We start from the raw sequence: 41,168 nt of genomic DNA, 5'->3' as shown, positions 1-41,168 counted from the left end.
GTCCTGGGGCGGGCGCTCTTCGTCATGGCCGGCGGAGGGGCCCCGACGGGCCCGTGCGGCTGCCCGGGGCCCGGATCCGGGCCCCGGCCCCGCGTCAGTTCCAGTCGAAGCCCTGCGGGTCCGGACCGATCCGCTTGCCGGTGGCGACGGCGGCGATCGCCGTCAGGTCCTCGGCGTCCAGCTCGAAGCCCGCGACGTCCAGGTTCTCCCGGATCCGGGACGGGGTGACCGACTTCGGGATGGCGATCACGCCGCTCTGCAGGTGCCAGCGGAGCACCACCTGGGCGACCGTGCGGCCGTGCTTCCCGGCGATCTTCACCAGGGCCGGCTCGGCGAGCAGCTCCCCGCCCTGGCCCAGCGGGCTCCAGGCCTCGGTGGCGATGCCGTGGTCGGCGTGGAAGGCGCGCAGCTCCTCCTGCGGGAAGTACGGGTGCAGCTCGACCTGGTTCAGCACCGGGACGACCGAGGCCTCGTCGAGCAGGCGGGTCAGCTGCTCGGTGCCGAAGTTCGAGACGCCGATCGACTTGACCCGGCCGTCCGCCTTCAGCTGCTCAAGGGCCTTCCAGACGTTGAGGTAGGTGCCGTGCATCGGGCGCGGCCAGTGGATCAGGTACAGGTCGAGGTAGTCGAGGCCGAGCTTCTCCAGCGAGGCGTCGAACTCGCGCAGCACCGCGTCCCGGCCCTGCTCGCCGGACCAGTCGCGGGTGCCCGAGTTCCACAGCTTGGTGGTGATGTAGAGGTCCTCGCGGGCGACGCCGCCCGCCAGTGCCCCGGCGATCGCCGCGCCGGTGCCGGCCTCGTTCTCGTAGATGGCGGCGGTGTCGATCGAGCGGTAGCCCGCGTCGATCGCGGAGCGGACGGCGGCGGTGGCCTCGCCGTCCGGGACCTGCCACACTCCGAAGCCGAGCTGCGGGATCTGCGCGCCGTCGTTGAGGGTGACGCTGGGGATGGTGCTCACGGGACGGGGTGCCCTCCTGGTCGTAGGTATTTCCAGAGGTGGGCAACTGGCACCGGAACGTGATTGTTCCCGCCAAACGGGTGAATCTTGGGTGCTGATTTGCAGGGGTCCGCCCGGGGTGGCGGGGCGCGGGGGAGGGGGTGCGCGTCCCGGGTCGGGGCCGTGCCGGGGTCGTGTCGGGCCCGTGCCGGGGCTGCGCGGGCGGCCGTGGGCAGGCCCGGGAGCGTCCGGGCGGCGGGGGGCGGCAGGGACCGTGGGTGACCGGGCAGGGGTCGTGGGTGGCCGGGTGGGGGTCGTGGGTGGGCCATCGGCTGGGCCGTGTGGGGGACACGGCGGCGGAAAACCTGTTGCGGGGGTCACACCGGGGTTGGCAGTCTCGCGGACATGGCCTCCTGAAACCCGGGCCCTTCGTGCCCTTCCTGTGTCCGTCCGGCGCTCTCCGGCGCTCTCCGGCGTTCCCGCCTGCGTTTGCCGCCGGCGCTACCTCCGGACGCCCCGGTGTTGCCGCGCCGTCGCGCCGCGCGTCCGTCGCCCGTCGGCTCGGGCCGTCCACGTGGGCGGGGTCTGCGTGCCGCGCGGCCCGTGCCGGTCCGCACCTCCGCTTCCGTCCCGTGGACCCCCTCCTCCCGGGGCTCCGTTCCTCGTTCCCCCGTTCCCCCGTTCCCCTGTACCTCCGCACCGTTCGTATCGGAGTGTCATGCCGCTCACCCCCCTGCCGCTGGCCGATCCCGGCAGTCCCGACCTCTCCTCGCCCCTCGCCTTCCTGCGCTGGCTGCAGCGCAGCCAGCGGCGCGGGCAGCTGCTCGCCACCTGTTGGGCGCTGCTCGAAATGGGCTGCCGGGCCGCCCTGCCGATACCGCTGGGGATGGGTGTGCAGGCCGCCGTCGACGGTGACGCCGACGGGATCTGGCAGGCCGGTGGACTCGCCCTGCTGCTCGCCGCGGGCGCCGCGCTGGGAACCGTGCTGTTGCACCGCCAGGCGGTCTGGAACTGGATCCACGCCGCCTGTCAGGTGCGGCAGTTGGTGTCCCGGCAGGCCTCGAACCTCGGGGCCGGACTGTCCCGCCGGATCGCCACCGGCGAGGTCGTCGCGGTCGGCAGCGGGGACGTCGAGCGGATCGGCTGGTACGTCGAACTGATCGCCCGGGTCCGGTCCGCGGTGATCGTCTGGCTGGCCGTCAGTTCGGTGGTTCTGGTGGTCGAGCCCGTGCTGGGCATCGGAGTGCTGCTCGGCGTCCCGGTGCTGGCCGCCTCCGTCTGGCCGCTGATCGGGCCGTTCGAGCGGCGCTACGAGCAGCAGCGCGCGCTGGGCGGCAAGGCCACCGAGCTGGCCGCCGACACGGTGGCGGGCCTGCGGGTGCTGCGCGGCATCGGCGGTGAGGAGCTGTTCCTGGAGCGCTACCGGGCCGCCTCGCAGAAGGTCCGGGCGGCGGCCGTCCGATCGGCCCGGATCTGGTCGCTGATGCAGGCCCAACAAGTGCTGCTGCCAGGCCTGTTCGTCGTCGGCGTCACCTGGTACGGCGCCCGGCTGGCGGCTGCCGGCGAGCTCACCGTCGGCACCCTGATCGCGGTGTACGGCGCGACCGCCTTCCTGGCCGCGCCACTGCGGATCCTGGGCGAGGCCGCACACGCCTGGAGCGTGGCCCGGGTATCCGCCGGGCGGGCCGTCCGGGTGCTGTCCCTCAGTCGGACCGGCACCGCGACCGGGGCCGCCCTGACCCGGCCGGCCAAGGCCGACCTCCACGACCCGGCCAGCGGGCTGACCGCGCGGGGCGGCGAGCTGACCGCGGTGGTCTGCGGGGACCCGGACTTCGCCGGGGCGCTCGCCGAACGGCTCGGCGGCCACGTCCCGCGGGCCGAGGACGAGCCGGACCTGCCCTCCGTGCGGCTCGGCGGTACGGAGCTGGATGCGGTGCCGCTGGCCGAGGCGCGGGCGGCCGTGCTGGTCCACGACAAGGAACCGGTGCTGCTCTCCGGCACGCTGGCCGAGCTGTTCGACATCCCGTCCTCGGGGCGGGTCCCGGCGGCCGAGGCGCTGGCGGCCGCCCGGTCGGACGACGTGCTGGAGGCCCTGGTGGACGGCTCGCCGGAGTGCGCGGGCGATCCGATGCGCGCCCGGATCACCGAGCGCGGGCGCTCGTTGTCCGGTGGGCAGCGCCAGCGGCTCGCCCTGGCCCGCGCGCTGCTGGCGGACCCGCCGGTCCTGGTGCTGGACGAGCCCACCAGCGCGGTCGACGCCCACACCGAGTCCAGGATCGCCACCGGTCTGCGGGACACCCGGGCGGGCCGCACCACCGTGGTCTTCGCGACCAGCCCGCTGCTGCTCGACCAGGCGGACCGGGTGGTGCTGCTGCGCGACGGCCGGGTGGTCGCGGCCGGGCGGCACCGCGAGCTGATGCGGACCGAGCCGGCCTACCGGGCCGTGGTCACCCGCGACGAGGAAGCCGCCCAGCCGGTGGGTGAGGCCGTGTGAGCGGGCTCTCGAACCGGTTCGTCGACCGCCCCGCCACGCATACGAGGAGTACGTCATGAAACCCCCCGTCCACGAGGAACAGGGGCCGGCCACCACCCTGCCGGTCGGCTCCCCGGCCGCGGTGCGCGAGTACCTGCTGCTGCTCACTCGGCGGCACCGCGGCGGCTTCTCCGCGGTGGTGGCGCTGCACTCGGTGGCCACGCTGGCCGGACTCGTCGGCCCCTGGGTGCTCGGCAGCCTGGTCGAGTCGCTGGCCACCGGCACCGCCGGGTCCACCATCACGGTGGCGGTCGCCTGGTACCTGCTGGCGCTCGTGGCGCAGGCCGCGTTCACCGGCTGGTCGCGGATGCGCGGCGCGGTGCTCGGCGAGCGGGTGCTGGCCGACCTGCGCGAGGACTTCCTGGTCCGCTCGGTCGCGCTGCCGACCGGCGTGCTGGAACGGGCCGGCACCGGGGACCTGGTGTCCCGGGGCACCACCGACGTCGACCGGCTGGACAAGTCGGTGCGCGAGGCGGTGCCCGAACTCGCCGTCGCCGTGGTGTCGTTGCTGCTGGTGCTCGGCGCGCTGATGGTCACCTCGCCGCTGCTCGCGCTCACCTCGCTGATCGGGCTGCCGCTGCTGCTGGCGACGTCCCGCTGGTACTTCCGGCGCGCGCCCCAGTCCTACCGCAACGAATCGGCCGGGTACGCGGCGGTGAACACCGTCCTGGCCGAGACGGTGGACGCCGGACGGACGGTCGAGGCGCTGCGCCTGGGCGACCGCCGGATCGGGCTGACCGACCACAAGCTGCGCGAGTGGCTGGACTGGGAGCGGTACACCCTGTGGCTGCGCTCGGTCTGGTTCCCGACCATCGACGCGGTCTACACCGCGGCGGTGCTCGCCACCCTGGTGCTCGGCGGGCTGTTCACGATCAAGGGCTGGATCACCGTCGGCCAGTTGACCACCGGTGTGCTGTACGCCCAGATGCTGACCGGCCCGGTGGACCTGATCCTGCGCTGGTACGACGAGTTGCAGATCGGGCAGGCCTCGCTGGCCCGGCTGGTCGGCGTTCGCGAGGTGCCGGAACACGAGGGGGACGAGAGCGCCCGTCCGGACGGACGCCGGGTGGAGGCCCGGGACGTCCGGTTCGGCTACCGCGAGGGCGCGGACGTCCTGCACGGGATCAGCCTGGACGTCGCGCCGGGCAGCCGGGTCGCACTGGTCGGGCCGTCCGGGGCGGGCAAGTCCACGCTCGGGCGACTGCTGGCCGGGATCTACACCCCCGGCCGCGGCAGCGTGACCCTCGGCGGGACGGCGCTGTCACGGATGCCGGCCGAACGCGTACGCGCGGAGGTGGCCCTGGTCAACCAGGAGCACCACGTCTTCGTCGGCACCCTGCGGGACAACCTGCGACTGGCCGCGCCCGACGCCGACGACACCGGACTGCGGGCCGCGCTGGACGCGGTGGACGCCGGCGCCTGGGTGGACGCCCTGCCGGAGGGACTGGACACCGAGGTCGGCTCCGGAGGCACCTCGCTGACCCCGCCGCAGGCCCAGCAACTGGCCCTGGCCCGACTGGTGCTGGCCGATCCGCACACCCTGGTGCTGGACGAGGCCACCTCCCTGCTGGACCCGAGGGCGGCCCGGCACCTGGAGCGCTCGCTCTCCCGGGTGCTGGAGGGCCGGACGGTCATCGCCATCGCCCACCGGCTGCACACCGCGCACGACGCGGACGTGATCGCGGTGGTCGAGGGCGGACGGATCAGCGAGTACGGCAGCCATCCGCAGCTGGTCGCGGCCGGCGGGCCGTACGCGGCGCTCTGGCGGTCCTGGCGGGACGAGCGGTAGCGGCCGACGGCAGCCGGGTCGGGAGGGGCCGGGTCGGGAGGGGCCGGGTCGGGAGGGGCCGGGTTGGGAGGGGTCGGCTCGGGAGCGGTCGGGTCGAGGGCCGGAGAAGCGGAGGAGGACGTGCCTGGAACGGGAGGGGGGAGACGGGAGGGGAGAGATCGGTAAACCCGCACGGGGTCGGATTGCCCCGTGCGGGTTACTCCCTGGCCCGGAAGGGCGCGTAACCGGGCAAATCGGCGGACAGGCCCGCAGACTGCTCCGGTGACCAAGACTTCAGACGGCTCCTCCCGCTCCCCGCGCGGTGAGATCGGTGGGATCCCCACGCGCTACATCGGGATCGGCGTCATCGTCGTCCTCGCCGTGTGGTTCCTGTTCGCCAACCTCGACAAGGTGAAGATCCAGTTCTGGGTGTTCACCGTCACCGCGCCGCTCTGGATCACTTTGCTGGCCACGCTGATCGCCGGTGGGGCGCTCGGCTGGCTGCTGAAGGGGCGGCGCAGCCGGTGACCACGGATCCCGGGCCGGCCCGCGCCGGCGCTCCGGCCTTCGCGCCGCTGATCGAGATGCGCGGGGTCAACAAGCACTTCGGTGACCTGCACGTGTTGCAGGACATCGAGTTGACGGTCGGCCGGGGCGAGGTCGTCGTGGTCATCGGACCGTCCGGCTCCGGAAAGTCCACGCTGTGCCGGGCCATCAACCGGCTGGAACCGATCGAGGACGGCACCATCCTGATCGACGGCGAGCCCCTGCCCGAGGAGGGCAAGGGGCTCGCCCGGCTCCGTGCCGAGGTCGGCATGGTGTTCCAGTCCTTCAACCTGTTCGCGCACAAGACGGTGCTGCAGAACGTCTCGCTCGCGCAGGTCAAGGTCCGCGGCCGGCCGAAGGCGGAGGCCGACGCCAAGTCCCGCGCGCTGCTGGAGCGGGTGGGACTCTCCGCGCACGCCGACAAGTACCCGGCCCAGCTCTCCGGCGGACAGCAGCAGCGGGTCGCGATCGCCCGCGCACTGGCGATGGACCCCAAGGTGCTGCTCTTCGACGAGCCCACCTCGGCGCTCGACCCCGAGATGATCAATGAGGTGCTGGACGTCATGCGCCGGCTCGCCCACGAGGGCATGACGATGGTCGTGGTCACCCACGAGATGGGGTTCGCCCGGGCCTCCGCGAACCGGGTGGTGTTCATGGCGGACGGCCGGATCGTCGAGGACCGGGCCCCGGAGGACTTCTTCGGCGCCCCAGAGAGCGAGCGCGCCCGGGACTTCCTGTCCAAGATCCTGAAGCACTGAGGCGGCGCCGTGAACCGTGAGACGACGCCCGGCGGGCCGGCGGGGGAATCCGGTGCGCCGGCCGGAGCGCGTGGGAGGAGGGCGGGGAAGTGCCTGCTCGTCGCCGCCCTGCTGCTCGCTGCCCTGGCGGCGGGCTGCGGCAAGGCCGGCACGCCGCCGCCCAAGGGCCCGCAGCCCAGCGCGCTGCCCAGCTACCAGGTGCAGGACGCCTCCGCGATCACCGGCTCGCCGACCCTGGACGCCGCCCGTAGCCGGGGCCACCTGGTGGTCGGCGTCAAGGAGGACCAGCCGTACCTGGGCCAGAAGAACCCGGCCACCGGCGAGTACTCGGGCTTCGACATCGAGATCGCCAAGATGCTCGGCGCCTCCCTCGGCTTCCCCCCGGACAAGATCCAGTTCAAGACCATCGCCTCGGCCAACCGCGAGACCGCGCTGCAGAACGGCCAGGTGGACTACTACGTCGGCACGTACACCATCAACGACAACCGGAAGAAACTGGTCGGCTTCGCCGGGCCGTACTTCGTCGCCGGGCAGTCGCTGCTGGTGCGCAAGAACGACAACACCATCCACGGTCCGGAGGACCTGGACGGCAAGACGGTCTGCTCGGCGGCCGGCTCGACGCCGTACCAGCGCATCCAGTCGCAGTACCCGAAGGCCAAGCTGATCGGCTACGACACCTATTCGGCCTGCGTCGACAACCTGATCACCGGCCAGGTCGACGCCGTGACCACGGACAACGCGATCCTGCTCGGCTACGCGGCCAAGGTGCCGGACGAGCTCAAGGTGGTCGGCGCGCCGTTCTCGACCGAGCCGTACGGGGTCGGGGTGCCGAAGAACGACACCGGGCTGCGCGCGGCGCTGAACGACGCGCTGGAGCAGCACGAGCAGAACGGCGACTGGAAACGGGCCTTCGAGGCGACCCTCGGCCTCTCCGGGGAGCCCGCACCGGCCCCGCCGCAGATCAACCGGTACTGAGAGGGCGGCCGCGCCGTGAAAACGCTGACCGACAACTGGTCGACCTACTGGGAGGGCTTCCTCGGCACGCTCTCGCTCTTCGCGGTGAGCGCCGTGCTGTCGCTGGTGCTGGGGGTGCTGGTCGCGAGCTTTCGGGTCTCGCCGGTCAGACCGCTGCGGATCTTCGGGGCGGTGTGGGTGACGATCCTGCGCAACACCCCGCTGACCCTGCTGTTCTTCATCGTGGTCCTGGGCCTGCCCCGGTTCGACATCACCCTGCCCTTCTACACCTTCGCGGTGCTCGCGCTGGGCTGCTACACCTCGGCCTTCGTCTGCGAGGCGATGCGTTCGGGCGTCAACACGGTGCCGACCGGGCAGGGGGAGGCGGCCCGGAGCCTGGGCATGAGCTTCGGGCAGACGATGGGCCTGGTGGTGCTGCCGCAGGCGTACCGGTCGGTGGTGGCGCCGATCGGCAGTGTGATGATCGCGCTGGCGAAGAACACGGCGATCGCCGGCTCGTTCAGCGTCACCGAACTGCTGGGCACCTACCGGACCATCAACGAGCTGGGCTACAGCATCGTCTGGACCTTCGTCTGGATCGCCGTCGGCTACCTGATCATCACCCTGACCATCAGCGCCGTCTTCAACCTGCTGGAACGACGAGTGGCGGTGTCCCGATGACCGTTGAATCCTCGGCGCTGTACGACATCCCCGGCCCGAAGGCGCTCGCCCGCCACCGGCTGTACGGGGGGATCGCGCTGCTGCTGATCGCGGCGGTGATCGGCTGGGTCGTCTACATGCTGTTCCACACCGAGCAGTTCACGTACCAGAAGTGGATGGCCTTCGAGTACCGGGGCGTGCAGGAACTGCTGCTGCGCGGGCTCGGGAACACCCTGAAGGCCTTCGGCCTGACGGTGCTGTTCGCGCTGCCCTTCGGTGCGCTGTTCGCGGCCGGGCGGCTGTCCGACCACCGGGCGGTGCGCTGGGTCTCCACGCTGGTGGTGGAGTTCTTCCGGGCCATGCCGGTGCTGGTGATGATCTTCTTCGTGTTCGTCGCCCTCAAGGTGCAGCCGCTCTGGGCACTGGTGACCGGGCTGGTGCTCTACAACGGCTCGGTGCTGGCCGAGGTGTTCCGGGCCGGCGTCCTCGCGGTGCCCAAGGGGCAGCGGGAGGCGGCGTACGCGCTGGGCCTGCGCAAGACGCAGGTGATGGCCTACGTGCTGGTGCCGCAGGCCAACCGGGCGATGCTGCCGGTCATCATCAGCCAACTGGTGGTCGCGCTCAAGGACACCTCGCTGGGCTTCCTGATCACCTACGAGGAGTTCCTGCACGCGGGCAAGCTGATCGCCACCAACCTGGACTACGACCTGCCGTTCATCCCGGTGGTGATGGTGATCACCCCGATCTACATCGGCATGTGCCTGCTGCTCTCCTGGCTCGCCCGGACGGTCGAGAGGCGCAGCCGGCGCAGTCCGGCGGCGCAGGGCGGGGCGCCGGTGGCCGGGGCCGGGGTGGCGACGGGACTGCCGCCGTCGGCGCAGCAGTGAGGAGCGTGGTTCGAGGCTGAACCATAGATGCGGATGGGGCAGGGGCCGGTACCTCCAAATTCCTCTTATGATTGCGGGGCTGGACGGGACCGCCTCGACGGTCCGGACGACGACCCGGACGGGAGGGCCATGGAGCCGGTGTTCGACTCGCGGCACATCAGGACGTTCCACGAGGTCGTCCGGGCGGGCTCCTACTCGGCCGCCGCCCGTGAACTCGGCTACACCCAGCCCGCCATCACCCAGCAGATGAAGGCGCTCGAACGCACCGTCGGCGTCCCGCTGTTCACCCGCGCCGGGCGCGGACTGCGGCTCACCGAGGCGGGCGAGGCGCTCTCCCGGCACGCCGAACTGATCCTGGGCAGCATGTCCGCCGCCCAGCAGCAGCTCGCCGCGCTCGCCCGGCTGCGCGCCGGGCGGGTCCGGGTCTGCGCCTTCCCCAGCGCCAACGCCACCCTGATACCCGAGGCGATGGCCCGGCTGCTGGCCGAGCACCCCGGTGTACGGGTCGAACTGCTGGAGGCCGAGCCGCCCGACTCCGTCCAGCGGCTGTTGCGCGGGGAGTGCGACATCGCGCTGGCCTTCCGCTACCCGGGCGCGGCCACCGAGGTCCCCGACGGGGTGGACGAGATCCCGCTGATGGAGGACCTGCTCACCGTGCTGCTGCCGGTCGGGCACCCGCTCGGCCGCCGGCACGCCGTACGGCTCGCCGACCTCGACGGCGAGCGCTGGATCGCCGGCTGCCCGCGATGTCGGGCCAACCTGCTGCACGTCTGCGCGGAGGAGGGTTTCGCACCGGACATCGTCTTCTCCACCGACGACAACCTCGCCGTGCAGTCGCTCGTCGCCGCCGGGGTCGGGATCGCGCTGATGCCCGCGCTGGTGCTCTCCTTCATGTGCCACCGCAAGGTCACCGGGCGGGCCGTCGAGCCGCACCTGCGGCGCCAGGTGAGCGCGTACGTGCTGCGCGAGCACCGCCGGATCCCGGCCACCGGGCTGGTGCTGGACCACCTGCGGCAGGCGGCCGCGAGCCGCGTCGGGTGCTGACGTATAAGCCTTGATAGGGATGTCGCTTACGAACCCTCCTTGGACGTGATAGGTCAGTAGGTCCGAACCTGCTGGCATGACGCCCTCAGCCACGGTCGGCAGCGACCGGCTCACCGAGCGGATGACCGCGCTGATCAGTGAGATCCGCGCCGTCGTGGACCGCGGACTGCCCCCGGAGCTCACCGCCTACCTCGTCGGTGAGCGGCTCGCCCCGCACCTCCACGCCGACCCGGACGGGCCCGACGCGCTGCTCACCCCCGCCCAGTGCGAGGGCGACCCGCAGCGCTACCGCCAGCACGTCCTGCACGCCGAGGAGGACGGCAGCTTCTCCGTCGTCGCCCTGGTCTGGCTGCCCGGCCAGCACACCCCGATCCACGACCACGTCTCGTGGTGCGTGGCCGGCGTCCACCGCGGCCAGGAGAGCGAGACCCGCTACCGGCTCGTCTCCGACGGCCGCAGGGCCCGGCTGGTCGAGACCGAGCACGTGGCCGGCCCGGCCGGCACCGTCGCCGCCTTCGCCCCGCCCGGCGACATCCACCTGGTGCGCAACTCCTGCAGCACCACGGCGATCTCCATCCACGTGTACGGCGCCGACGTCTCGCGGCTCGGCACCAGCATCCGGCGGGTCTACCGGCTCCCCGCCGACCAGGAGCAGTGAGCGACGGCGTGGCACTGACCCTCCGGCAGCGCGCTGCCCGGACCCACTCGCTGCCCCCGATGCGCGGGGACGCCCCCGGGCTGCTGCTTGCGGCCCTCGGCGTGGCCGCCGCGCTGGGCGTCCACGCGGTGGTGCCGGCCGTGCCCAAGCTCACCGCCGCCGTCGTCCTCGGCATGGCGGCGGCCCACCTGCCCGGGCTGCGCCCGGTGGTCCGCGGGATTGCCCGACCCGGGCTGTCCACGGCCGGGAAGCGGCTGATGCGGGCCGGCATCGTCCTGCTCGGGCTCAAGCTCAGCCTGGGCGACGTGCTCGGCCTCGGCTGGGCCACCGTGGTCATGGTGCTCGCGGTGGTCGCGGCGACCTTCGCGGGGACCCTCTGGCTGGGCCGGCGGCTCGGCCTGCCCGGGGACCAGTCGCTGCTGGTCGCCACCGGGTACTCGATCTGCGGGGCCTCGGCGATCGGGGCCGTCAGCCAGGCGGCGGGCAGCGAGGAGGAGGACGTCGCGGCCTCGGTCGCCCTGGTCACCCTGTGCGGGACCCTGGCGATCGCCGTGCTGCCACTGCTCCAGCACCCGCTCGGGCTCGGCGAGGTGGAGTTCGGGCGCTGGGTCGGCGCCAGCGTGCACGACGTCGGGCAGGTGGTCGCCACCGCGCAGACCGGCGGGGCCGGGGCGCTGCGGGAGGCGGTGCTGGTCAAGCTGATGCGGGTGATGCTGCTGGCGCCGCTGGTGGCCGGGGTCGCCGTCGTCGCGCGGCGGAACCTGCGGGCGGCCCGGGCTGCCGGGGCAGCGGGAACGGAGCCGGGAACGGCAGCGGGAGCGGACGCGGCGGCGGAGAATCCGGTGAAGACCGGGAGCCGCCCGCCGATCGTGCCGCTGTTCGTGGCCGGGTTCCTCGCGATGATCGTCCTGCGGACCACCGGGGTGCTCCCCGAGCAGGCGCTCGGCCTGGCCGGGGACGCCCAGGAGCTGCTGCTGGCCGCTGCGCTCTTCGGGCTCGGCAGCGCCGTGCACCTGCCGACCATGATGCGGACCGGCGGGCGGATCGCCCTGCTCGGGCTCGGCTCCTGGGTCGTCGTGGCCGGCGTCTCCTACGCGGGGGTGTTGATCACGACCTGACGGGAGCGGGTGCGGACTCGGCTATTGTCGGGCGGGTACTCGTCCGCACCGGGACGGTCCCGCGACCGCACCGGTGCGGTCCGGGCCCCGAGTTCGCCGGAGTCCACCCGCGTTCGTCAAGGAGGACGGATGACCACCGCACTGCCCGAACGGGACGGCCCCGAGGTCGTCGTCACGCTCGACCGGCGGGAGGGCCCGTACGGCGAGGTGGTGCTGCGGCAGCGCGGACGGCACTTCGAGATCATCGCCAACGGCTGTTTCCTGATGGACACCGCCGACGGGCGCTCCGAGCGGCTGCTGATCCAGGCGGCACTCGACGAGCTGGACCGGACGGGCAGTCGCGCCGAACGGCCGGCGGTGCTGATCGGCGGCCTCGGGGTCGGCTTCTCGCTCGCCTACGCGGCCGCCGAGCCGCGCTGGGGGCGGATCGCCATCGTCGAGCGGGAGACCGCGATCATCGAGTGGCACCGCAGCGGACCGCTCGGCGCCTTCTCGGGCGGCGCGCTGGAGGACGAACGGGTCGCGGTGCTCCACACCGACCTGCTGGAGTACCTCGCGGCCGCGGACGGCGAGCGCTACGACGCGCTGTGCCTCGACATCGACAACGGGCCGGACTGGACCGTCACCGACTCCAACAACGGACTGTACGGCGCGGACGGGCTCGCGGTGCTCTGGCACCGGCTGCAGCCGGACGGGGTGCTGGCGGTGTGGAGCGCGCAGCCGTCGTCGGCCTTCGAGGAGGCACTGCGGGCGGCGGGCTTCTCGGACGTGGTGACGCACGAGATCCCGGTGTCCCGCGGGGTGCCGGACGTGGTGCACCTGGCGCGGCGCGCGGGCTGAGGGTGAACCCGGCGGCGGCGTCGGGCAGTTGGTGACGACGACCCGCGGGGGCCTGCCCTTCGGGCTACTCTCCGGTTCGGGTTCCTCCCCGGAGTGGTCGACGGTCTGGCGGGTGGTGGGTGATGGCTGAGCACGGGACTCCCTCGGAGCGGATCGCGGCCGAGCTTCGACGGCGCATCGCGACGGGGGAGTTGGCGCCGGGGACGCGGGTGCCGTCGACCCGGCGGATCACCCAGGAGTGGGGCGTCGCGATGGCCACGGCGACCAAGGTGCTGAACCGTCTGCGGGACGAGGGGCTGGTCCGGGCCGTCCCCGGGGTGGGGACGGTGGTGGCCGGGACGCCGACGGCCGGCGCGAAGGCGGGCGGGACCACGGCGGCCGGGGCGCACGTCCGGGTGCCCGACCGGGAACCGCAACGGGCCTCCGGTGCGCAGGAGTCGGCGACGACGCCGGTGTCGCCCGGCGCGCCCGGAGGGCGGCGCACACGGACCGGCGGTGAGCGCGAACTCACCCGGGAACGGATCGTGGCCGCAGCCCTCCAGGTGGCGGACGCGGAGGGGCTGGCGGCGCTGTCGATGCGGCGGGTCGCGACCGATCTCGGCGTCGCGACGATGTCCCTCTACCGTCATGTGCCGGGCAAGGACGAGCTGTTGCGGCTCATGATGAACGTGGCCTTCGGCGAGCAGCCGCTGCCGGAGCGCCTCTCGCCGCACTGGCGGGAGGCACTGGAGGAGGTCGCGCGGCTGCAGTGGCGGATCTACCGCCGGCACCCGTGGCTGGCGTCCACGATGTCCTTCACCCGGCCGGTGCTGGCACCGGACGCCGCGCTGCACACCGAGCGGTCGATGGCGGCGCTTTCCGGGGTGGGGCTGAGCTGGGAGGAGATCGCCCAGGCCTCCGTCGCGCTGGCCGCGTTCGTGTGCGGGCTGGCGACCCACTTCGAGCGGGAGGCGCAGGCCGAGCAGGACAGCGGGCTGTCGGCCGACGAGTGGATGGACCGGCTGGACGCCGAGGACCACGACCGGCTGATGGCGGATCCGGAGCGGTTCCCGATGTTCGACGCGATGAACCGGGGGCCGGAGCTCGACCTGAGCCTGGAGGCGCTGTACGAGTTCGGCATGGCACGGATGCTGGACGGGATCGAGACGATGATCGAGCGGCGGCGCGCGTGACGGACGACAGTGCGCTGAGCGGCGTGCTGCGCGTCGCGCGCGGCACGCCGCCGGGGTAGGAGGTCAGGGCTCAGCCGAAGGGGCGGTGCTCCGGTGCCGCGTCCGCCTCCGCGGCGGGCTCCGGCGCCGCCGCGGGCGTGGCGGAGAGGTCGGGCATGGCGAAGGGGTCGAAGTCCGGCGGCGGAACCATGACCGGTGTGCCCTTGCGCGGCGTCTCCTCCCCGGCCGCAGCCGGCGCCGGGGTGGCGGTCGTCGCAGCGGTCACGGGCGCCGGGATGATCGGCGGGGCCGACGGCGGCGGCGGGACGGCCGGTCCCTGCGGGGCCAGGGTGGTGCCGAACGGGTCGCTCTTCGGTTCACCCGCGACCGTCGTGCCGAACGGGTCGGCGATCGCGGGCGCTCCCGCAGGCGTTCCTGCGGGCCGGACGTCGGCAGCGGTGCCCGCGGTGGAGAAGTCCGGCATGGCGAAGGGGTCGAAGTCCGGCGGCGGGACCATGACCGGGGTGCCCTTCGGAGGGTCCTCCGGGGCCGAGCCGGCAGCGGTAGCGGCACCAGTACCGGCACCGGCGGCGAGCGGTTCGGCGACCGGGGCGAAGGGATTGAAGTCCGCGGGCGGGACGCGCACCGGTGTGCCGCGCAGGTGGACCGGCGCATCCGTCGGCTCCTCCTCGACGGCGGCCGACTCGACGGAAACGGGCTCGACGGAAACGGGCTCGACGGAAACGGGCTCCACGGAGGCGGCGGCTGCGGCGGCTGCCACCGGGGTTGGTGCTGCGGCCGGGGCCTGAGCCGGTTCCTGAATCGGTGCCCGGGTCGGGGCCGCGCCCGGAGAGGTCGCCGGAACGCCGGTGGGCGTGGCGGCGGCCGGTGCCGATTCGCCGTCCCAGCCGAACTGGATGCTCTTCAGCAGCTCCGCGAACGCTTCCGTGTACAGCTCCCAGTCCTCCGGCCGCGCCGTGGACAGCTGGACGCACAGCACCGTCCCGCCGTCCGGCAGTGGCACGAAGGCCTCGACGGCCGAGGTGACCACCCAGCGCCGCTGCCCGTCGGCGGCCAAGGGGCCGGGCACCGGGGCGGTGCGCCCCTCGACGAGGACGGCGGCCGGGCCGGCCGGCAGCAGGACCGTCCACACCTCGGCGTGCCGTCGGACGGTGGCCAGTTCGGTGGCGAGCGCGGTGAGCGGCAGCGGGTGCCGGGCGAGCGAGACGACGAGGGCGGCGTCCGAGGTGCGGCCGTCGAGTTCCAGGGCGCAGACGCCCGCGTACGCGACGCCCGCGTCGTGGACCAGGTCGGCCAGGGTGGCGGCGATCACCGCGAAGTCGCGGCGCGGCTCGGTGCCGGTGGCGCTGAACAGTTCCTCGGCGACCTCGGCCAGGTGCCCGCTCAGTTCGGCGGCCGCCGCCACGGTGGCGGCGGTCCCGTCGGCCGGGTCCGCGTCGGCGGGCAGCGGGGGCACCGTACGGGAGGAGACGCCGGGGGGCCCGCCGGGGGAGGTCAGCGGGTGGAAGCCGGGCGGGACGACCAGGCGGACCTCGGCGCCCGCGCCGGTGGGCAGTTCGACCGGCCGACGGGTCTGCTGTCCGGCCGCCAGCGCGGCCAGTGCGGGGGCGAACGGCGGGCGCAGCTTGGCGTCGGCGAACTCGCCGGTGACCGGAAGCTGGAACAGCGCGGCCGAGGTGGTGCCCCGGTCGGCGATGGCGCCGCGTACGGCCCCGCCGCCGAAGCGTGCCTGCAGGACGCCGATCACCCGGTCGGCGATCCGTGCGCCGGTGCCGGGTCGGGCGGTGCCGGCGGTGACCACCGTGCCGAGCCGGTCGAGGGCGACGTGCACCGGGCCGTTGGGCGCGAGCGGCAGGCCGAACAGTGCCTCGGCGTCGGGGTGTTCGGCCGGGTCCGTGCGCAGGGCGCCCAGCGAGGCCGCCGGATGGCGCGAGGTGTGCTCGTCGAAGAGGGCGTCGGTGAGCGTGCCGAGGGTCGCGCAGACCTGCTCGGCGGCCGCGAAGGGGTTGGCCTCCGCACTGAACTGGACGTCCTGGGTCAACTGGTGAGCCCCCCGCTCTGCTCCGTCTGCCGTCGGTGGTTCGGGTGGGACCGGGCCCGCCGGGGCGGCGCGCCGTCAAATCCCTGCCCATTCCTATCAGAGCCCACCGTCCAGACCGAACCGCAGGATGACCCGATGATCACTCGGGCCGGGGCCGTGACCACCGGTTCGGCGGTCACTCGGGGGCGGCCCCGGAGGTCTCGGAGGGCTCGGAGGTCTCGGAAGCCCCGGCGGGCTCGGGGTCCTCGGAGGCTCCGGAGGCCCCGGTCACCTCGGAGCCCTCGGCGGCTTCGGTGGTCCCGGCGGCGAGTGCGGTGACCGCGTCGAGGATCCCCGGGACGGCGAACAGCCCGGCGAGGTCCCGCACCAGGCGCCCGGTCGGGCCGTCCGGGTGTTCGTCGGCGAAGAAGGAGCCCAGCTCGGCGGCGAGCGCGGGCTCCCGGGCGGCCGTGAGGGTGAGCGCGGCGACGAACTCCTGCACCAGGTGCAGCTGCAGCTCCTCCAGCGGCACCGAGCGCTCGACCAGCCACTCCAGCGAGGTGATCTCGGCGTTGGCGATCCAGGCGCGGACGGTCAGTCGCAGCCCGGGGCTGGGCGACGGGATCGCCAGGTGGGCCAGGATCTGCTCCTGCGCGGCCCGGCGCACGTCGTCGATCACCGCGGAGGTGCCCGCGCTGGCCGCGACCGAGCCGCCCCGCAGCAGCGCCGCGAAGCCCGGCCCGTGGCTCTGCACGAAGTCCAGGTAGCGGCCCATCACCCGGAGGAGCCGCTCCGACAGCGGCCCCTCCATCGGCTCCTCGAAGCGGGCCGACAGTTCCCGGCCGGCCCGTCGCAGCGACTCCTCGTACAGCGCCTGCTTGCCGGGGAAGTAGTGGTAGACCAGGGGCCGGGAGGCGCCCGCGGCGGCGGCGATGTCGTCGATCGACACCTCCTCCGGCGGCCGCCGACTGAACAGTTCCAGCGCCACGGCGATCAGCTGTTCCCGCCGCTCGTCCACGCTCAGCCGCCGGCGGGGCCGTTCGCCCGCTGCCGCCCGGTCTGGAGCGGAGGTCCGTGCTGCGCGGTCGGCCGTCGGGGACGGCGTACGGGAGGCCATGCGCGCCAGCCTATCCGGCGGCCGTCCGGCGGCTCACGAGGCCGGTGGGACCCGGCCCGTGAGGCGCGTGGACCCGGCGGCTCGGGGCGGTCTAGGAAGCCGCCCGGAACTCCAGGTAGCGGCGGTAGGCCTCGACGCCGTCGGCGACGAAGGTGTCGCGGGTGAGGCGCTCGGCGAGTTCGTCGGGGGTCATCCAGGCGTGCCAGGCGACCTCGGACTCCTGCGGGGAGACCGGGCCGTCCCACTCGGCCTCGTACATGTCGCACCACCAGTTGAGCTTGCCGCCGTCGGGGTCCCGGAAGTGGAACTTGAACATCGGGCGCGGGGCGATGCCGTGGACGCCGAGTTCCTCCTCGGCCTCGCGGACGGCGGCCTCGGCGTAGGTCTCGCCGGAGCCGACCACGCCGCCGACGAACATGTCGTACGCGCCGGGGGCGAACAGCTTGGTGTCGGTGCGGCGGTGGACGAAGATCCGCCCGGCGGGGTCGTGGACCAGGATGAAGACGCAGCGGTGGGTCAGTCCGCGACGGTAGACCTCGGCGCGCAGGGCGGTCCCGACCACCCGGTCGTGCTCGTCGACGACGTCAATCAGCTCTTCGGCAGGGTTGGTCATGACCGACAGGTTAGGGTTTCCGGGCCCGGCTCGAACGGATCTTCACGAACTTTCGAACGCGGGCGGACGGTGATGACCGGATCGGGCAGGAGGCGGCGCGCGGTGGTGGAGATCTGGGGCGGGACGGCCGAGGGGTTCGAGCCCGTACGGGCGGCCTTCGCACGGAACTTCGCCGACTTCGGCGAACTCGGCGCGGCCTTCGCGCTGTACGTGCGCGGCCGCAAGGTGGTCGACCTGTGGGGCGGTGACGCCCGGCCCGAGGTCGGCGGGCGGCCCGCTCCCGCGGTGCCGTGGACGGCGGACACCGCGCAGGTGCTGCGCTCGGTCACCAAGGGCCTGACCGCGACCACCGCGCTGCTGGCGGTCGAACGCGGGCTGCTGGACCTGGACGCGCCGGTGGCGTCGTACTGGCCGGAGTTCGCGGCGGCCGGCAAGGGCGGGGTGCCGGTGCGCTGGCTGCTCTCGCACCAGGCGGGGGTGCCCGCGCTGGACGCACCGCTGCGGCTGGAGGACGTGCTCACCTGGGAGCGCGCGGCGGCGGCCGTCGCGGCGCAGACGCCCGCCTGGGAGCCCGGTACGGCGCACGGCTACCACCCGTACACCTTCGGCTGGCTGGTCGGCGAGGTGGTGCGGCGGGTGAGCGGCCGGACGGTCGGGCAGTACTTCGCCGAGGAGATCGCCGGGCCGCTCGGGCTGGACCTGTGGATCGGCCTGCCGGCCGGGGCCGCGCCGCGGGTCGGCAAGTTGGTCGACCTGCCGGCCCCGGAGGCGGCCAGGACCGGCCCGAGCGGGCTGCGGCTGCGGCCCAAGCAGTCCGTCCGGGACGCCTACCAGGACCCGGCCTCGCTGACCGCGCGATCCTTCGCCTCCGTGCGCCCCGGGGTGGACCTCAACGACCCGGCGGTGCAGGCCGCCGAGATCCCCGGCGCCGGCGGCATCGGCACCGCCCGCTCGCTGGCCCGGTTCTACGCGGCGCTGATCGGGGCGGCCGACCGCCCGGACGGCTCCGGCGCGCTGCTGCCGCCGCTGCTCGGGCCCGAGGTGCTGACCCGCGCGGTCGGGCCGGCGGTGAGCGGACCGGACCGGGTGCTGATCGTCAACTCCACCTTCGGCCTGGGCTTCTGGCGGCACGGCCCGACCGCGCCGATGGCCTCCCCGGCGAGCTTCGGGCACCCGGGGCGGGGCGGCTCGCTGGGCTTCGCCGATCCGGGGCTCGGGCTGGGCTTCGGGTACGTCACCAACGGCATGCAGCCCGGCGTCACCGGTGACGTCCGCTCGCGCAACCTGATCCGCGCGGTGCGGGGGTGCCTGGGGCTGTCCTGAGCCCGGCGTCGCGGCTCAGGCCCGGCGGGTCTCGGAGCGGCTGACCTTGCGGTTCAGGCCTGGCCGGTCTCGGAGCGGCTGACCCTGTGGTTCAGGCCTGGCCGGTCTCGAAGCGGCTGACCTTCCCGCCGTCGAGGGTGAAGCGCCAGGCGGTGCGCATCTCGCCCCAGGCGTCGTTGGTGAAGTTGGCGACCAGTGCCCGGCCGCCGTCCGACTCGGTCTGGACGTCCATCCGGCCGTGGGCGGTGAAGATCTCGCGGTCGATCCACTCCTCCAGGTTCCGGTCGGAGCCGTCGTCGGACATGCTGGCGTCCGCGGTGAGCAGGCCGACGAAGGCATCGCGGTCGCCCGCGTTGATCGCGGTGACGAGGGCGCGGACGACGGGGTCGCTGAGCTTGGCGGTGGCGATGGTCATGTGGGGCTCCCGGGGGCGGGTGAGGGGTCGGGAGTCCTGTCTACGGCGTTCGCGGGGGCCGTCCGGGCATGTCGGCGGCGCGTCGGGAAAATAGCAGCATTCATGTGCTTGGATCCCGAAACAGGCGATTTGCCCCATCGCTTGACCGGGGCCCGCCGCGGGGAGTGGCGGTGGAGCGGGAGACCGGGTCCGGTCTCCCGCTCCGCACTTTTCCGCCCGGGCCGGCCTAGAAGAAGCCCACCGCGTCGGGGGAGTAGCTGACCAGCAGGTTCTTGGTCTGCTGGTAGTGCTCCAGCAGCGCCTTGTGGTTCTCCCGCCCGATCCCGGAGTTCTTGTAGCCGCCGAAGGCCGCGTGCGCGGGGTAGTTGTGGTAGCAGTTCGTCCACACACGGCCCGCCTGGATGGCGCGTCCGGCCCGGTGCGCGGTGTTGAGGCTGCGGGTCCACACGCCCGCGCCGAGCCCGTACTGGGTGTCGTTGGCGAGCGCGACCGCCTGGTCGAAGCCGTCGAAGCGGGTCACCGAGACGACCGGTCCGAAGATCTCCTCCTGGAAGACGCGCATCGAGTTGTCGCCCTCGAAGACCGTCGGCGTCACGTAGTACCCGCCGGCCAGGGCGCCGCCGAGGTCCGCGCGCTCGCCGCCGGTGAGGACCTTGGCCCCCTCGGCCTGGCCGATCTCGAAGTAGGAGAGGATCTTCTTCAGCTGCTCGGCGCTGGCCTGGGCGCCGACCTGGGTGTCGGTGTCCAGCGGGTCGCCCTGGCGCATCGCGCGCACCCGCTGCAGGCCGTCGGCGAGCAACCGCTCGTAGATCGGGGCGTCGATCAGCGCGCGGCTGGGGCAGGTGCAGACCTCGCCCTGGTTGAGGGCGAACATCGCGAAGCCCTCGACGGCCTTGTCGTAGAAGGCGTCCTGGGCGTCGGCGACGTCCGCGAAGAACACGTTGGGGCTCTTGCCGCCGAGTTCCAGGCTGACCGGGATCAGGTTGTCGGCCGCCGCGCGGGAGATCAGCCGGCCGGTGGAGGTCTCGCCGGTGAAGGCGAGCTTGCGGATCCGCGGACTGGCGGACAGCGGGGCGCCGGCCTCCTCGCCGAAGCCGGTGACGATGTTGAGCACCCCGGGCGGCAGCAGGTCGGCGGTCAGCTCGGCGAGCAGCAGCACCGAGGCCGGGGTCTGCTCGGCGGGCTTGAGCACCACCGCGTTGCCGGCCGCGAGTGCCGGGGCCAGCTTCCAGACCGCCATCAGGATCGGGAAGTTCCACGGGATGATCTGGCCGACCACGCCCAGCGGCTCGTGGAAGTGGTAGGCGACGGTGTCCTCGTCCAGCTGGGAGAGGCCGCCCTCCTGGGCGCGCAGCGCGCCGGCGAAGTAGCGCAGGTGGTCGACGGCGAGCGGGAGGTCGGCGGCCAGCGTCTCGCGCACCGGCTTGCCGTTCTCCCAGCTCTCCGCGACGGCCAGCTGCTCCAGGTTGGCCTCCATCCGGTCGGCCATCCGCAGCAGCACCTGGGACCGCTCGGCAGCCGGGGTGCGGCCCCAGGCGGGGGCGGCGGCGTGGGCCGCGTCCAGGGCGGCCTCGATGTCCTCGGCGGTGCCGCGGGCGACCTCGGTGAAGACCTCGCCGGTGACCGGGGTCGGGTCGCCGAAGTACCGGCCGTGCACCGGAGGCGTCCATCCGCCGCCGATCCAGTGCTCGTACCGGGAGCGGTAGGCGACGATGCTGCCGGGCGCACCGGGGGGCTGGTAGACCGTCATGCTCTGGTGTCTCCTCGCGACGTCGGGCGCCGCCCGGGCCGCGGGCCGGGGCGGCGCGCCGGACCGCCCGGTCGGGGCGGCCCGGCGGGAGGGTAAGGACACGCACACGGGCCGGACGCCCGGGGGCGCCCGCCGTCGAGCACGATAACCGCCGGGCGCCCGCGCGGCTACGGTCGGTGCGCCGGGTCCGTACGGAGGGTGCGCGTTCCGGCCGTTCTCGCGGTCGGCTCGTTCGGGGTGTGCTGCGCGGTCGGGTCGTTCGGGGCGTGCCGTGAGGGCGCGCAGCGAGGCCGGGTCGGGAGGTCGGGTCGCGGGGGCGCGCCGCGAGGCCGGGTTGCGGCGGCTCCCGTGTCGGCTCGTCCGGGTCCTGTCCGGGTGGTCGTCGACCCCGGGTGCGGTCGGCGCCCGGCGCGGGAGGCCCGCCGCGCGCGGTCTCACCCCGGCGTGATCGGTCGCGCAGGGGGCGGGTGCCGGCGCGGGCGCGCCCGACTCCGCCGGCCGGCTGCCCCGGTCGGCGTGTGGCGGCCGGGGGCCAGCGGGTGGGCGTCAGACCGCGTGGTAGCGGCCGGTGCGGGCCTCCCAGCTGAGGTAGCCCGCCAGCCAGGTGAGCAGCCCGTCCGCGTACCGCTGGGCGATCGCGCGCTCTATCCGGGACAGGCCCAACTCGCGGTAGACGTCGAGGAGTCGGCCGTGCAGTTCCTCGCAGCGCTCGACCATCAGCTGGGCCTCCGCGATGACCGCCGCGCAGGCCTCGTCGGGCGAGCAGCGGCGTTCCCGCTGGACGATCATGACCAGGTTGTTGACGTCGCCGCGCGGCGCCTCCAGCGGGTAGGACCGCACGTCGTTGCTGAGTGACGGTATGTCCGCTGCCAGCTGGCGGAGTTGACGCAGCACCGGGTGGTGCAGGACGGCGGCGGGGACCTCGAACTGGCCGATCCGTTCGACCATGTCGAAGATGGTCTCCATCGCCGCGGTGCCCCGTCTGAGTTCGAGGTAGCCGTCCCGGTCCGGGGGCCGGGCGGAGATCCGGCCGGCCGCCTCGGCCGGGTGACTGGCCAGGTAGTACTCCCAGTTGTACGCGGCGCGCGCCTGCCAGCGCGCGGGCATGCCGTGCGCGCTGCGGTTCCAGAGGTCGGCGAAGGCGGTCTCGACCGCGGACTCCTGGTCGGGGCGGGCGCCGTGCAGGACGGCGATCAGGCGTTCGCAGATCGGCGCGACTTCCGAGGGGCGGCGGCCGAGCGGGCCGTCGAACTGGTCGTCGAAGAGGAAGTAGAAGCCCATCAGGTCGGCGGCCAGGGCGAGTTCGTCCGGTCCGGCGTCCGGGTAGCCGAGCGCGGCGAGGTCCACCACCTCCCAGTGCGCGTAGCCGGGGTGGTCGGCGTCGGGCAGCAGGGGGTGGCGGACCAGCCAGTCGCGGTGCAGGGCGGTCGCGTAGGGGCCGTGCGGACTGCGGCGGTGCGGGAACGGGATCTGAAGTGAGGTGTCGTCAGACATCGGACTCCCGGTGCAGCGGAGGGTGGGGGCGCTTCTGGTTGGAGCACTGATAGTGGAGGGAGTTGACGTGGCGAGGCGAAGACGGTGAGGGTGGGGTTGACAAGATCATCTGCGCCCCGAGGGCCGTAGGGTATCTGATGTAATGATCGGACGTTAGGGATATAGGGCAATTGCCCTTGGCAAGCACTCCGAACCCTCACCGTCCGTCCCAGCCTGCACGAATGCCGCACGGTGAGGGCCACGCAGCGCTAACCTCGGCTCCACGCAGTGATGGAGCTGTGACGGGATCGGGCGAGGCGGAGGCGCGACGGTGACCGAGCAGGACAACGAACTTCGGACGGGGGCCGGTTCCGGCCGGGACGGCGACGGTTCCGCGCCCCGGGTCCGACTGCGCGACCGCGACGCCGAACTGCGCTCGGTGGAAGCCGCCGTCGACCGGCTCTGCCGCGACTTCGCCGCAGGCGGCACCGAGATCGGCGACCTGCTCGCCTTCTCCGGCCGTCCCGGCATCGGCAAGACCAGCCTGCTGCACGAGGTCCGACGGATCGCCAAGCTCCGCGACGGCGCCACCGTGCTGTTCGCCCGTGGCGGCGAACGGCAGTTCAAGGAGCCGTACCACGTCCTGCGCCAGCTGCTCCAGCCGGTGCTCAGCGACCTGCAGCCGGACGTGTTCCGCCAGGTCATGGGCACCTGGGAGGAGGTCGTCGGACCGGCCATGGGCCTCAAGCAGCCCAAGGCCGGGGCCCGCCGGCTCGACCCGCAGGGCGTGCGCGACGGCCTCGACTACGTCCTCACCCAGCTCGCACCGCGCCGCGCGCCGATGGTGATGATCGTCGACGACCTGCACTGGGCCGACGCCGAATCGCTCTCCTGGCTCGCCAAGTTCGCCGTCCGCTCCGGCGAACTGCCCGTCCTGCTCGTGTTCGCCTTCCGCGAGGACGAGAGCGACTGGCCGGCCGCGACCCAGGAGTTCCGCCGCGACATCATCGGCCTCAAGGCCCGCAAGCACGAGCTCAACCGGCTCAACCTCAGCTCCGTCACCGACATGGTCCGCGCCGAACTCGGCGACAAGGCCGAGGACGCCTTCTGCTACGAGTTCTGGAACGTCGTCAACGGCAACCCCTTCGAGGTCGTCGCCCTGCTCGACCAGGTCCGTGACCAGGAGCTCGAACCGGTCGAGGAGAACTCCCGGCAACTGCGCGAACTCGCCGTCGACGCCACCGGGATGACCCTCAAGAGCTGGCTGGACCGGCTCGGCGCCAGCACCCTGCGCTTCGCCTGGGCCTGCGCCATGCTCGGCACCGACATCCGGATCGACCTCGCCACCCGGATCTCCACCCAGAGCACCGAGGGCGCCCGCGACTCCATCAAGCAGCTGCGCAAGCAGCGCGTGCTCACCCAGTCCCCCAACGGGAACCTGGAGTTCGTCCATCCGCTGATCGCCAGCTCGATCTACAACACCATGCCGGACGCCACCCGCCTCGGTATGCACGGCATCGCCGCCGTCGAGATCGAGAACGCCGGACTCGGCCTGCTCGCCGCCTCCCGCCATCTGGTCGAGACCCACTCCGGGGAGGGCGACGACCGGATCGTCAAGAAGCTGCGCCGCGCCGCCGTCGAACACCAGCTGATCGGCGCCCCCGAGGCCGCCCAGCGCTGTCTGCACCGCGCGCTCAACGAGCCGCCCGCCGACGAGATCAAGGCCGAGGTGCTGTACGAACTCGGCTGCTCCGCCCTGCTCACCGACCCCGTCGCCACCGTCAACCAGCTCAAGCTCGCCCTCGACCCCGACGAGGTGCCGCTGCGCCCCGAACTGCGGGTGGACGCCACCTTCCGGCTGTCCGAGGTGCTCGCGCACAGCGGCGAGCTGCGCGAGGCCGCCCTGGTCTGCCAGGACGAGGCCCGCAAGACCGACGACCCGGCCGGGAAGCAGCGGCTGCAGGCCGCCTCGTTCATGTGGCACGCCTTCCGCAAGTCCGAGGAGGACGGCCCCGGCCGCTCCGCCCGGCTCGGCGAGATGTGCGCCGGCCTGACCGGCCGGGAGGCCGCCGACCGGGCCGTGCTCGCCATGCGGGCCTGGGACCTCACCCTGAGCGGCAAGCCCTCGGCCGAGGCGCTGGCCCTCGCCGACGAGGTCCTCGACGGCGGCCGACTGCCCAAGGGCCTCGGCTGGACCGACACCACCTGGGGCTTCGAACTGCCCTCGATGCTCGGTCTCACGTACATCTACAACGACCGGGTCGCCCAGGCCGAGCGGCTGGCCGCGGACGCCATCATCCAGTTCGAGGTGGCCGGCTGGAGCGGCGCCCACCGGGGCTTCGCGTACTTCCTGATGGGGCTGGCCCGGTTCCGCCGCGGCCTGCTCGCCGAGGCCGAGGACTTCCTGCGCCGGGCGTACCGCATCTCCGAGCGGATCGGGCAGAAGCTGCCGCTGGCCTGGGACGCCGTGGGCGTGCTGGTGGACACCCTGATCGCCCGCGGCCGGGTCGACGAGGCCTGGGAGCTGGCCAACGATTTCGGCTTCCACCCGCCGTACCACGCGACCGCCATGGTGCTGCCGGACGCGGCCTCGCTGTACGGCAAGCTGCTGATCGCCAAGGGCCGCCACGCGGGCGCCGCCGCCGCGCTCACCGAGGCCGGCGCCCAGTTGGAGGTGCGCGGCTGGCGCAACACCGTCTGGGCGCCCTGGGCCGGCCACCTCGCCGTCGCGATCGCCGACGACGAGCCCGAGCGCGCCCGCGAGTACGCCCAGAAGGCGGTCCGGGACGCGCGCGAGTTCGGCACCGCCTCGGCGATCGGCACCGCGCTGCGGCTGCAGGCGCAGGTCGAGGACGGCCAGCAGGCGGTCGAACTGCTGGAACAGGCCGTGATGTACCTCGGGCAGTCCCCGGCGGGCTACGAGCACGCCGTCGCGCTGGTCGACCTCGGTGCCGCGCTGCGCCGGGTCGGGCGGCTGGAGGACGCCCAGGAGTACCTGTACCAGGGCATCGAGCTGGCCCAGCACTGCTCGGCGGAGGGACTGGTCGACCAGGCGCGGCGGGAGCTGGCCAACTACGGCCTGCGGCCCAACCGGCTGGGGCTGCGCGACTTCCGGGACACCCTGGACACGCTCAGCGGCCCGGAGATGGAGGTCGCCCGGCAGGCGGTGCGGGGCCTGCCGCCGCAGCGGATCGCCGAGGAACTCGGGCTGCACATCAGCCTGGTCAACAGGCGGCTGGCGGCGGTCTACCGCAAGGCGGGCAGCGGGCCGGACGGGCTGGCCTCGGCGCTCGGGCTGCCGCCGCAGCAGCGGGAGTCGACCTCGACGGAGGGCGAGCAGTAGCGGGCGGCGTCCGGCGCGGCGGCGGCTCCGGTCCGGTGGCCGGGGGCCGTCGCGCACGGGCGGCGCGCGTGGACGATGGTGCGCCCAGGACGCCGCCGCCGTCGCTAGGCTGACGAACACCGGGGCTGCCGCGGCGACCCCTCGACGGAGCAGGAAGCCGGCGGTCGCGGTGCGCCGCGGCCGACAGTGAGGAGCAGGTCATGGCGAGCGAGGCCACCAGCGTCCGGCACGAACCCCTCGAACCCGCGGGCGCGGGCGCCGCGATCGAGCGCTGGACACTCACGGCCGGTCCGTACGAGGCGAGCGTGCTCACCCTCGGCGCCACCCTGCACACCCTCAGCGCGCCGGACCGTTCCGGCCGGTCCGCACAACTGCTGCTCGCCGGCGACCGGTTGGCGCAGATCCTGGGCCCGGGCCGGCACTACGGCGCGGTCGTGGGCCGGTACGCCAACCGGATCGACCACTCGTCGGTCACCATCGACGGCGAGGAGCACCCGCTCGCCCCGACCGGCGGCGGCGTGACCCTCCACGGCGGCCCGGACGGCTTCGCGCACCGGATGTGGGCGGCCGAGCCGGTCGAGGACGGGGTCCGGCTGCGGCTGCACAGCCCGGACGGGGACCAGGGCTTCCCGGGCGCGCTGGACGTCAGCGTCGACTACACGCTGGCCGCCTCCGGGGAGCTGGTGATCGCCTACCGCGCGGTCACCAACAAACCGACCGTCGTCAACCTGACGAACCACGCGTACGTCAACCTCGCGGGTGAAGGCAGCGGCGACGTCCTCGGCCACCTGCTGACCCTGGACGCCGACGAGTACACCCCGGCCGACGAACGGCAGATCCCGTACGGGCGGACCGAGCCGGTGGCCGGCACGCCGTTCGACTTCACGGCGGCCACGCCGATCGGCAAGTCGGTGCACGACCGGCACCCGCAGCTGGCCGGGCCGGGCGGCTACGACCACAACTGGGTGCTGCGCGCCCGGCCGGCGGACGGCAGCCCGGCGCGGGCGGCGCTGCTGGAGGACCCGGTCAGCGGCCGCACCCTGGAGGTGCTGACCACCGAGCCGGGCATCCAGGTCTACACGGCGAACAAGTTCCAGGGGGCGGTCACCGGCGCGAGCGGCGTCACGTACGGACCGTTCGCCGGGATCGCCCTGGAGACCCAGCACTTCCCGGACGCCCCGCACCACCCGGCCTTCCCCAGCACGGTGCTGCGGCCGGGGGAGGAGTTCCGCTCGACGACGGTGCTGCGGCTGGGCACGAACTAGGCCCTGTCCGGCCCCGGACAGGACCCGGCGGGTCGCGGGTGCCGTCGGTGGCCCACCCCCCGTCGGTGGCCTACCCGGCGGAAGGCGTCCCACCCGGTGAAGGCGGCCCGGCGGCGGGCGGCCCGGTGGCGGCCGACCGCCGGCGGGTCACGGCCGCGGGCAGGTCGGGCCGCTCACGGTCACGACCGCAGGTCCCGGCGCATGCAGAGCCGGGGCCAGCGGTCCAGCCCGTGCTCGGCCTCCTTGCGGCGGATCTCGCGCAGGCCCGGGGTGACCTCGGCGTCGGCCAGCGGCCGGAAGCCGCAGCGCGCGTAGTAGGGGGCGTTCCAGGGGACCTCGGCGAAGGTGGTCAGGGTGAGCGCCGGGGCGTCGGTGGTCCGTGCGAGGTGGTCGAGCAGCGCCCGGCCGATGCCGCGGCGGGCGTGGTCGGGGTGGACGGAGAGCTGTTCGACGTGCAGCGCGTCGTCGACCGGCTCGGCCAGCAGGTAGGCGACGACCGTGCCGTCGGGGGCCTCGGCGGCCAGGGCGACGCCCCGCTCCAGGTAGTGCGCGAGCTCCTCCGGGGCAGGGGGCTCGTCCGCGGCGATCTCCGGCATGCCGATCGCGGCGAAGGGAGCGCCGGCGGCCCGTTCCAGCTCGGTGAGCAGGGGGAGTTCGTCCTCGGTGACGGCTCTGATGCGCATGCGTCCAGTCTGCTGCAAACGGCTTTCAGCCACGCAGGGTGGTCCCGTCGGCCGCCCCGAGGCGGGGTGAATCGGACGAACCGGGGCAATCGACGCGAGTGTCAACTACCGTGCGGCAACGTCCAGGACACGCGGTTGTAACGATCGGTGTTTCTTGCAGAAACTTGCTGCAAGGACTTTCCGTTGATCTTTCACCGCTGTTAACTTCCTTCCCGAGCCCGACGGCAGCAACGGTGCGGTCGGCACGAGGCAGCCATTATGCGCCTGTCTCCGAACATCTCGGGCACCCCCACCCTCCCAAGGAGTTCTCATGCGGCGTGGCATCGCGGCCTCTGCCCTCGTTGTGGCCCTCGCGGTCTCGATGGCTGCCTGTGGCAGCAGCGGCTCCAGCTCGGACGGCAAGGCCGACGGGCCGGTCACCCTCACGTACTGGGACACCTCGAACGCCACCAACGAGGCGCCGAACTACCAGGAGCTCGTCAAGAAGTTCGAGGCCGCCAACCCGAACGTCAAGGTCGACTTCGTCAACGTCCCGTTCGACCAGGCGCAGAACAAGCTCCAGACCGCGATGGGGGCCAAGGGCGCTCCGGACGTGTTCCGCTCCGAGGTCGGCTGGACCGCAGCCTTCGCCAAGGCCGGCTACCTGGAGCCGCTGGACGGCACCCCGGCCGCCGCCGACACCTCCGCCTTCCAGCCCAGCCTGATCCAGCAGGCCAAGTACGAGGGCAAGCTGTACGGCGTCCCGCTGGTGACCGACACCCTCGGCCTGCTCTACAACAAGGAGCTGTTCGCGAAGGCCGGCATCACCGACGCGCCGAAGACCTGGGACGAGCTGAAGGCCGACGCCGCCGCCGTCAAGGACAAGGCCGGCGTGGACGGCTTCTGGCTGAAGGCCGCCGACGGCTACTACGCGATGCCGTTCCTGTTCGGCGAGGGCACCGACACCGTCGACGCCGCCGGCAAGAAGATCACCATCACCTCGCCGGAGGCCGTCAAGGCCGTCGAGACCTACAAGACGATGTTCACCGCGCCCGGCACCGCCAAGGCCGACGTCACCACCGACGCCTACGCGCACATGATGGACGCCTTCAACAGCGGCAAGGTCGCGGCGATCATCCAGGGCCCCTGGGAGATCACCAACATCTACAAGGGCTCGGCCTTCGCCGACAAGAACAACCTCGGCATCGCGGCCGTCCCCGGCGGCTCCGCGGGCAAGGCCGGCGCCCCCACCGGCGGCCACAACATCTCCGTCTACGCCGGTGCCGACAAGGCCCACAAGGCCGCCGCCGAGAAGTTCGCCGCCTTCATGACCTCGGCCGAGAGCCAGGCGTTCATCGCGCAGAAGAACTCCACCCTGCCGACCCGCACCGACGCCTTCACCGGCGACGTCAAGGCCGACCCGGGCATCGCCGGCTTCCAGGGCATCCTGACCAGCGCCAAGCCGCGCCCCGAACTGCCCGAGTACAGCTCGCTGTTCGCCTCGCTCGGCACCAACCTGGGCAAGGCCGTCCAGGGCACCGGTACCCAGGACGCGCTGAACACCGTCGCCACCGACTACGCCAAGCTCCTGCCGGGCTTCGCCAAGTAGTCCCCGTGCCCGGTCCGCCGGCCGGCGGATGACGGCGAACGAACGACAGCGAACCGACTTCATCGGCTGTCAGTCGTCGACCGTCATCCGCCGCCCCCGGCAGGCCGGGCCGTCGGCTCCCCCCGAGAATCCCCCCGAGAAGGTGTGAACGATGTCAGTCGCCGTGCAGGGCGCCACCGGCAAGGGCAGCCGGGAGCGCGAGCAGCGTCCGGGCCTACTGGAACGCGTCAAGCGCTCCTACGCCAAGCACTGGTACGCCTACGCGATGATCGCGCCGGTCGTGCTGGTGCTCGGCGTGCTGGTGCTCTACCCGCTCGTCGAGGGCATCTGGCTCACCCTCACCGACGCCAACAGCCTCAACGTCGCCCGCAAGATCGGCGTCAACGAGATCCCGGCGAGCTACAACTTCGTCGGCTTCCACAACTACGCCGACATCCTGTGGGGCCCCGGCTCGTACGACCGCTTCTGGTCGCACTTCGTCTGGACCATCGCCTGGACGGCGGTCTGCGTCTTCCTGCACTACACCCTCGGGCTGGGCCTCGCCCTGCTGCTCAACAAGAAGCTGCGCGGGCGCGCCGCCTACCGGCTGCTGCTCATCCTGCCCTGGGCCGTGCCGACCTTCGTCACCGTCTTCTCCTGGCGCCTGATGCTCGCCGACGGCGGCGTCGTCAACGGCATCCTCTCCGTGCTGCACCTGCCCGAGCCCGGCTGGCTCACCGACCCGTGGGCGCAGAAGGCGGCCGCCATCCTGGTCAACACCTGGGCCGGCGTGCCGTTCATGATGATCTCGCTGCTCGGCGGCCTGCAGTCGATCCCGGCCGAGCTGTACGAGGCCGCCGAGATGGACGGCGCCACCCCCTGGCAGCGCTTCCGGTACGTCACCATGCCCGGGCTGCGCACCGTCTCCTCCACCGTCGTCCTGCTCGGCGTGATCTGGACCTTCAACCAGTTCAACGTCATCTTCCTGCTGTTCGGCACCGGCGCGCCCGACGCCCAACTGCTGGTCACCTGGGCCTACCGCCTCGGCTTCGGCCAGATCCCCCGGGACTACGCGCAGTCCGCCGCCTACGGCGTGATCCTGCTGTCCATCCTGATCGTCTTCACCGCCTTCTACCGGCGCTGGCTCGCCCGCAACGAGCAGGCCAACGGCTGAGGCCCCGGACCCAGTTGACCCACGAAGGCAGGTAACCCCGATGAGCACCACCACCGAACGCCCGGCCCCCGCAGCGACCGCGGCCCCGGCCGCCCGGCCGGTCAAGGTCCGCCGCCGCGGCGAGAGCAGCCCGCTGGTCCGGGCGCTGTCCCACGGCACCCTGATCGTGGCCAGCCTGATCGCGCTGTTCCCGGTCGGGTGGATCCTCTTCGTCTCGCTCGGCCCGGACAAGACCGACTACCTCCACCCCGGCCACATCCTCGACAAGCTCACGCTGTCGAACTACCAGCACGTGCTGTCCGACACCGACTTCTTCACCTGGTTCGGCAACGCCCTGCTGGTCTCCGGCATCACCACCGTGTTCGGCGTCATGCTCGCGGCCACCACCGGCTACGCCGTCTCCCGGATGAAGTTCCCCGGGCACAAGCCGCTGATGTGGTCGCTGCTGGTCACCCAGATGTTCCCGATCGCGGTGCTGATCGTGCCGATGTACACGATGCTCTCCGAGCTCGGTCTGCTGGACAGCTACACCGGCCTGATCCTGGTGTACTCGACCACCACCGTGCCGTACTGCGCCTGGCTGCTGAAGGGCTACTTCGACACCATCCCGGTGGAGATCGACGAGGCAGGCCGGGTCGACGGGCTCAGCCCGTTCGGCACCTTCTGGCGGCTGGTGCTGCCGCTCGCCCGCCCGGGCCTGGCGGTCGCCGCCTTCTACTCCTTCCTCACCTACTGGGCCGAGGTGCCGTTCGCCTCGACGTTCATGCTCAGCTCCGACAAGTACACGCTGGCCGTCGGCCTGCAGACCTTCGTCAGCGAGCACGACGCGCAGTGGAACCTGATGGCCGCGACCGCGGTGCTGATCGCGATCCCGTCCGCGGCCTTCTTCTACCTGGTGCAGCGCCACCTGGTCACCGGTCTGACCGCCGGCGCCTCCAAGTCGTGACGCCTGCCGCGGCACACCCCGCGCGCAAGGCCCCCCGCTCCTCCGATCCCCGAGGGATACCGTCCATGACCCAGAACCTGGCCGACACCTCCCGGCCTGCCGCCGACACCGCTCACGAGGCGAACGTCGGCGCGTCCAGAGGCTGGTGGCGGGACGCGGTCATCTACCAGGTGTACCCGCGCAGCTTCGCCGACTCCAACGGCGACGGCATGGGTGACCTGCCCGGCATCCGCAGCCGCCTGCCGTACCTGCGCGACCTCGGCGTGGACGCGGTCTGGCTCTCGCCGTTCTACGCCTCGCCGCAGGCGGACGCGGGCTACGACGTCGCCGACTACCGCGCGGTGGACCCGATGTTCGGGACCCTGCTGGACGCCGACGCCCTCATCCGGGACGCCCACGGCCTGGGGCTGCGGATCATCGTCGACCTGGTCCCCAACCACTCCTCGGACCAGCACGAGTGGTTCCAGCGCGCCCTGCGCGAGGGCCCCGGCTCCGCGCTGCGCGACCGCTACCACTTCCTCCCCGGCAAGGGCGAGGACGGCGAACTGCCGCCCAACGACTGGGAGTCCATCTTCGGCGGCCCGGCCTGGACGCGCACCGAGAACCCGGACGGCACCCCCGGCGACTGGTACCTGCACCTGTTCGCCCCCGAGCAGCCCGACTTCAACTGGGACAACCCGGCGGTCGCCGACGAGTTCCGCTCGATCCTGCGGTTCTGGCTCGACATGGGCGTGGACGGCTTCCGCATCGACGTCGCCCACGGCCTGGTCAAGGCCCCCGGCCTGCCCGACCTCGGCGGCTCCGACCAGCTCAAGCTGCTCGGCAACGACGTCATGCCGTTCTTCGACCAGGACGGCGTGCACGAGATCTACCGCAGCTGGCGCAAGATCCTCGACGAGTACCCGGGCCAGCGGATCGGCGTCGCCGAGGCCTGGACCCCGACCGTCCAGCGCACCGCCAACTACGTCCGCCCGGACGAGCTGCACCAGGCCTTCAACTTCCAGTACCTGGGCACCGACTGGGACGCCGCCGCGCTGCGCGAGGTGATCGACCTCTCGCTCGACTCGATGCGCCCGGTCGACGCCCCCACCACCTGGGTGCTGTCCAACCACGACGTCACCCGGCACGCCACCCGCTTCGCCAACGAGCCCGGCCTCGGCACCCAGATCCGCACGGCCGGCGACCGCGAACTCGGCCTGCGCCGCGCCCGCGCCGCCACCCTGCTGATGCTCGCGCTGCCCGGCTCCGCGTACGTCTACCAGGGCGAGGAACTCGGCCTGCCCGACGTCACCGACCTGCCCGACGAGGTGCGCCAGGACCCGTCGTTCTTCCGCCAGGCCGGGCAGGACGGCTACCGCGACGGCTGCCGCGTCCCGATCCCGTGGTCCGGCACCGAGGCCCCGTACGGCTTCGGACCGGCGGCCGGCGGGCCGTCCTGGCTGCCGCAGCCGGCCTCCTGGGCGGAGCTGAGCGTCGAGGCGCAGACCGGCGACCCGACGTCCACCCTGGAGCTCTACCGCAGCGCGCTGGCCGTCCGCCGGGCGCAGGCCGACCTCGGCGCCGGCACCGGGGTCGAGTGGCTGGACGGCCCCGAGGGCACCCTCGCGTTCCGTCGCGGCTCCTTCGTCTGCACCGTGAACACCACCGGCGAGCCGGTGCGGATCGCCGCCCCGGGCACGCTGCTGCTCGCCTCGACCGACCTCGTGGTGGACGGCGGCGAGACGGTGCTCGCTCCGGACAGCACCGGCTGGTGGGCGGTCTGACGTGGTTGCAATAGGCTCTGGGACCGTGACTACGGCGCGACTCTCAGACATCGCGGCACAGGCGGGGGTCAGCGAAGCCACCGTCTCCCGCGTGCTCAACGGCAAGGCGAACGTCTCCGCCACCACCCGGCAGACCGTGCTGGCGGCGCTCGACGTGCTCGGGTACGAGCGGCCGACCCGGCTGCGCCAGCGCAGCGCCGGGCTGATCGGGCTGATCACACCGGAGTTGAGCAACCCGATCTTCCCCGCGCTGGCGCAGGTGATCGAGCAGACGCTCAGCCGGCACGGCTACACGCCGGTGCTGTGCACCCAGACCCCGGGCGGATCCACCGAGGACGAACTGGTGGAGATGCTGGTCGACCGGGGGGTGGCGGGCATCGTCTTCGTCTCCGGGCTGCACGCCGACAGCACGGCCGACCACGACCGCTACGCGCGGCTGGCCGGGCGCGGGGTGCCGTTCGTGCTGATCAACGGCTTCAGCGAGAAGATCGACGCGCCGTTCATCTCGCCGGACGACCGGGCCGCGATGTGGATGGCCGTCCAGCACCTCGCCGAACTCGGCCACGAGCGGATCGGGCTGGCCGTCGGGCAGCGCCGGTACGTGCCCGTGCTGCGCAAGATAGAAGGCTTCACGGCGGCGATGCGGGAGGTGTTCGGGCGCACTCAGGAAGAGGCCGAGGAGCTCGTCCACCACACGTTGTTCAGCGTGGAGGGCGGGCACGCGGCGGCCGGAGCGCTGCTCGACAAGGGCTGTACGGCGATCGTGTGCGGGAGCGACATGATGGCGCTCGGGGCGATCCGGGCGGTGCGCCGGCGCGGACTGTCGGTGCCGCAGGACGTGTCGGTGGTCGGCTTCGACGACTCGCCGCTGATCGCCTTCACCGAGCCGCCGCTGACCACGATCCGCCAGCCGGTCGAGGCGATGGCCACGGCGGCGGTGGACGCGCTGCTGGAGGAGGTCGGCGGGAACGCCGTCCAGCGCGGCGAGTTCATGTTCCAGCCGGAACTGGTGATGCGCGGATCCACGGGGGCCTGCGCGCGCTGAGCGCCGGTCGCAGGGCCGACGGAAGGGCCCCGGAGAGGCAGTTGCTCCCCGGGGCCCTTCGGCGTGCGCCCGGTCAGCCTTGCCGGGCGGTGGGGCGGTCGGAGGTGGGGCGGTCGGCGGTGGGGCGGTGGTCGTCGGCCGCGTCGCCGGTACGGGTCTCGGTGCGGCGGCCGCGGGCCGGGTAGTCGCGCAGGACCAGGTCGACGGGGCCCTGCGGGTTCCTGGCACCGGAGAGCATCGTCGCGTAGGTCGCGTAGGTCGCGTAGGTCGCGTAGGTCGCGCGGTTCGCGTCGAGCGTGACGGTGGCACGGGCCATGTGACTTCTCCTCGGGTGCGGAGCGGCAGCACGCCCGTCGGGGCGGGGTTCACCACGGGGATATGCCGGAACCCCCGGGGAGAGGGACCAGACTCTCTCCGGGGGTGGCGGGTGGTCGGCGTTCGGGCGGACCGCCGAGAGGTGACAGATGACAGCTGACAGATGGTGAAATCTGTCAGCTGTCATCTGTTGCACGTCAACTGTTACGTGTCGGCTGTCGGCTGGTACCCGTCGGCCGTCAGCCGGTTCGCCGTGCTCAGACCCGGCCGGCGAAGTCCGGGGCCCAGTTGGCGATGGTCTGCTCGCGCACGCCCGAACTCGGGTTGGCGGCCTCGACGTACTTGCCGCCGCCGACGTAGATCGCGACGTGGTAGACGCCCGAGTCCTGGCCGTTGTTGGACCAGAACAGGAGGTCGCCCGGCTGCAGGCTGTCCAGCGAGACGTGGGTGCTGGCGGCGGCCTGGTCGGCGGCGACGCGCGGGACGGAGACGCCGGCGGCGCGCAGCGCGGCCTGGGTCAGGCCGGAGCAGTCCCAGCCGCCGTTGCCGGTACCGCCGTAGACGTAGGCCTGGCCGACCTTGGACTCGGCGAAGGAGACCGCGGCGGCCATGCTGCCGGTGGCGGCGGGGGCCGGGGCCGCAGCCTGGGTCTGGGTCTGGGTCTGGGCGGCCGGCTTGGCGTTCACGGAACCGCCGTTCGTGGACTGACCGGACTTCTGCGAGCGGTTGAACCAGGTGAAGTCCGAGCCGGACTTGTCGGTGGAGGCCGACTGCGGGCCCTGGGCTTGGTCGCCGAAGGACAGGTGCTGGCCCGGGTAGATGCTGTCCGGACCGTCGGTCAGGGTGCTGCGGTTGAGCTCGTACAGCCGCTGCCAGCCGCCCTGGACGTGGTTCTTGTCGGCGATCGAGGACAGCCAGTCGCCCGCGACCACGGTGTAGTCGCCGTCCTGGGCCCACTGCTGGTGCTTCTGGGTCCAGTTGCCGGTGGCGGTGGTGGCCTTGGCGTCGTCCTGGGCGGGAGCGGCGGGCTTGGCGGCGGGGGCCTGGGCGGGCTTGGCGGCGGGCTTGGCAGCCGGGGCCGGGGCGGCCGGCTTGGCGGCGGCCGAGGTGTCGACGGCGGCCGGGGCGCCGCCCTTGGTCAGGCCGGCCTGGATCGAGCACACCGGCCAGGCGCCGGGGCCCTGCGAGGCGAGGACCTTCTCGGCGACGGCGATCTGCTGGTCCTTGGTGGCCAGGTTGGCCTGCGAGGCGTACGAGGTGCCACCGAAGGCGGCCCAGGTGCTGGAGGTGAACTGCAGGCCGCCGTAGAAGCCGTTGCCGGTGTTGATGGCCCAGTTGCCGCCGCTCTCGCACTGGGCGACCTTGTCCCAGGTGGCGACGGAGGCGGCGGAGGCGGTGCCGGAGACGAGGCACGGGACGGTGAGGCCGACGCCCGCGACGCCGATGGCGGCGATCACGCGGCGGGTGCGGCTGGACAGGCGGGTGCCGTTGGTGGGCAGCATGAAGACGTGGTCCTCTCCCACGCCTGCGAGGTGAGCTGTCGGATTCGGGCTGGAGTTGCCCGGCCGCGCTTGGCGCGGCTTCACCCCTAGCCCTGAACCGTTCCGGGAACGGTCCGGGGCGACTTACCTGTGGGTCCCCCGCTCCTGCCGTGGTGCGTTTTCGCGCTGCCAGGACATCCGACGGCAGGACTCGGCGTCGCGGATGAACTGGGTCCGTGTGGTCACGAACGGGGAGCACGTTAAGCAGACTTAAGTTCAAACTGCAAACAGCTGTGACGCCCATCACGGTTTAGTGGGAACTGCCAAAATGGCGCGTATCCATGATCGTAAATGATCGTTTTTCGGCAATCGCGTTGCGGATATCCACAACTGGCTCGGTTTCAGGAATCGCGTGACGGTGCGTCGAGGTGCGCGGTGGCGCATCGGTCGAGTCGGGGGAGTGGCCGGAGTCCGAGCGCTGATGAGTGCGCTCCCCTTTTCCTTGCAAATGACGCAAGAACGGACAATCTCCTTCATTGCCGCGAAGCTCCGTTAACCCCCGAAGGTCTCTGCGGCCACGGAAACTCCCAAAACCTTCACAATCGCCACAACCCCCACAACTCTCCTGTGGGGGTGCGCGGGCACGGCGAAGGGCCCGGAACGAAATCCGTTCCGGGCCCCGTGTGCGCGCCGGCGGGCGCGCGGTGTCGCTTACTGTCCCGCAGGCCCCTCAGCGGCCGCGTGGGCCCGTCGGGTGCCCTCTGCGGCCCCCTCGGCCTCGGCGGCGGCAGCCGCCTCCGCCTCGGCCCGCGCCAGCTCCTCCGGGGAGGGCGCGGGCAGCGCGGCCAGGTAGGTGGAGGCGATCAGCTGGCCGACGGTCGGGTACGCGCCCAGCGGCGCCGCCGACGGGCAGCCGGTCTCCTCGGCCGCGGTGGCGAGCAGCTCGGAGTCGGCCTCCGGCCCGATCACCAGCGGGGCCAGCGCCGGGCGCTGGGCGCCGGTCTCCCTGAGGTGGTTGACGGCCGCGGCCACCGAGCCGGGCACGTCGAGCGCGGCGGCCACGACCGGGATGGCCAGCCGGGCGGCCAGCAGCACGCCGGTGATGCCGGCCGCGGCGGCGGCGTCCTCGCCGCCGACGGTGGTCAGGACCACGCCGTCGGCGGCGGTCGCGATGGCGAACAGACGGGCTCGGTCGGCGCGCGCCAGTCCGGCCTCGGACAGTCGCACGTGCACGGCCTCGGCCAGGAGCGGGTGCGGGCCCAGTGCGTCGGTGACGGGCGCGCCGTACTCGGCGGCGAGTGCGTGGAGTTCGGGCAGGAAACCGTGCGGTCCGGGCACCAGCGGCACCAGGACGGGCATCGGCAGCCCGGCCTCGGCGGCCGTGGCCAGGAGTTCGGCGACGGTGCGCTCCTCGCCGCCCTCACCCTCGGCGGACTCGCCGGGGAGGTATCCGACCGTGGCCTGGACGCCGTTCTGCTCGCTGCGGACGATCGAGAGCAGTTCCTCGACGACCGAGCGGGACTCGGGCCCGGCGGTCGCGGGTACGGCGAGCACCAGGGCCGGGGCGCCGGAGGGAATCTCGGGGCGCTCGGGACGACGATGGCGCCCCCGCGCACGGGAGCCTGGAGTGCGGACGGGCAGTGGCGCGCCCGGGATGGCTGCGGTGCTCATGCCGGAGATCGTAGGACATCGGCCCGTCCGGCCTGCAGTCGGCTGCCGTACGGGTTTCGCGCAGCGGCGGTGCGGACCCGGTGTCCTGGGTGGGCCGGTCCGGGCGGTTTACCCGCAATCCGGACATTCTTCGCCCAACCCCCGTGCGTGCGTGGGCCATTGCCTTGACGTACGCCGCGAGGCACTGCGTTGCACCCGCCGTGCGTGAGATGTCTCACAGCCCGGAGGTCGCCTGACGGAGGGTCACGGCGGCGCGACTCCCGGCATTCGAAGATCAACATTCAGGGGGGATTCGCTCACGGCCGGTTATCGCAACCCCGACGATTCAGTCGGCTATGTCCGTTTACGTACCGTCAGGAGAAGGCCCCGTGAAGAGTTCGGGGCCGCCGGTGAAAGGCCTCGTGCACCTGCAATGTCCCGTGCTGATGCACGTGCACTGCAGCTATCATCGCGTCAAGTGAGGCGTTGTGCCGGACCGGTACGGGGCCGGTCCGTTCGTTCGGCGGTGCCGGGGGCGCCGCGCTGGACAACAACTCCGGAGCTCTTCGGGAGACTTCTATGCACGACTCGCAGGACAGGCACGGCTCGCACGACACCTTCAACGGGATGGCCGCGGCCGATCTCCGGGGAGTGGTCTGGCAGAAGAGCCGGCACAGCAACTCCCAGGGCAACTGCGTCGAGTTCGCGGCCCTGCCGGGTGGCGACGTGGCGATGCGCAACTCGCGCTTCCCGGACGGTCCGGCGCTCATCTACACCCGGGCCGAGATCGCCGCCCTGCTGCTGGGGGCCAAGGACGGGGAGTTCGACCACCTGGCGGTCTGACCGGCCGACCTGTTTCACCATCGGGGGGCCGTCGTGGGTGCCGACACCACGACGGCCTTTGTCTTTTCCGCAGCCGTTTCCGCCACCGTTTTCGGAGCCGCCCCGAACGGGGCCGTTTCCGCCGCCTTTTCCGGGACCGCCGTAATCGGGGCCGCTGCTTCCGGAACTGCCGCAATCGGGGCCGCCGTAATCGGGGCCGTTGCTTCCGGAACTGCCGCAATCGGGGCTACTGCTTTCGGGGCCGCCGTAATCGGGGCCGTTGCTTCCGGAACTGCCGTAATCAGGGCCGTTGCTTCCGTTGCTGCCACAGCGGGGGGCGCGGTGGACACCGCCGCCCTCGGGGCCGCCGGCCGGGATCGACCACCGGCGGGGCCTGGCGCAAGCACCCGGGGTGTGGTCCTCCCGGGGTTTCCCTCGACCTGCCGCTGAGTGGTCCGTCCGACCCGCTGTCGGGTCTGCCGTCCGCTCCGTCACCGGTCCTGCCGTCCGCGGCGCTGCCACCGCCGGGGCCGTCGTCCTGGCCGTCGCCGGGCACGCCGTTCGGCGTGCCGCCGGAGCGGGTGCCGGTTGTGCCCTCCGACCAGGCACCGGGCGGGCCGTACGCCGCCCGGCGCTAGGCCGAGCGCCGGTGCCGTCCACCGATGTCGACCGGTCCGCCGAGCGCCTCCAGCGCCGGGCGTCCGCCGATCTCCGGGTGTCCGTCGAACGGGCCGACCGCCGGCTCCGCCTCGAACATCGCCCAGACCACCTTGCCGCTGCCCAGCGGGTGCCAGCCCCAGGAGCGGCTGAAGGACTCCACCAGGTGCAGTCCGCGGCCGGATTCGGCGACGAAGTCCGCCTCCCGGGCCACCGGGCCGATGCTGCTCGGGTCGCTCACCGCGCAGACCACCTGGGGTGCGCGGTGCACCAGGCTTATTCGGATCGGCAGCCGGCCGTCCGGGGTCGGCTGTGTGGGAAAGTCGTACTCGCCCTGGGCGCCGCCCGACGGGTCGGGCCGTGCGCCGATCGCATGCCGGAGCGCGTTGGTCACGAGTTCCGAGGCCACCAGCGCGACGTCGTCGAACAGCTCCGGCAGTCCCCAGCGCTGGAGCGTGGTCCGGGCGAAGTCGCGCGCGGTTCTGACGGCTTCGAAGCGAGGAGCGAGCGTACAGGTGACCACATGGGGGTCAACCGCCAAAGCCGTACCGGTGCTCATGAAGAGCTCCTCCCATAAGGGGGCGGACACGGCTGGACCCGCCGGGGTCATGCCGGTCACCTCCGACTCGCTCGGCCGCACGGCCGCCCCCTCGACCACACGCGCGCGCACTCGAACGCCCGATGGCGCGGGGGACGCCGTCGGGCCGGTGCACGGAGTCGCGCGTGGGGTCGACGCGGAGCCCGCGGGATTGCCAGGGATGTGCAGGTGCACGTGCACCATGGTGGTGTGCGCTCACTGCAGATGCAAGAGTCGATTCACGTGCAGTCGCACTATTGGCATATGCAAGCGCCGGATGCACGTGCATCCTGGTGTGCGGAGTGCAGAACTGATAGGAACATCCGTCAGTATCGGCACCGTGAGCGCTCAACTGATGGCAGACTGTGCGCTGTTTGCCCTAGGTGGAGGTTTCGACCGCATGACCACAGTTCAGCCGGGCGGCGGCTCGATGGTCCGCCGGATCCTCCTCGGCTCGCAGTTGCGTCGCCTGCGTGAGGCGCGCGGCATCACCCGTGAGGACGCGGGCTACGCGATCCGGGCCTCCGAGTCCAAGATCAGCCGCATGGAACTCGGCCGCGTCAGCTTCAAGGAGCGCGACGTCGCCGACCTGCTCAGCCTGTACGGCGTCGACGACGGGATGGAGCGGGAGGCCCTGCTCGGCCTGGTCCGCGAGGCCAACAAGTCCGGGTGGTGGCACAGCTTCAACGACGTGCTGCCGGGCTGGTTCCAGACCTACGTCGGACTGGAGGAGGCCGCTCAGCTGATCCGCACCTACGAGGTGCAGTTCATCCCCGGGCTGCTGCAGTCCGAGGAGTACGCACGGGCGGTTTTCGGCCAGAGTCGGCCGGTCATCAGCGAGGAGGAGGTCGAGCGGCGGGTCAGCCTCCGGCTGCGCCGCCAGAAGCTGCTGGCCGAGGGCGGCAGCCCGCGCCTGTGGGCGGTCATCGACGAGGCCGCGCTGCGCCGGCCGGTCGGCGGGCCCAAGGTGATGCGCGGTCAGGTGCAGTACCTGATCGACGTCGCCGAGCAGGCCAACGTGGTGATCCAGGTCATGCCGTTCCGCTTCGGCGCGCACGCGGGCGAGTCCGGGGCGTTCACGATCCTGCGCTTCCCGGAGCAGGACCTCGCGGACGTGGTCTACCTGGAGCAGCTGACCAGCGCGCTCTACCTGGACAAGCGGGACGACGTGGACGCGTACATCCAGGTCATGGAGCGGCTCTGTGTGGACAGCCTCACGCCGGAGCGCACCATAGACCTGCTCGCCTCGATCCTGAAGGAGCGCTGAGCCGCTGCCGTTCGGACCCGCGGGCCC

General features: G+C 72.7%; 34 protein-coding genes and 1 riboswitch. Of the genes, 22 read left to right on the top strand and 12 right to left on the bottom strand.

Translation table 11 applies throughout. From position 1 onward, the window contains the following. Positions 1–94: 94 nt before the first annotated feature. A complete protein-coding gene (locus tag ACFV04_RS26625; RefSeq protein ID WP_380532924.1) occupies positions 95–958 on the bottom strand; it encodes an aldo/keto reductase in 864 nt (287 codons plus the stop codon). Positions 959–1,655: 697 nt separating this feature from the next. Between ACFV04_RS26625 and ACFV04_RS26620 the strand changes: the two genes are divergently transcribed. The 12 genes from ACFV04_RS26620 (at position 1,656) to ACFV04_RS26565 (ending at position 13,875) form a co-directional block, all read left to right on the top strand. Next, positions 1,656–3,431 carry an ABC transporter transmembrane domain-containing protein gene (locus tag ACFV04_RS26620; RefSeq protein ID WP_380342377.1) on the top strand — a complete coding sequence of 592 codons (1,776 nt, stop codon included), beginning with the start codon at positions 1,656–1,658 and terminating at the stop codon, positions 3,429–3,431. Positions 3,432–3,486: 55 nt separating this feature from the next. Continuing rightward, positions 3,487–5,259 carry an ABC transporter ATP-binding protein gene (locus ACFV04_RS26615; RefSeq protein ID WP_380342379.1) on the top strand — a complete coding sequence of 591 codons (1,773 nt, stop codon included), beginning with the start codon at positions 3,487–3,489 and terminating at the stop codon, positions 5,257–5,259. A gap of 261 nt (positions 5,260–5,520) precedes the next feature. Next, a complete protein-coding gene (locus ACFV04_RS26610; protein WP_380342381.1) occupies positions 5,521–5,766 on the top strand; it encodes a LapA family protein in 246 nt (81 codons plus the stop codon). A gap of 47 nt (positions 5,767–5,813) precedes the next feature. Beyond that, positions 5,814–6,542, top strand: a complete 729-nt coding sequence (locus tag ACFV04_RS26605) for an amino acid ABC transporter ATP-binding protein (RefSeq protein WP_380532936.1) — start codon at positions 5,814–5,816, stop codon at positions 6,540–6,542. Positions 6,543–6,635: 93 nt separating this feature from the next. Then, positions 6,636–7,517, top strand: a complete 882-nt coding sequence (locus ACFV04_RS26600; protein WP_380532933.1) for a glutamate ABC transporter substrate-binding protein — start codon at positions 6,636–6,638, stop codon at positions 7,515–7,517. A gap of 15 nt (positions 7,518–7,532) precedes the next feature. Further along, a complete protein-coding gene (locus ACFV04_RS26595; RefSeq protein WP_360249844.1) occupies positions 7,533–8,177 on the top strand; it encodes an amino acid ABC transporter permease in 645 nt (214 codons plus the stop codon). Further along, entirely contained in the window at positions 8,174–9,043 is an 870-nt protein-coding gene (locus ACFV04_RS26590; protein ID WP_380342383.1) for an amino acid ABC transporter permease, read from the top strand. The genes ACFV04_RS26595 and ACFV04_RS26590 overlap by 4 nt, the downstream gene beginning before the upstream one ends. Positions 9,044–9,181: 138 nt before the next feature. Continuing rightward, the gene (locus ACFV04_RS26585) at positions 9,182–10,087 is read left to right on the top strand and encodes a LysR family transcriptional regulator (protein ID WP_360250620.1); all 906 of its coding nucleotides are present in this window, start codon (positions 9,182–9,184) and stop codon (positions 10,085–10,087) included. Between the two features lie 76 nt (positions 10,088–10,163). Then, entirely contained in the window at positions 10,164–10,745 is a 582-nt protein-coding gene (locus tag ACFV04_RS26580; protein WP_380342386.1) for a cysteine dioxygenase, read from the top strand. A gap of 59 nt (positions 10,746–10,804) precedes the next feature. Then, positions 10,805–11,863, top strand: coding sequence for a YeiH family protein (locus ACFV04_RS26575; RefSeq protein WP_380532930.1), 1,059 nt, complete (start codon positions 10,805–10,807; stop codon positions 11,861–11,863). Positions 11,864–11,992: 129 nt separating this feature from the next. Then, a complete protein-coding gene (locus ACFV04_RS26570) occupies positions 11,993–12,703 on the top strand; it encodes a spermidine synthase (protein WP_360249835.1) in 711 nt (236 codons plus the stop codon). A gap of 122 nt (positions 12,704–12,825) precedes the next feature. Continuing rightward, positions 12,826–13,875 carry a TetR/AcrR family transcriptional regulator C-terminal domain-containing protein gene (locus ACFV04_RS26565; RefSeq protein ID WP_380532919.1) on the top strand — a complete coding sequence of 350 codons (1,050 nt, stop codon included), beginning with the start codon at positions 12,826–12,828 and terminating at the stop codon, positions 13,873–13,875. 70 nt (positions 13,876–13,945) lie between these two features. Here the strand turns inward: ACFV04_RS26565 and ACFV04_RS26560 are convergent, their stop codons facing one another. The 3 genes from ACFV04_RS26560 to ACFV04_RS26550 all read right to left on the bottom strand — a co-directional run bounded on the left by ACFV04_RS26560 (position 13,946) and on the right by ACFV04_RS26550 (position 17,625). Beyond that, the gene (locus tag ACFV04_RS26560) at positions 13,946–15,916 is read right to left on the bottom strand and encodes a hypothetical protein (RefSeq protein ID WP_380532916.1); all 1,971 of its coding nucleotides are present in this window, start codon (positions 15,914–15,916) and stop codon (positions 13,946–13,948) included. 175 nt (positions 15,917–16,091) lie between these two features. Continuing rightward, entirely contained in the window at positions 16,092–16,919 is an 828-nt protein-coding gene (locus ACFV04_RS26555) for a TetR/AcrR family transcriptional regulator (RefSeq protein ID WP_380532927.1), read from the bottom strand. 184 nt (positions 16,920–17,103) lie between these two features. After that, positions 17,104–17,625 (bottom strand): NUDIX hydrolase, encoded by a 522-nt coding sequence (locus ACFV04_RS26550; protein WP_380532913.1) that lies wholly within the window; start codon positions 17,623–17,625, stop codon positions 17,104–17,106. Positions 17,626–17,727: 102 nt separating this feature from the next. Between ACFV04_RS26550 and ACFV04_RS26545 the strand changes: the two genes are divergently transcribed. After that, a complete protein-coding gene (locus ACFV04_RS26545) occupies positions 17,728–18,948 on the top strand; it encodes a serine hydrolase domain-containing protein (RefSeq protein WP_380532910.1) in 1,221 nt (406 codons plus the stop codon). Positions 18,949–19,039: 91 nt separating this feature from the next. Here ACFV04_RS26545 and ACFV04_RS26540 read toward each other — a convergent pair whose 3' ends face one another. The 3 genes from ACFV04_RS26540 to ACFV04_RS26530 all read right to left on the bottom strand — a co-directional run bounded on the left by ACFV04_RS26540 (position 19,040) and on the right by ACFV04_RS26530 (position 22,607). Next, on the bottom strand, positions 19,040–19,363 hold the full coding sequence (locus ACFV04_RS26540) for a nuclear transport factor 2 family protein (RefSeq protein ID WP_380342396.1): 324 nt from the start codon (positions 19,361–19,363) through the stop codon (positions 19,040–19,042). Positions 19,364–19,589: 226 nt separating this feature from the next. Continuing rightward, positions 19,590–21,113, bottom strand: coding sequence for an aldehyde dehydrogenase family protein (locus ACFV04_RS26535; protein ID WP_380342399.1), 1,524 nt, complete (start codon positions 21,111–21,113; stop codon positions 19,590–19,592). A gap of 546 nt (positions 21,114–21,659) precedes the next feature. Then, the gene (locus tag ACFV04_RS26530; protein ID WP_360249814.1) at positions 21,660–22,607 is read right to left on the bottom strand and encodes a terpene cyclase; all 948 of its coding nucleotides are present in this window, start codon (positions 22,605–22,607) and stop codon (positions 21,660–21,662) included. A gap of 310 nt (positions 22,608–22,917) precedes the next feature. Here ACFV04_RS26530 and ACFV04_RS26525 point away from each other — a divergent pair, with 310 nt between their 5' ends. Further along, positions 22,918–25,929, top strand: a complete 3,012-nt coding sequence (locus ACFV04_RS26525; protein WP_380342848.1) for an ATP-binding protein — start codon at positions 22,918–22,920, stop codon at positions 25,927–25,929. A gap of 200 nt (positions 25,930–26,129) precedes the next feature. Then, a complete protein-coding gene (locus ACFV04_RS26520) occupies positions 26,130–27,194 on the top strand; it encodes an aldose epimerase family protein (protein WP_380532905.1) in 1,065 nt (354 codons plus the stop codon). A gap of 179 nt (positions 27,195–27,373) precedes the next feature. On the opposite strand, the gene ACFV04_RS26515 is transcribed toward ACFV04_RS26520, so the two are convergent. After that, positions 27,374–27,877 carry a GNAT family N-acetyltransferase gene (locus tag ACFV04_RS26515; RefSeq protein WP_380532902.1) on the bottom strand — a complete coding sequence of 168 codons (504 nt, stop codon included), beginning with the start codon at positions 27,875–27,877 and terminating at the stop codon, positions 27,374–27,376. Between the two features lie 310 nt (positions 27,878–28,187). Here ACFV04_RS26515 and ACFV04_RS26510 point away from each other — a divergent pair, with 310 nt between their 5' ends. The 5 genes from ACFV04_RS26510 (at position 28,188) to ACFV04_RS26490 (ending at position 34,372) form a co-directional block, all read left to right on the top strand. After that, positions 28,188–29,465 (top strand): extracellular solute-binding protein, encoded by a 1,278-nt coding sequence (locus ACFV04_RS26510; protein ID WP_380342853.1) that lies wholly within the window; start codon positions 28,188–28,190, stop codon positions 29,463–29,465. Positions 29,466–29,616: 151 nt separating this feature from the next. Further along, a complete protein-coding gene (locus ACFV04_RS26505; protein WP_380342856.1) occupies positions 29,617–30,618 on the top strand; it encodes a carbohydrate ABC transporter permease in 1,002 nt (333 codons plus the stop codon). Positions 30,619–30,658: 40 nt separating this feature from the next. Further along, on the top strand, positions 30,659–31,564 hold the full coding sequence (locus ACFV04_RS26500) for a sugar ABC transporter permease (RefSeq protein ID WP_380342859.1): 906 nt from the start codon (positions 30,659–30,661) through the stop codon (positions 31,562–31,564). A 65-nt stretch (positions 31,565–31,629) separates the two neighbouring features. Further along, positions 31,630–33,327: a glycoside hydrolase family 13 protein gene (locus tag ACFV04_RS26495; RefSeq protein WP_380342861.1), complete on the top strand. Its 1,698-nt coding sequence runs from the start codon at positions 31,630–31,632 to the stop codon at positions 33,325–33,327. A gap of 25 nt (positions 33,328–33,352) precedes the next feature. Continuing rightward, on the top strand, positions 33,353–34,372 hold the full coding sequence (locus tag ACFV04_RS26490; protein WP_360249790.1) for a LacI family DNA-binding transcriptional regulator: 1,020 nt from the start codon (positions 33,353–33,355) through the stop codon (positions 34,370–34,372). A gap of 73 nt (positions 34,373–34,445) precedes the next feature. Here the strand turns inward: ACFV04_RS26490 and ACFV04_RS26485 are convergent, their stop codons facing one another. From ACFV04_RS26485 to ACFV04_RS26475, 3 genes are all read right to left on the bottom strand, one after another. Then, positions 34,446–34,688 carry a hypothetical protein gene (locus tag ACFV04_RS26485; protein ID WP_380532896.1) on the bottom strand — a complete coding sequence of 81 codons (243 nt, stop codon included), beginning with the start codon at positions 34,686–34,688 and terminating at the stop codon, positions 34,446–34,448. Positions 34,689–34,944: 256 nt separating this feature from the next. Beyond that, positions 34,945–36,210, bottom strand: a complete 1,266-nt coding sequence (locus ACFV04_RS26480) for a transglycosylase family protein (RefSeq protein ID WP_380532893.1) — start codon at positions 36,208–36,210, stop codon at positions 34,945–34,947. Then, positions 36,197–36,354: riboswitch (cyclic di-AMP (ydaO/yuaA leader) on the bottom strand. It overlaps the preceding gene by 14 nt. 525 nt (positions 36,355–36,879) lie before the next feature. Next, a complete protein-coding gene (locus ACFV04_RS26475) occupies positions 36,880–37,839 on the bottom strand; it encodes a hypothetical protein (protein ID WP_380342870.1) in 960 nt (319 codons plus the stop codon). 558 nt (positions 37,840–38,397) lie between these two features. Here ACFV04_RS26475 and ACFV04_RS26470 point away from each other — a divergent pair. Next, a complete protein-coding gene (locus tag ACFV04_RS26470; RefSeq protein ID WP_380342872.1) occupies positions 38,398–38,661 on the top strand; it encodes a DUF397 domain-containing protein in 264 nt (87 codons plus the stop codon). A 613-nt stretch (positions 38,662–39,274) separates the two neighbouring features. Here ACFV04_RS26470 and ACFV04_RS26465 read toward each other — a convergent pair. Beyond that, entirely contained in the window at positions 39,275–39,856 is a 582-nt protein-coding gene (locus ACFV04_RS26465; protein ID WP_380342874.1) for an ATP-binding protein, read from the bottom strand. A gap of 418 nt (positions 39,857–40,274) precedes the next feature. On the opposite strand from ACFV04_RS26465, the gene ACFV04_RS26460 reads away from it, so the two are divergent. Beyond that, positions 40,275–41,141, top strand: coding sequence for a helix-turn-helix transcriptional regulator (locus ACFV04_RS26460; RefSeq protein ID WP_360249772.1), 867 nt, complete (start codon positions 40,275–40,277; stop codon positions 41,139–41,141). Positions 41,142–41,168 lie beyond the last annotated feature (27 nt).

Origin of the sequence: Kitasatospora sp. NPDC059599, from assembly GCF_042735125.1 — a bacterium.
Lineage (GTDB): Bacteria > Actinomycetota > Actinomycetes > Streptomycetales > Streptomycetaceae > Kitasatospora.
Note: the sequence above shows the minus strand (reverse complement) of the source record. Positions and strands in the feature narration are given on the sequence as shown.

Coding starts and splice junctions, on each gene's coding strand:
- ACFV04_RS26550 (WP_380532913.1), bottom strand. CDS start 17,625: ATGACCAACCCTGCCGAAGAGCTGATTGACGTCGTCGACGAGCACGAC.
- ACFV04_RS26620 (WP_380342377.1), top strand. CDS start 1,656: ATGCCGCTCACCCCCCTGCCGCTGGCCGATCCCGGCAGTCCCGACCTC.
- ACFV04_RS26460 (WP_360249772.1), top strand. CDS start 40,275: ATGACCACAGTTCAGCCGGGCGGCGGCTCGATGGTCCGCCGGATCCTC.
- ACFV04_RS26485 (WP_380532896.1), bottom strand. CDS start 34,688: ATGGCCCGTGCCACCGTCACGCTCGACGCGAACCGCGCGACCTACGCG.
- ACFV04_RS26500 (WP_380342859.1), top strand. CDS start 30,659: ATGAGCACCACCACCGAACGCCCGGCCCCCGCAGCGACCGCGGCCCCG.
- ACFV04_RS26515 (WP_380532902.1), bottom strand. CDS start 27,877: ATGCGCATCAGAGCCGTCACCGAGGACGAACTCCCCCTGCTCACCGAG.
- ACFV04_RS26580 (WP_380342386.1), top strand. CDS start 10,164: ATGACGCCCTCAGCCACGGTCGGCAGCGACCGGCTCACCGAGCGGATG.
- ACFV04_RS26475 (WP_380342870.1), bottom strand. CDS start 37,839: ATGAGCACCGCAGCCATCCCGGGCGCGCCACTGCCCGTCCGCACTCCA.
- ACFV04_RS26575 (WP_380532930.1), top strand. CDS start 10,805: ATGCGCGGGGACGCCCCCGGGCTGCTGCTTGCGGCCCTCGGCGTGGCC.
- ACFV04_RS26540 (WP_380342396.1), bottom strand. CDS start 19,363: ATGACCATCGCCACCGCCAAGCTCAGCGACCCCGTCGTCCGCGCCCTC.
- ACFV04_RS26615 (WP_380342379.1), top strand. CDS start 3,487: ATGAAACCCCCCGTCCACGAGGAACAGGGGCCGGCCACCACCCTGCCG.
- ACFV04_RS26510 (WP_380342853.1), top strand. CDS start 28,188: ATGCGGCGTGGCATCGCGGCCTCTGCCCTCGTTGTGGCCCTCGCGGTC.
- ACFV04_RS26505 (WP_380342856.1), top strand. CDS start 29,617: ATGTCAGTCGCCGTGCAGGGCGCCACCGGCAAGGGCAGCCGGGAGCGC.
- ACFV04_RS26530 (WP_360249814.1), bottom strand. CDS start 22,607: ATGTCTGACGACACCTCACTTCAGATCCCGTTCCCGCACCGCCGCAGT.
- ACFV04_RS26465 (WP_380342874.1), bottom strand. CDS start 39,856: ATGAGCACCGGTACGGCTTTGGCGGTTGACCCCCATGTGGTCACCTGT.
- ACFV04_RS26535 (WP_380342399.1), bottom strand. CDS start 21,113: ATGACGGTCTACCAGCCCCCCGGTGCGCCCGGCAGCATCGTCGCCTAC.
- ACFV04_RS26495 (WP_380342861.1), top strand. CDS start 31,630: ATGACCCAGAACCTGGCCGACACCTCCCGGCCTGCCGCCGACACCGCT.
- ACFV04_RS26590 (WP_380342383.1), top strand. CDS start 8,174: ATGACCGTTGAATCCTCGGCGCTGTACGACATCCCCGGCCCGAAGGCG.
- ACFV04_RS26570 (WP_360249835.1), top strand. CDS start 11,993: ATGACCACCGCACTGCCCGAACGGGACGGCCCCGAGGTCGTCGTCACG.
- ACFV04_RS26565 (WP_380532919.1), top strand. CDS start 12,826: ATGGCTGAGCACGGGACTCCCTCGGAGCGGATCGCGGCCGAGCTTCGA.
- ACFV04_RS26470 (WP_380342872.1), top strand. CDS start 38,398: ATGCACGACTCGCAGGACAGGCACGGCTCGCACGACACCTTCAACGGG.
- ACFV04_RS26520 (WP_380532905.1), top strand. CDS start 26,130: ATGGCGAGCGAGGCCACCAGCGTCCGGCACGAACCCCTCGAACCCGCG.